This is a genomic window from Mycobacterium sp. UM_CSW, assembly GCF_000455205.1.
Taxonomy (GTDB): domain Bacteria; phylum Actinomycetota; class Actinomycetes; order Mycobacteriales; family Mycobacteriaceae; genus Mycobacterium.
The window spans coordinates 1-57,225 of record NZ_AUWQ01000046.1; the positions used below are offsets into that span (position 1 = coordinate 1).

The following is a 57,225-nucleotide window of genomic DNA, read 5'->3' on the forward strand; positions in this document are numbered from 1 at the left end:
GGGCACCCCGCCCGACGCGCCGGCCGACCCCGGCACCCCGCCGCCACCGCCGAACGTGACGGTGAACATCCCGCCGGTGGTGGTGCCCGTGCCCATACCCGTTCCGGTGCCGTCGGACCATGATGGCGATCACCCGAGTGGCGGCGGCCAGCAGCAGGGCGGTGGTCAGCAGCAAGGTGGCGGTCAGCAGCAGGGCGGTGGTCAGCAGCAAGGGGGCGGCCAGCAGCAGGGCGGCGGTCAGCAGCAGGGTGGTGGCAAGCAGCAAGGTGGCGGCCACGGACCGATCGAGTGCCTGGCCTGCCAGCAGCATCCGATCCAGCAGCAACCGATTCACCCGCAGCCGATTCAGCAGCAGCCGGTCCACCCGCAGCCGGTCCAGCAACAGCCGCTCCACCCGCAGGTGATCCCGGGCAAGAAGTGACGGTGGGGCGTAGGGCGAGGCCGGAGGTGAGCCGGTCTCGCCCTTTCGCTTGCCGCGAATGGCTAGCGGGCTCGGAGCGCGCGGTGGGCGTGCGGCCAGAACGGCATGCCGGCCACGACGGTCGCGCCGGTGGCGATGACCCCGACCGCGACGTCGACGCTCTCGCGGCCCTCCCGCGCCCAATAAACGTCCTTGAGGTCCAGCAGCAGGGCCAGCTCGTCGACGATCATCGCGTTCGCGGCACCATAGGCGACCGCCGCCGCGGGGTGTCGTCGCTGCCTTTCGGTCCCGCGCAGACCCACGCCGGCCACCGTCGCCAGCATCGCAATACCGATGTTGTAGTGGTGAAAGTGCTTGCCGCCCAAGTTCATACCGCCACCCGCCGGTCCGTGGCCGGCACGGATCCAGTGGGTGAGCCCGCGCAGTCCGGCGAACGTGAGCGTGAACGACGACCAGGCCAGAACCGTGGCCTGCTCACCGGGTTCCAGCCGCTCGTCCCATTGGCGGCGTAACCGCGCCCATCGTGATGGCGCCGCGTCAACCATCAGGCGCCCTTGACCGCCCGCCAACGCTGCCTGCCGCCGCGGACCTCGACCTCAACATCGCGAAAACCCGCCGCCCGCAAGCGATCCGGCAAGGTTTCCGGAGAAACCGTGTTGCACGTGTCGCGGAAGTGCAGGAGGCGGAACCGCAGCGACGTCACACTGTCGCTGCCGGCGAAGACGCCGCCGGGCCGGAGCACCCGGAACGCCTCGGCGAACAGCCGGTCCTGCAGCTCCGCGGTCGGCACGTGATGCAGCATCGTGAACGACACCACCGAGCTGAACTCGTTGTCCGGCAACCCGGTATCGGTGCCGTCGGCGTTGATGATGCGGGCCCGATCGCCGTAGAGCCGCTGCAGTCGCTGCGCCATCGGGGTGTCGATCTCCACCGAGGTCAGTCTCGGCGCCTTGTCGACCAGCACCCGCAGGATCGCGCCGTAACCGGGTCCGATCTCGAGCGTGTTATCGCCCAGCTCCACACCGGCCAGCGCCCACGGCAGCAGGTCGTCTTCCACCTGCTTCGCCCAGCGATCCGAGCTGCAAATCCGTCGGTGCGCGAGGTTCATTGCCATAGCCAAAGACGTTATCCCAATAGCATTTGCAGTTGTGGAGTCCCGCTGGGTGCTGCACCTGGACATGGACGCGTTTTTCGCCTCCGTCGAACAACTCACCCGACCGACCCTGCGGGGGCGGCCGGTGCTGGTCGGCGGCCTGGGCGGGCGGGGCGTCGTGGCCGGCGCCAGCTACGAGGCCCGCGTGTTCGGTGCGCGGTCGGCCATGCCTATGCATCAGGCCCGCCGGCTGATCGGCGTGACCGCCGTGGTGCTGCCGCCGCGCGGCGTGGTGTACGGGGTGGCGAGCCGCCGGGTCTTCGACACCGTGCGCCGGTTGATACCAGTCGTCGAGCAGCTGTCCGTCGACGAGGGTTTCGGGGAGCCGACGCAGCTCGCCGGGGCGACGGCCGACGACGTCGAGGCGTTCTGCGAGGAGTTGCGGCGGCGCATTCGCGACGAGACCGGCCTGGTCGCGTCGGTCGGTGCGGGCTCGGGCAAGCAGATCGCCAAGATCGCGTCCGGACTGGCCAAACCCGATGGCGTGCGGGTGGTCGGGCGCGCAGAGGAGCAAGCGCTGCTGGGCGGGTTGCCGGTGCGGCGGCTGTGGGGCATCGGCCCGGTCGCCGAGGAGAAGCTGAACCGGCTGGGCATCGAGACCATCGGGCAGCTGGCCGCGCTGACCGACGCCGAGGTGGCCAACATCCTGGGCGCGACGGTCGGGCCGGCGCTGCACCGCCTGGCCCGCGGCATCGACGACCGCCCCGTCGCCGAGCGCGCGGTGGCCAAGCAGATCAGCGCCGAGTCCACCTTCGCCGCGGACCTGACCAGCCTCGAGCAGCTGCGCGACGCGATCGACCCCATCGCCGAGCACGCCCACCAGCGCCTGCTGCGCGACGGCCGCGGCGCGCGCACCGTCACGGTGAAGCTGAAGAAGTCCGACATGAGCACGCTGACCCGCTCGGCGACGTTGCCCTACGCGACCACCGAGGCCGGCGCCCTTACCGCGGTGGCCCGCCGGCTGCTGCTAGACCCGCGCGAAATCGGGCCGATTCGCCTTCTCGGCGTGGGGTTTTCGGGATTGAGCGACGTCCGCCAGGAATCGCTGTTCCCCGACCTCGAATTGTCAGCGGAGACTTCCGACCAGCAGCACATCGAGACCGCGACCGAGGCCATGTTCGCGCCGGCGACGGAGGAGGCCTCGCCCTGGCGGATCGGCGACGATGTGGCGCACCGCGAATTCGGTCACGGCTGGGTGCAGGGCGCCGGCCATGGCGTGGTGACGGTGCGCTTCGAGACCCGCGGATCGGGCCCGGGGCAGGCGCGCACCTTTCCCGCCGACACCGCCGACCTCGCCGGCGCCAACCCGGTCGACTCGCTGGACTGGCCGGATTATCTCGGCGCGCTGCAGGCCGACGCGCTGCTAACCCCAACGGTCGATGACGTCGGCGACGGGTAGCCCCGCGGCCAGCGCGGCCATCATCAGCACCCGCGCCTGCGGCGGCCGCAGCCGCGGCACCATCACCGCGCCCGCGGTGGCCATGTCGTGGCCGGGACCGTAACTCGCGCCGACCCGCCCGCCCGGGACCCGGGTGGACACCGCGATGTTCACTCCCTCGCGGCAGTGCCGGCGCACCCCGTCGACGACCGCCGCTCCCGCGTTGCCCGAACCAAGCGCCTCGAGCACCACGCCCCGCGCGCCGGCGGCCACGCAGGCGTCCAGCGCCACCGAGTCGCTCCCGAGATATGCCGCCACGATGTCGACCCGGGGAGCGCCGGCGGCGTCGAGATCGCCCAGGTACGGGCGCGTCTTGGGCCCGGTCAGGGTCACGCCGCCGCGGTCCACCCTGCCGACCAGTTCGCCGGCGAACCCGCTGAGGTCCTCGGTGGCCACCTTGTGCATGCCCAGCGGTTGCAGCACCCGGCCGGCGAAACACACCAGCACCCCCAGGTCACGGGCGGCCGGGCTGGCCGCGACCGCAAGCGCGTCGCGCAGATTCGCGGGGCCGTCGGCGTCGGGGGCGTCGGCGCTGCGCATGGCGCCGGTGAGCACCACCGGGACGTTGCCCGCGTGGGTGAGATCCAGCCAGAGCGCGCTCTCTTCCATCGTGTCGGTGCCATGGGTGACGACCACACCGTCGGCGCCGCCGTCGATCGCGGCCCGCACGGCGATGCGGATGTTGTCCCAGTCGGCGGGCGTCAGCTCGGAGCTGTCGAGGGCCAGCAGGTCGACGACGTCCACGTCGAGACCCGACGTGAGGTCCGCCCCGCTGTACGCCGGTCGCCGCACCCCGCCGGCCCCTTTGCCGGTCGAGATCGTGCCGCCGGTGGCGATGACGGTGAGCCGGGCCGTCGAGGAAGTCACGGTGGCATCATCGCGCATGTTCGGGTTGGGGGATGATGGTGACGTGTCCGACGAACCAGCAGGACCGGCCCCGGAGGTGGCCGAACCCGAACCCGCACCCGCCAAGCCGCCGAGGCGGCTGCGCCTGCTGCTGTCGGTCGCGGCGGTGGTGCTGAGCCTGGACATCGTGACCAAGGTGCTGGCTGTCAAACTGCTGCCGCCCGGCCAGCCGGTGTCGATCATCGGCGACACCGTGACGTGGACGTTGGTGCGCAATTCGGGTGCCGCGTTCTCGATGGCCACCGGATACACCTGGGTGCTGACGCTGATCGCGACGGGTGTGGTGGTTGGCATCTTCTGGATGGGGCGGCGGCTGGTGTCGCCGTGGTGGGCCGTCGGGCTCGGCATGATCCTCGGCGGCGCGATGGGCAACCTGGTTGATCGGTTCTTCCGGTCGCCCGGGCCGCTGCGCGGCCATGTCGTGGATTTCCTGTCGGTCGGCTGGTGGCCGGTGTTCAACGTCGCCGACCCCTCCGTGGTCGGCGGGGCCATCCTGTTGGTGGTGCTGTCGGTTTTCGGCTACGACTTCGATGCCGTGGGCCGCCGAAAGCCCAACGGGGATGCCGTGGCCCGCCGCAAGGCCGATCAGCACTGATGACCGAACGTTCGATGCCCGTCCCGGAGGGATTGGCGGGCATGCGTGTTGACGCCGGGCTGTCGCGGCTGTTGGGGCTGTCGCGGACCGCGGCGGCGGCGCTGGCCGAGGACGGCGGCGTCGAATTGGACGGTGTGCAGGCCGGCAAGTCCGACCGCCTGACGAGCGGCGCCTGGCTACACGTGCGGCTGCCCGACGCGCCGGCGCCGCTGGAAAACACGCCCGTCGACATCGAGGGCATGACCATCCTGTATTCCGACGACGACATCGTCGCGGTCGACAAACCCGCGACGGTGGCCGCGCACGCGTCGGTCGGCTGGACCGGACCCACGGTGCTCGGCGGCCTGGCCGCCGCCGGTTACCGGATCACCACATCCGGCGTGCCGGAGCGCCAGGGCATCGTGCATCGTCTCGACGTCGGGACCTCCGGGGTGATGGTGGTGGCGCTCTCCGAGCGCGCCTACACGATGCTCAAGCGGGCGTTCAAGCAGCGCACCGTCGACAAGCGCTACCACGCGCTGGTGCAGGGCCACCCGGACCCGTCCAGCGGGACCATCGACGCGCCGATCGGGCGGCACCGCGGCGGCGAATGGAAATTCGCGGTCACCAAGGACGGCCGGCACAGCCTCACCCACTACGACACGCTGGAAGCCCACGTCGCCGCCAGCCTGCTCGACGTGCACCTGGAAACCGGACGCACGCATCAGATCCGGGTGCACTTCTCCGCGCTGCACCACCCCTGCTGCGGCGACCTCGTCTATGGCGCCGACCCGAAACTGGCGAAAAGGCTTGGGCTGGAACGGCAATGGCTGCACGCGCGTTCGCTGGCCTTCGCCCACCCGGCCGACGGCCGGCGAATCGAAATCGTCAGCCCCTACCCGCCGGATCTGCAGCACGCGCTGGACGTGCTGCGCGACGAGGGCTGATCAGTTCGTCGACCCTGTAATTTTGCAGGCCGTCTCTCGCACTTCTTCTGCAGATTTACAGGCTCGCGGATACCGATGGGTCAGCCGGGCTTGCGCGCCTCGACCAGCACCCGCGTCGGGTGCGCGACGAACCGCCCGTCGGCCTCGATCCGCTCGTGCAGTTCCCGCAGCCGGTCCCGATAGCGCTCGACGGTGAAGTCCGGCACCGTCCACACCACCTTGCGCAGAAAGTAGACGACGGCGCCGATGTCGAAGAACTCGGCGCGCAGCCGCTCCATGCGCACGTCGACGACCTCCAGCCCCGCGGCCTGCACCTGCGCGCGCACGGCGTCCGGGTGAAATTCGGCCCATTTCTCGGGCTGCGGTCCGATGAAGTACTCGACCAGCTCGCCCATGGTGGCGGGACCGATGTGCTGCGCGAAGTAGGTGCCGCCCGGCCGGAGCACCCGAAGAATCTCCTTCCACCACACGGAGATCGGGTGGCGGGTGGTCACCAGGTCGAACGCCTCGTCGGCGAACGGCAACGGCGGCTCGTCGCGCATCGCCACGAGCACCACCCCGAGCGGATGCAGGCGTTTGGTCGCCAGGGCCGCGTTGGGCGGCCAGGTCTCGATCGCCGCCATGGTCGGCGGGAACGGCCCCGCCCCGGCCAACACCTCGCCCCCTCCGGTGTGGATGTCCAGAGCGGCCGACACCGTCGCCAAGCGGCCGCTCAACAGCCGCTGGAAGCCCCAGGACGGTCGTTCCTCGGTCGCGCGGCCGTCGAGCCAGGAGAAGTCCCAGCCGTCAACGTTGACCGAGTCGGCTTCGGCCACCAGATCTTCGAATGTGCGGGGCATGCATTGCATTCTCACCGACACGTCGATCGGGTGCCATCGCCCTCCAGACGCTCAAACCTTGGTGGTTTCCCCCGACGCGATCTCGGGCGCCAGCGGCGCGATGGCGCTGAGGATTTCGGTGACCGTCACGGCGGGAACCCCCGCGGCGGCGAGCGCGTCGGCCAGGTGCCCGGCCACCAGGTTGAAGTGATGCATGGTGATGCCGCGGCCCTGGTGCACCTGTTTCATCGGCGCTCCGGTGTACGGCTCTGGGCCGCCGAGCGCGGCCGCGAAGAACTCGGCCTGTTTGCCCTTGAGGCGGTTCATGTTGGTCCCGGTGAAAAAGCCTGCCAGTTGGTTGTCGGCGAGCACGCGAACGTAGAAGTCCTCGACGACCGCTTCGATGGCCTCGTGTCCGCCGATCCGGTCGTAGATGGTGTGCGGCTCCGGTTTGCGGAAGTGCGCCAGCATTTTCATAACGCCGATTGGAACATTTGGGCATTGCCCGTCAGTTAGTCCGTGGTCACACCCGGATTACCCTGTGTAACAAGCCGATTGCCCTCGGATGGCCGTGGTGTGGCCGCCCGGGTGAGCTGCCGGACCGGAGTTCACATGGCGGCAATCCGCCTCTGCCGGCCGGCCGATGCCCTAGGTTGGTTTTATGACCCACGTCACATTGCCCCTCAGGAGCGACAGCCGATGAATCTGCTTGGCGACTTGACCCACATGGTGGAAAAGCCGTTTGCGGCGGTCTCCAACATCATCAACACCCCCAACTCGGCGGGGCGATATCGACCGTTCTACTTACGGAACCTGCTGGACGCGGTGCAGGGCCGCACGCTGCGCGACGCCGTGGAGGGCTGCACCGTCCTCATCACGGGAGGGTCGTCGGGTATCGGCGCCGCCGCCGCCAAGAAGATCGCGGAAGCGGGCGGCGTGGTGGTGCTGGTGGCCCGAACCCGGGAGAACCTCGAGAAGGTCGCCTCGGAGATCGAAGGCGAGGGCGGCACCGCCCACATCTACCCGTGCGACCTGACCGACATGGACGCCATCGCCACGATGGCCGATCAGGTGCTCGACGACCTCGGCGGCGTCGACATCCTCATCAACAACGCGGGGCGCTCGATCCGGCGATCGCTGGAGCTGTCGTACGACCGCATCCACGACTACCAGCGGACCATGCAACTGAACTACCTCGGCGCGGTCCAGCTCATCCTCAAGTTCATCCCGGGCATGCGGGAGCGCGGCTTCGGCCAGATCATCAACGTTTCCTCGGTCGGCGTGCAGACCCGCGCGCCGCGCTTCGGCGCCTACATCGCCAGCAAGGCCGCCCTCGACAGCCTGTGCGACGCGCTGCAGGCCGAAGTGGTCAACGACGACGTCAAGTTCACCACCGTGCACATGGCGCTGGTGCGCACGCCGATGATCAGCCCGACCACGATGTACGACAAGTTCCCGGCGCTGACGCCCGACCAGGCGGCCGGTGTGATCACGGACGCGATCGTGCACCGCCCCCGCCGCGCTAGCTCGCCGTTCGGGCAGTTCGCCGCCGTCGTCGACGCCGTCAACCCCGCGGTGATGGACCGCGTCCGCAACCGCGCGTTCGCCATGTTCAAAGACTCCGACGCGGCCAAGGGCGGCGAATCATCCAGCGACGCAGAGCCTTTCGATAAGCGGAGCGAGACGTTTGTCCGCGCGACCCGAGGGATACATTGGTGAAACCATGAGCCTTCCGAAACCCGACACCGACACCACCGTCGTCATCACCGGCGCCTCTTCCGGCATCGGCGCCGAACTGGCCCGCGGCCTGGCCCGCCGCGGCTTCCCGCTGTTGCTGGTCGCGCGGCGCCGCGACCGCCTCGACGACCTCGCCAACGAGGTGGGCCAGGAATACTCCGTGGCCGTCGAGGTCCTGCCGCTGGACCTCAGCGACGCCAAGGGTCGCGCGAAGCTGGCGGACCGGCTCCGCACCGAGCCGATCGCCGGCCTGTGCAACAGCGCCGGTTTCGGCACCAGCGGCATCTTCCACGAATTGCCGCTCGAGCGTGAAAGCGAAGAGGTGACCCTCAACTCGCTCGCCCTGATGGAGCTCACCCACGCCGCGCTGCCGGGCATGGTGGAGCGCGGCGCGGGCGCCGTGTTGAACATCGCCTCGATCGCCGGGTTCCAGCCGCTGCCGTACATGGCGGTGTACTCGGCCACCAAGGCGTTCGTGCAGACGTTTTCCGAAGCCATTCACGAGGAGCTGCACGGGACGGGGGTGTCGGTGACCGTCCTGTGTCCGGGCCCAGTGCCCACCGAGTGGGCCGAGATCGCCAACGCCGAGCGGTTCAGCATCCCGGTGGCGCAGGTCTCGCCGCACGACGTCGCCGAGGCGGCGATCGGCGGGATGCTGGCCGGCAAGCGCAGCGTGGTGCCGGGCATCGTGCCCAAGGTCGTCAGCACCGGCGGCCGGTTCGTGCCGCGGACATTGCTGCTGCCCGGGCTGCGGATCGGGAACCGATTCCGCGGCGGGCCCAGCCACTAGTACGTTCCGATCGCCGAGTGTCACGCCAGCGTGACATTGAGCGCCGAGCGTCACGCCAGCGTGGCGGTCGAGGTCATAGGAGAGAAACGTGGCCGCCGTTGAGATGACCGCCGACATGCCGATGGCCCCGCAGGAGATGTGGGACCACGTGTCGGACCTGTCGGAGCTGGGGGAATGGCTGGTGCTTCACGAGGGCTGGCGCAGCGAGCTGCCCGACGAGATCACCGAGGGCACCCAGATCGTCGGCGTCGCGCGTTCCAAAGGTCTGCGCAACCGGGTGACCTGGACGGTGACCAAGTGGGATCCGCCGCACGAGGTGGCGATGTCGGGATCGGGCAAGGGCGGGGCGAAATACGCCGTCACGCTCTCCGTGCGGCCCGCCGGGGGCGGGTCGACGCTGGGCCTGTGTCTCGAGCTGGGCGGGCGCGCGTTGTTCGGCCCGGTGGGCTCGGCCGCGGCCCGCGCGGTCAAGGGAGACGTGCAGAAGTCGCTGAAGCAGTTTCTCGATCTGTACGGGTAGGCATCACCGCGGTGTCGTCGTCGTCCCACAGCAGCAGCTGACGCACCGAGGCGCGCGACCCGTAGGGCTGCAGCATCGTGCTGGCCGGGCGCGGGCGCACCCGTTGGGGCCACCAGAACCAGCGTCCGAGAAGCGTTGCGACGGAGGGCGTCATGAAGGAACGCACGATCAGCGTGTCGAACAACAAACCAAGGCCGATGGTCGTCCCGATTTGGCCGAGCACCTGAAAACCGCTGAACACGAATGCGCACATGGTGACCGCGAAGACCAGCCCGGCCGAGGTGACCACCGAACCGGAACCGGCCATCGAGCGAATGATGCCGGTCTTGAGACCGGCGTGGATCTCCTCCTTGAACCGGGAGATCAACAGCAGGTTGTAGTCGGATCCGACCGCCAACAGCAGGATCACCGCCAGCGCCAGCACGACCCAATAAAGCTTGATGCCGAACAGGTACTGCCACACCAGCACCGACAACCCGAACGAGGCCCCCAGCGAAAGGGCCACCGTCCCAACGATGACGAGCGCCGCGACCAGGCTGCGCGTGATGATCAGCATGATCAGCAGGATGAGCGCCAGCGCGGCGAATCCCACGATGAACAGGTCGTACTTGGCGCCGTCCTGGATGTCCTTGTATGTCGCGGCCGTGCCGCCGACATAGATCTTGGCGTCAGCCATCGGCGTGCCCTTCAGGGCCTCGTGCGCGGCGTTGACGATCGGGTCGATGTGTGAGATGCCTTGCGGCGTAGCGGGATCACCGTCATGGGTGACGATCAGCCGGGCCGCCTTGCCGTCGGGGCTGAGGAACAGTTTCAGCCCTCGCTTGAAGTCGGGGTTGTTGAACACCTCGGGCGGCAGGTAGAAGCTGTCGTCGTTCTTCGCGGTGTCGAAGGCCTGGCCCAGCGCCGTCGCGTTGTCGATCGCGGCCTGCGTCTGCGCGTTGATGCCGGCCTGGGTGGCGTGGCTCGCCAGCGCCAGCTCACGGTTGGTCTCCTGGCTGTCGATCTGCGGCGGTATCAGCGCCACCAGTTTCGGCTGCAGCGCGTCGAGCTTGTCCAGGGTGGCCGTGAGGTTCTCAAACTTCTCGGTGAGCTGGTCGACGCCGTCGAGCGCGTCCAGGACCGAGCGGATGGCCCAGCAGGCGGGGATGTCGAAGCAATGCCTCTCCCAATAGAAATAGCTGCGGATCGGCCGGAAGAAGTCGTCGAAGTTCGCGATCTTGTCCCGCAGGTCCCGGATCGTGTCGACGGTGTCGTGAAAGCTCTGCGTCTCGCTGTGGGTGGCGTCGGCCAGCTGCTGCTGCAGGGCGTACTGCTGCTTGAGGATGTTGATCGTCTTCGCCAACTCGCCGGCCTGCTTGAGCAGGTCGTCCGCTCGATCCCGTTGGTAGGTCAGGTTTTCCTGCTGGGCGGCGCTCTGATTGCTGATCACGAACGCGAGCGAGCTGTGAATCAGCGGGGTTCCCAACGGCCGGGTGATGGTCTGCACCTGCGCGACGCCGGGGACATGGAACACCGCCTTGGCCACCCGGTCCAGGATCAGCATGTCGGCCGGGTTGCGCATGTCGTGATCCGTTTCGACCATGAGCAATTCGGGCTCCAGGCGGGCGCGGGAGAAGTGCCGCTCGGCCGCGGTGTAACCGATGTTGGCCGGGGCGCTGGCGGGCATATACGGCCGGGTGTCATAGCTCGTCTTGTATCCGGGCAGGGCCAGCAGGCCCACCAGGGCGAGGGCGCATGCGGCGGTGAGCATGGGGGCGGGCCAGCGCACGATGGCGGTGCCGATCCGCCGCCAACCGCGGGTCCGCATCACGCGCTTCGGATCGAACATACCCAGCGCGGAGCCCAGGGTGAGCACCGCCGGGCCCAGCGTGAGCGAGGCGAAAAGCGCGACGAGGATGCCGAGAGCGGCTGGGATGCCCAGGCTTTGGAAGTAGGGCAGTCGGGTGAAGCTCAGACAGAAGACCGCGCCGGCGACGGTCAGCCCCGAGCCCAGGACGATATGGGCCGTTCCGCGGTACATGGTGTGGTAGGCGGTTTCCTTGTCCTCGCCGGTCCCGCGCGCCTCCTGATAGCGGCCGACGAAAAATATCGCGTAGTCGGTCCCGGCGGCGATCACCAGCAACGTGAGGAGGTTCGTCGCGTACGTGGACAACCCGATGATCCCGGCGTTGCCCAGGAAGGCGACGATTCCCCGGGCCGCGGACATTTCGATGAGGACGGTGAAAAGCACGAGCAGCATCGTGAAGAAGGAACGGTAGACGAACAGCAACATCACCGCGATCACCCCTACGGTGATCGCCGTGACCTTCGCGGTGCCCTTGCTGCCGACGTCGAACTGATCGGAGATCAGCGGCGCAGCGCCGGTCACATAGACCTTGATGCCGGGCGGGGGCTGCATGTGCTCGACGATGTCGCGGACTGCGCCGACGCCCTCGTTGGCCAACGCCGAGCCCTGGTTGCCCGCCAGGAACAGCTGGACGTAAGCCGCCTTGCCGTCGTTGCTCTGCGACCCCGCCGCGGTCAGGGTGTCGCCCCAGAAGTCCTGAACGTGCTCGACGTGCTTCTTGTCCTGCTCGAGCTTGCGGATCATCGCGTCGTAGAACTTGTGCGCGTCCGCGCCGAGCGGCTTGTCGCCTTCCAGGACGATCATCGCCTGGCTGTCGGTGTCGAATTCCTGAAACTTCTGGCCGATGCGCTTGATCGCCTTCAACGACGGAGCGTCGGGGGAGTTCAGCGCCACATTGTGGGTCTTTCCCACATCTTCCAGCTGCGGCACCGCGATGTTGGTGATCGCGGCGAGCGCGATCCAGAACAGCAGGATCGGCAGCGCGAGCCGGCGGATGATATGCGGCACGCGGGGCCGCTTCTCTTCGTAGTTGCTCATCCCGACTTATCCAGGCAGAAGGTGTAGGCGTCGACTTGGTTCACTGTGCGTTCGTCCTTTACCTCACCGTTGACGGTGATCCGGCAGCCGAGGGTGTCCCCGGTGCCCTGCGCCACCACGTTGCCGATCACTGCGGGCTCGGTCGAGGTGATGGTGTACGACCAGGGGAGTGGCGCGTTCTTGACTTGCTGCGGTTGAGCGTTGACGTCGAGATAGTTGATGGTCGCCACGGCGCCCGGCGCGCCGAAGACCTCGAGGACCACCTTTTTGGGGTTGAACGGGACGATTTCTTGGGCCAGGCCGCTGTTGGCGGAGACGTTGGAGTGGGAGCCGAAGATTCCGTGCAGGCGGTAGATGGCGAACCCCGTCAGCGCGACGACGAGCACCGCGACCAGCGGAATCCATCCCCGTCTGACGAGGGACATGATCGAAATCCCCTTCACCCCTAGGACATTCGATACGCGGGCGCGACGGTCACGCGGCTCCTGCGAGCGTGGCCGTCGGATATGACCCTACGGTACTGACCAGTACTGCACAAGAGACGTGACCGTACACTTTGTATCAATTTTCCTGATATCCCCCGGACCGGGTGAGGCCCGGCAGGATGAAGCCGTCAACCAGGGCTTGCACCGTGTGACGGTCGGGCGCCTGCCCGGGGATGATCGAGCGGAATATCAGGTATCCGGGCAACAGGTCCCACAGCTCGTCGGCGACCGCGCCCTCGCGGATCTCGCCGCGGTCGATCGCCTGACGCAGCACGTGCTGCAGCAGGGCCTTGCGCTGATCGAGGAACTGGTGCTGCAAGGCGTCCGCGAGGGCGGGATGGCGCGACGCCTCGACGAGCACCGCGCGGATGGTGCTGGCGAGCTGGGGGCCCTGCTGACAGATCTTGTCCCCGATATGCAGCAAGTCGCCGCGCAACGTGCCGGTCTCCGGCGGCACCGCGATCTGGCAGATGCCCTCGATGAATGCGGCCAACACCAATTCAGCCTTCGAGGGCCAGCGCCGGTACACCGTTGCCTTGCTGGCCCGGGCCTCGCTGGCCACGGCGTCCACCGTCAACCCGTCATAGCCGTGCTCCTGCAAGAGCCGCAAGGTCACCGCCAGCAGTTCGGCCTCTCGCGGCGACCACGGTGACGACACCACGTACGGGTCTGCAATCTGGGTCATAGCGCCACCTTAGATCCGCCCCGCCCAAACAGCGGAGTAAGAGACACACGACGCGACACGCCGGGGAAGCGTCGGTGGTCGGTCATACACTGGCGTCCCTATGAGCGGTTCATTTTCCGGGTCCTTCGTGCACCTGCATAACCACACCGAGTACTCGATGCTGGACGGTGCCGCGAAGATCGCGCCGATGCTCGCCGAGGTCGAGCGGCTGCAGATGCCCGCGGTCGGGATGACCGACCACGGCAACATGTTTGGCGCCAGCGAGTTCTACAACGAGGCGACCAAGGCCGGGATAAAGCCCATCATCGGCGTCGAGGCGTACATCGCGCCCGGTTCTCGCTTCGACACCCGCCGCGTCACCTGGGGCGATCCCAGCCAGAAGGCCGACGACGTCTCCGGCAGCGGCTCCTACACGCACCTGACCATGCTGGCCGAGAACGCCGCCGGCCTGCGCAACCTGTTCAAGCTGTCCTCGCTGGCCTCCTTCGAGGGTCAGTTGAGCAAATGGTCGCGCATGGACGCCGAGCTGATCGCCGAACACGCCGAGGGCATCATCATCACCACCGGCTGCCCGTCCGGGGAGGTGCAGACGCGGTTACGCCTGGGACACGACCGCGAGGCGCTGGAGTCGGCTGCGCGGTGGCGCGAGATCGTCGGGCCGGACAACTACTTCCTCGAGCTGATGGACCACGGGCTGACCATCGAGCGACGGGTCCGCGAGGGCCTGCTCGAGATCGGCCGGACGCTCAACATTCGCCCGCTGGCCACCAACGACTGCCACTACGTCACCCGCGACGCCGCCCACAACCACGAGGCGCTGCTGTGCGTGCAGACGGGCAAGACGCTGTCGGATCCCAACCGGTTCAAATTCGACGGCGACGGCTACTACCTCAAGTCGGCCGCCGAGATGCGCCAGATCTGGGACGACGAGGTGCCCGGCGCCTGCGACTCGACGCTGTTGATCGCCGAGCGGGTGCAGTCCTACGACGAGGTGTGGACGCCGCGCGACCGGATGCCGGTCTTCCCGGTGCCCGACGGGCACGACCAGGCGTCCTGGCTGCGCCACGAGGTGGACGCCGGGCTGGCCCGGCGGTTTCCCACGGGCCCGCCCGAGGGCTACGAGCAGCGGGCGGCCTACGAGATCGGGGTCATCTGCGACAAGGGTTTCCCGTCGTACTTCCTGATCGTCGCCGACCTGATCAACTACGCGCGGTCGGTGGGCATCCGGGTCGGGCCCGGCCGCGGTTCGGCCGCCGGATCCCTGGTGGCCTACGCGCTGGGCATCACCGACATCGACCCGATCCCGCACGGGCTGCTGTTCGAGCGGTTCCTCAACCCCGAGCGCACGTCGATGCCCGACATCGACATCGACTTCGACGACCGTCGCCGTGGTGAGATGGTGCGCTACGCCGCCGACAAGTGGGGCTCGGACCGGGTGGCCCAGGTCATCACCTTCGGTACCATCAAAACCAAAGCGGCGCTGAAGGATTCGGCGCGGATCCACTACGGCCAGCCGGGCTTCGCCATCGCTGACCGGATCACCAAGGCGCTGCCGCCGGCGATCATGGCCAAGGACATCCCGCTGTCGGGCATCACCGACCCGAACCACGAGCGCTACAAGGAGGCCGCCGAGGTCCGCGGGCTGATCGAAACCGACCCCGACGTCCGCACCATCTACCAGACCGCGCGCGGCCTGGAGGGCCTGATCCGTAACGCGGGCGTGCACGCCTGCGCGGTGATCATGAGCAGCGAGCCGCTGACGGAGGCGATCCCGCTGTGGAAGCGGCCGCAGGACGGCGCCATCATCACCGGATGGGACTACCCGTCCTGCGAGGCCATCGGTCTGCTGAAGATGGACTTCCTGGGGCTGCGCAACCTGACGATCATCGGCGACGCGATCGAGAACATCAAGGCCAACAAGGGAATTGACCTCGACCTGGAGTCCGTGCCGTTGGACGACAAGGCCACCTACGAGCTGCTGGGCCGCGGCGACACGCTCGGGGTGTTCCAGCTCGACGGCGGGCCCATGCGCGACCTGCTGCGCCGCATGCAACCGACCGGCTTCGAAGACGTCGTCGCCGTCATCGCGCTGTACCGGCCGGGCCCGATGGGCATGAACGCCCACAACGACTACGCCGACCGCAAGAACGGGCGCCAGGCGATCAAACCCATCCACCCCGAGCTCGAGGAACCGCTGCGCGAGATCCTCGCCGAGACCTACGGCCTGATCGTGTATCAGGAGCAGATCATGCGCATCGCGCAGAAGGTGGCCAGCTACTCGCTCGCCCGAGCCGACATCCTGCGCAAGGCGATGGGCAAGAAGAAGCGCGAGGTCCTGGAGAAGGAGTTCGAGGGTTTCTCCGACGGCATGAAGGCCAACGGCTTCTCCGCGGGGGCCATCAAGGCGTTGTGGGACACCATCCTTCCGTTCGCCGACTATGCTTTCAACAAGTCGCACGCCGCAGGCTACGGCATGGTCTCCTACTGGACGGCCTACCTCAAAGCCAACTATCCCGCCGAGTACATGGCCGGGCTATTGACGTCGGTCGGCGACGACAAGGACAAGGCGGCCGTCTACCTCGCCGACTGCCGCAAGCTGGGCATCACGGTGCTGCCGCCGGACGTCAACGAGTCCGGGCTGAACTTTGCGTCGGTGGGCGCCGACATCCGCTACGGGCTGGGCGCGGTGCGCAACGTCGGCGCCAACGTGGTGAGCTCGTTGATCAGCACCCGCGGCGAGAAGGGCAAGTTCACCGACTTCTCGGACTACCTCAACAAGATCGACGTCTCGGCGTGCAACAAGAAGGTCACCGAGTCGCTGATCAAGGCCGGCGCGTTCGATTCGCTCGGCCACGCCCGCAAGGGCCTGTTCCTGGTCCACACCGACGCCGTCGACTCCGTGCTGGGCACCAAGAAGGCCGAGGCGATGGGCCAGTTCGACCTGTTCGGCGGTGGCGAGGCCGGCACCACCGACTCGGTGTTCACCATCAAGGTGCCCGACGACGAGTGGGAGGACAAGCACAAGCTTGCCCTGGAGCGGGAGATGCTGGGGCTGTACGTGTCCGGGCATCCGCTCAACCGGGTCGCGCACCTGCTGGCCGCGCAGGTCGACACCGCGATCCCGGCGATCCTCGACGGCGACGTCCCCAACGACACCCAGGTGCGGGTGGGCGGCATCCTGGCTTCGGTGAACCGGCGGGTCAACAAGAACGGAATGCCCTGGGCCTCGGCGCAATTGGAGGATCTCACCGGTGGCATCGAGGTGATGTTCTTCCCGCACGCGTACTCCACGTTCGGCGCCGAGATCGTCGACGACGCCGTGGTGTTGATCAACGCCAAGGTCGCGATCCGCGACGACCGGATCGCGCTGATCGCCAACGAGCTTGTGGTGCCGGACTTTTCCAACGCCCAGCCGGACCGGCCGCTGGCGGTCAGCATGCCGACGCGCCAGTGCACCTTCGACAAGGTCAGCGCGCTCAAGCAGGTGCTGGCCCGTCACCCCGGCACGTCGCAGGTGCACCTGCGGCTGATCAGCGGGGACCGGATCACCACGCTCGAGCTGGACGCCTCGCTGCGGGTGACGCCGTCGCCGGCCCTGATGGGCGACCTCAAGGAGCTGCTGGGTCCGGGCTGCCTGGGCGTTTAGCGGCGATCGCAAGCGCGGCGAAGCCGGGCGAAGCGGGTCGCCGCCATCGATCAAGCGCGGCCGAGCCGGGCGAAGCGGTCGCCGCGGTGGAGCATTTCGACTAGGGCCATTCGTGCCGCGAAGCCCTATTGTTAGCGAATCGGGTGGGTGTACTGGTGTACTCGAGAACTAGGGGCCCGAATGGCGGCGGCAGCATCCACGTGTGCGACGTGCGAAATCGAACTTCGCGAGGGAGCCCGTTTCTGCGACAGCTGCGGTTCGCCGATAACGCCGCAGCAATCCGCGGAGTACAAGCAGGTGACGGTGTTATTCGCCGACGTGGTGGGTTCGATGGACATCGCAGAGGCCGTCGGTGCCGAGCGCTTGCGCGAGATCATGGCGGACCTGTTCGACCGCTGCGCCGCGATAGTTGACCGTTATGCCGGAACCGTGGACAAATTCACCGGCGACGGCATCATGGCCGTTTTCGGGGCACCGATCGCGCTGGAGGATCACGCATTGTGCTCCTGCCTGGCAGCCCTGGACATTCAGGACGCGGTGCAGGAGCTGGCCGGGCAGGTGCAGAGCAGAGACGGTATCCACCTTCAATTGCGGGTCGGGCTGAACTCGGGTGAGGTTATTGCCGGCGATGTCGGCTCGAACCCATGGAATTACACGGCCGTCGGTCTTCAGGTCGGCATGGCCCAGCGGATGGAATCGGTGGCGCCGCCCGGCGGAGTCATGCTCAGCGAGTCGACCGCGCGCCTCGTCGACGAAGTCGCCGCGCTTGGCACCCCCGAAAACGTTGTCCTCAAGGGCGTGGAGGACCCGGTGGTCGCGTGGCCGTTGCTGTCCATGCGGACGGGGCGCTTTCATTACAGCCGGCGGGTGTCGAAGCTGGTTGGGCGCAGTTGGGAGCTCGCCACCTTGACGGCGTTGCTTGATCGGTCGGTGGCGGGCCGTGGCTGTGTGGTGGGCGTGGTCGGTCCCGTCGGGATCGGCAAGAGCCGCGTTGTCGACGAGATTGTGGCCGTAGCGATACCGCGTTTGATTCGGGTTTTCTCGACGTACTGCGAATCCCACACCGGCGAAGTCCCCTTCTTGGTGGTGGAGCGGCTGATGCGGGCGGCGTTCGGGGTGGAAGACATGAGTGACCACCAGGCCAGGGCGCTTCTGCGCGAGAGAGTGCCCGCCGCCGATCACGCCGATCAGGTGCTCCTCGAGGACACACTGGGAATCCGCGACCCCGACGACGAACTGCCCGATATCGCCCCCGACGCCCGGCGGCGGCGTCTGACGGCGCTGGTCTGCGATGCGGCCCTCGCCAGCACGGCTCCCACCGTCTATGTCATCGAAGACGCTCACTGGATCGATCCGTCCAGCGAATCACTGTTGGCCGACTTCATCAGTGTCGTCCCTCGGACCCATTCGTTGGTGCTGATCACCTATCGTCCCGAGTACACCGGCGCGCTGAGTCAGCTGGCCGGCGCACAGAAGATTTCCCTTACGCCGCTTAGTTTTTCGGACACCAAAGCGCTGGTCGCCCAGCTGCTGGGTACCGACCCGTCGGTTGCCGGGCTGGTCGAGCGGATCGCCGAGCGCGCGGCCGGCAACCCGTTTTTCGTCGAGGAAATCGTGCGCGACTTGACCGATCGAAATGTGCTCCAAGGCGCCCCCGGCGCATACCTGAACGCAAGTGGATCAACCGATGTCGCCGTCCCGGCCACGCTTCAGGCAGCCATTGCCGCGCGCATCGACCGGCTCGACGGCGCGACCAAAGCGACATTGAACGCGGCGGCGGTGATCGGTGTCCGCTTCCGCGCCGACCTGCTGGCTGCGCTGGCGGATTGCTCGACGTTGGACAACCTGGTGCACGCCCAGCTCGTCGAGCAGGTGAATTTCACGCCGGTCGCGGAGTACGCATTCCGCCAGCCGCTCATCCAGACCGTGGCCTATCGATCACAGCTCAAGGCTGGTCGCGCAGCGCTGCATACGCGGCTGGCGGCGGCGCTTGCGGAGCGCGACCCAGTATCGGCGGACGAGAACGCGGCGCTGATCGCTGAACATCTGGAGGCGGCCGGTGACCTCGCGGCAGCGTTCGGGTGGCACATGCGGGCCGGGACGTGGTTGACGCGACGCGACATCCGTGCCGCGCGCATGAGCTGGCAACGCGCGTGTCATGTTGCCGACCGGCTGCCGGGCGACCAGCCGGGGCGCGCCGCAATGCAAATCGCGCCGCGCGCGCTGCTTAGCCTCAGCGCTTGGCGGTTCGGCGGCCGCGTGGACGACACCGTCTTCGACGAACTGCACGAGCTGGCGACCGCCGCCGATGACAAAGCCTCGCTCGCCATGGGTATGGCCGGACAGATCATGGCACTCAACACCTACGGCCGCTACCGCCAAGCCGCGGCAATGGTGACGGAATTTGTGAATCTTCTTGATTCGCTGGGCGATCCGGTTCTCTCCGTCACCTTGCGGCCAGGCGCCCTCACCGCGAAGTTCGGGGCCGGCGAGCTCGCCGAGGTGGTGCGTTTGGCCGACAGGATCATCGACGAGGCCCGCGCGGATCCGCAGAACGACGACACTCTCTTCGGGTCGTCCTCGAGAATCGCCACAATGATGCGCGCTGCCGCCCGGATGTGCTGGGGCGCCCCGCATTGGCGGCAGGATGTCGACCATGCGGTCGCTCTGGGTGACGAGATCGAACCCGGTACGCGTTCGATAATGCTGCTGCACATCTACGGCATCGGGGTAGTAAACGGGCTCCTGGTTCCCGACGCGGCGATGCTGCGCGAATCGGAACAAGCCCTTCGTGCTGCCGAAGAGAGGGGAGACCAATTCGCGTTGGCGTGGGCCAGGTTTCTGCGCGGCCTCATCCTGGTGCAACTCGACGACGCGCACCGCGCCCAAGGTTTCGATCTGCTTGCCCAATCGCAGGTGACCGGCTCACAGGACCGGCTCAACCAGGCGGCTCTGCAGCAGCTCAAGGTCGAGCGCGCCAAGGAGCAATCGCGTGCCGGTGACCTCGATAATGCGATAGCGCAGCTGCGGGCGGTTGTCGAGGCGCACTCCGCAACCGACCCGACGACGTTCCACGCGGCCGCCACTGCCGCTTTCGTGGAAACCCTGCTGCAACGCGGCCGGCCAGAGGATCTGGATGGGGCTGCCGGAGCGGTGGAGCGGCTGGCCGCCCTGCCGACCGAGCCCGGATTTGTATTGTTCGACGTTGCGCTGCTGCGGTTGCATGCATTGCTGGCGCGGGCTCGCGGTGAAGACGCCGCGTATCACGACTTCGCCGAGCGCTATCACGCGACGTCAACATCATTTGGCTTCGAAGGACACATGGCGGCGGCGCAGGTACTACTGGAGCAAAACGCGTAGTTGCAAAGACGCGCCCCGCGCGCGAGGTGCTAGGCCGGCAGCTGCTGCGCCGCCTGGTGGTCGTGGGTCGGGATGATCGTCACCGCGTGCCGCGCCAGGTGCAGCCGGTGCAGCGTCCGGAAGGTCTGATCGCGGTCCACGTCGACCAAAGCCCCTGGATAGCTGGACTTTTGGCGGACCTTCTCGATCTGCAGCCGGTGCCAGGCGGCGTCGCCGGCGATCAAGATCCATCCGCGGGCGGTGTGGGCGAGCACCCCGACGCTGCCCGGGGTGTGCCCGGCCAGGTCCACCAGCAGGACGGAGCCGTCGCCGAAGAGGTCGTGGCTTGCGGTGAAGGTCAGCACCGCCGGACCGTCCAGGTCGTATTCGGTGAGGCGCCGATCGCGCAGGGAATCGCGGACACCGCCCACGGGCGCCACCGGGCCGGCGCCGACCCACTCGTTTTCCTTGCGGTGCAACAGCACTGGCAGCTCGGGCAGGTCCAGCAGCCCCGACACGTGATCCCAATGCGCGTGGGTGGGCAGCGCGAAATCCAACCGCGGCGTTTCCGGCAGCCGCGCCAACGCCGCGACGGTTGGAATGGTGTCCGCGGGGGGCCGGACCACGCCACGCAGCACGGCGGGTAGTTGGGCGATCGCCCGCTGATCGACGTCGGTGCACACGGCGGGGTCGACGATGAACGTGGCCTCCGGGTGCGTGACGATGAACGACGTCAGCGAGTTCTCCACGCGCGCAGGGCGGAACGTGCCCTCGACGATGGTGGCCGTCGGCACCGAGCGGGGCACCTGCGGCAGCGCGGTCACCGCGACGGTGCCGCGGGGATCGGGCAGTCCCGCGTCGGTGATGCTGCGGATGAGACGCCCGTCCAGCCGCCGCGGCCACACCAGACCGCGAACGAGTCCGGTTGCCGCGCTGCAGCATTCGAGGACGGTGGGGGAGCGGACGGGGTCGGGCAGTCCGGCCTTGGTGGCGGTCATGGCAGCTCCACCCGCACGATCGCGCTGTCGGCCCAGACGCGACGGTCGCGGGCGCGCCGCAGCTTTTCGCCGACGCACAGGTCCCCGTGGACGTTGGTCACGCCCGGAACCTTGATCAGCGGGACGATGTTCCATTGCCAGCCATAGCGCCGGTGCAGCAGGCGGTTGGCCCGCTCGGCGTCGGCGCCGGACAGGATCGTCGCTCGGCCGGCCAGCGTCGTGGCGCCCGGGCGCACCCGTCCCCGGTAGTCGCAGGCGGCCAGTTCGACATCGCGACGCGCCGCCAGCCGCCTGGTCTTCGGCCCCACCTTGGTCCGGAACACCAGCGCGTCGCCGTCGAGGACGAACCAGATCGGGGTGTCGACCGGGGTGCCGTCGCGGCGGAAGGACCGGAGCAGGGCGTAGCGGGCGCGGCTCAGCTCGTCGAGCGTGGGAGTATGCATGCTCCCAGTCAACGACTTAGAGTTAGCTCGAAGTCAAGCTCGAGTTTTCGGGAGGCGCCATGGCCCCAACCCTGACGATCGGGGAGGTGGCGCGCCGGGCGGGGGTGGCGGCCACCACGCTGCGTTACTACGAGCAGATCGGATTGGTGTCGGCGCCGGCGCGGCTGGGCGGCCAGCGCCGTTACGACGATTCGGTGCTCGCCCGCCTCGAGGTGATCCGCCTGTGCAAATCGGCCGGCTTCGCGCTGGAGGAGATCCAGCTGCTGTTCGCCGACGACGCGCCCGGACGCCCCGCCAGCCGGGCCCTGGCCGAGGCAAAGCTGGCCGAGATCGACGCGCAGCTCGAGTCGCTGGCCCGGGCGCGGGCCGTCATCGAATGGGGGATGCGCTGCACGTGCCCGTCGATCGACGCCTGCACCTGTGGGATTCACACCGCGCAGGCGGTCCCTTACGCGATCTAGGACTCGAGGAGCAGCAATGACCCAACCGCAGCCGATCGCCGTGCAGAACTTCTCGCATATCTGCATCGGCGTCTCCGACATCGAGGCCTCCGTGGCGTTCTACACCGCGGTGCTCGGCATGGATGTCGTGTTCGACGTCGAGTTGGCAGGCGCCGGACTGGACTCGGTGACCGGCGGCGCGGCGCAGCAGGGCCGCATGGTCGGCGGTCTGATCGGCGCCGCGATGGTCGAGCTGCTGTCGTTGGGCGCGGTGCCGGAGACCCCGAGCGGCCCGCACCTGGGCTATACCAACATGTCGTTCCGGGTCGACGATCTCGACGCCACCTACGACTCCGTCCGCCGCCACCACCCCGGCGTGCGCGCCGAGGCGCCCGTCGACATCGGTGGCGTGCGGATGTTCTTCATCTACGATCCCGACGGCACCCCGATCGAACTGCTCGAATTGCCCGGCGGCGCCTCGACCACGGTGCAGCTGTGGCGCCCCGATGCCGGGTGATGTGTTCCGCGCCACAACACACGGACGTACGCTCACCAAGGGCTGTGCTGATCCGGCGGCAAGGAGAACGGAAATGACGACAACCGAACGTCCGGCAACGTTGTGCGAGGCGTTCCAGCGCACCGCGTCGATCGAGCCGGACGCCGTCGCGCTGCGGACTCCCGGCGGCACCCAGACGCTGACGTGGCGCGAGCTCGCGGAGCAGGTGCGCAAGGTCGCCGCCGGCCTGGCGGGCCTCGGGGTGGGGCGGGGTGACACGGTGTCGCTGATGATGGCCAACCGGATCGAGTTCTACCCGTTGGAGATCGGCGCCCAACACGTTGGTGCCGTTTCGTTTTCGGTTTACAACACGCTGCCCGCCGAGCAGCTGACCTACCTGTTCGAGAACGCCGGCACCAAGGTCGCGATCTGCGAGGAGCAGTACGTCGACCGCATTCGCGCCAGCGGCGCGTCCATCGAGCACATCGTCTGCATCGACGGCTCGCCGCCGGGCACCATCTCGGTCGACGACCTCTATGCCGCCGCAAGCGACGACTTCGACTTCGAATCCACCTGGCGGGCGGTCAAACCCGACGACGTGGTCACGCTCATCTACACGTCCGGGACCACCGGAAACCCCAAGGGCGTGGAGATGACCCACGCCAATCTGCTGTTCGAGGCGTTCGCCCTCGACTCCGTGCTGCCGGCCGAGTTCGGTGACCGGGTCACGTCGTTCCTGCCGACGGCGCACATCGCCGACCGGGTGCAGGGTCTCTACAGCCTGGAGGTGTTCGGCTCCCAGGTGACCACCGTCGCGGACGCGCGTGCCATCGCCGCCGCGCTGCCCGACGTGCGGCCCAACGTGTGGGGGGCGGTGCCCCGGGTGTGGGAAAAGCTCAAGGCCGCAATCGAATTCGCCGTGACTCATGAGACGGACGAGGTCAAGCGGCAGGCGCTGCAGTGGGCGATGTCGGTGGCCGCCCGGCGAGCCGCAGCCCTGGTGGCCGGCGAGGAGATGTCGGAGGAGCTGGCCGGCGAGTGGGCCAAGGCCGACGAACTGGTGTTGTCGAAGCTGCGGGAGCGACTCGGCTTCGGCGAACTGCGCTGGGCGGTCTCCGGTGCGGCGCCGATTCCCATCGAGACGCTGGCCTTCTTCCTCAGCATCGGCATCCCGATCGCCGAGGTCTGGGGCATGTCGGAGCTGAGTTGCGTGGCGACCGTGAGCCATCCGGCCGAAGCTCGCCTCGGCACCGTCGGCAAGTTGCTGCCCGGCCTGGAGGGCAAGATCGCCGACGACGGCGAGTTGCTGGTCCGCGGTCCGCTGGTGATGAAGGGTTACCGCAAGGAACCCGCCAAGACCGCCGAGGCGATCGACGAGGACGGCTGGCTGCACACCGGCGACATCTTCGAGGCCGACGCCGAGGGCTATCTGCGGGTGGTGGACCGCAAGAAGGAGCTGATCATCAACGCGGCCGGAAAGAACATGTCGCCGGCCAACATTGAGAACACGGTGCTGGCCGCCTGCCCGATGGTCGGCGTGATGATCACGATCGGGGACGGCCGGCCGTACAACGCCGCGCTGATGGTGTTCGACGCCGACTCGGTCGGCCCCTTCGCGGTCCAGCACGGGCTGGCGGATGCGTCTCCGTCCGCGTTGGCGAGCCACCCGGACGTCATCGCGCAGATCGCCGCGGGTGTCGCCGAGGGCAACGCCAAACTGTCTCGGGTCGAGCAGATCAAGCGCTTCCGGGTATTGCCCACCGTGTGGGAGCCGGGCGGGGACGAGATCACGCTCACGATGAAGCTCAAGCGCAAGCCGATCATGGCGAAGTACGCGGCCGAGATCGAGGAACTGTATTCTCCCGACCTTCATCCCGACGTCCACGAGCCTGCCGAAGCCGCGACGGTGCAGCCGGCGTGAACGGGGGACCGGTGATGTCGGCGCGCGAAATGGGTCGTACGGGGGTGCGAAAGCTGCTGCAGCGCACCGGGATTGTCGATGAGTCGACGACGCCGTTGCCGACCGATCCCGACGAGGTGGTCGAGCTGTTGGCGGCCCCGTGGTACAACGAGCGGCTGGCCAAGCTGGCCGAAGAGCTCGGGCGCGATCGCGACGACGTGCGCGCCGAGGCGGCCGGCTACCTGCGCGAGATGGCGCCGTCGCTGGACGAGCGGGCGGTCAGGGCCTGGCGGAGCTTCAGTTGCTGGCTGATGCGGGCCTACGACATCCTCGTCGACGAGGATCAGATCGCCCAGCTGCGCAAGCTGGACCGCAAAGCGACTCTGGCGTTTGCCTTTTCGCATCGCTCCTACCTGGACGGGCTGCTGCTGCCCGAGTCGATCCAGGCCAACCGGCTCTCGCCCGCGCTCACCTTCGGCGGCGCGAACCTGAACTTCTTCCCGATGGGCGCCTGGGCCAAGCGCACGGGCACGATCTTCATCCGCCGTCAAACCAAGGACATTCCGGTGTACCGGTTCGTGTTGCGCGCCTACGCCGCCCAGCTGGTGCAAAACCACGCCAACCTCACCTGGTCGATCGAGGGGGGCCGCACCCGGACCGGCAAGCTGCGCCCACCCGTGTACGGCATCCTGCGCTACATCAGCGATGCCGTCGACGAAATCGACGGCCCCGAGGTGTATTTGGTGCCGACCTCGATCGTCTACGACCAGTTGCACGAGGTGGAGGCGATGACCGCCGAAGCCTACGGTGCGACGAAACGGCCGGAGGACTTCCGGTTCCTGGTCCGGCTGGCGCGACAGCAGGGCGAGCGGCTCGGGCGCGCCTACCTGGACTTCGGCGAACCGCTGCCGCTGCGCAAGCGCCTGGAGGAGTTGCGCGCTTTGGATACCTCGGCATCCGGCAGCGGCACCGAAATCGAGCGGATCGCACTGGACGTCGAGCACCGGATCAACCGCGCGACGCCCGTCACCCCCACCGCGGTGGTCAGCCTCGCGCTGCTGGGCGCGGACCGATCGTTGTCCATCAGCGAGGTGCTGGCCACCGTGCGTCCGCTGGCGAGCTACATTGCCGCGCGGAACTGGACGGTGGCCGGCGCCGCCGACCTGACGAACCGCTCGACGATCCGCTGGACGCTGCACCAGCTCGTCGCCTCGGGCGTGGTGAGCGTCTACGACGCCGGCACGGAACCCGTCTGGGGCATCGGAGCCGACCAGCACCTGGTCGCGGCGTTCTACCGCAACACCGCCATTCACATCCTGGTCGATCGCGCCATCGCCGAGACGGCACTGCTCGCCGCGGTCGAAGACGCCGAGAATTCCGTGGACCGCCTGGTTCTACCGACGACCGTGCGCGACGAGGCGCTGCGCCTGCGCGAGCTGCTGAAGTTCGAGTTCTTGTTCTCCGCGCGGGCCCAGTTCGAGAAGGAACTGGCCGGCGAGGTGCGCCTGATCGGGCGGGTGGAGGACACCAGCAAGGCCGCCCCCGCGGCAGACGTGCGGGGGCTCCTGGAAAAGGCCGACCTGCTGCTGGCGCACCTGGTGCTGCGCCCGTTCCTGGACGCCTACCACATCGTCGCCGACCGGCTGGCCGCCTACGACGACGAATCTTTTGACGAGGACACGTTTCTCACCGAATGTCTAGAGGTGGGCAAGCAGTGGGAGCTGCAGCGCCGAATCGCCAACGCCGAGTCGCGGTCGATGGAGCTGTTCAAGACCGCGCTGCGGCTGGCGCGGCACCGCGAGTTGGTGGACGCGTTCGAGGACCCCCAACTCGCCCAGCGACGGCGCGAGTTCGCCGACGAGATCGCCACCGCCATCAGGCGCGTCAACACCATCGCGGAGCTGGCCCGGACGGCGGCGAACTAGCCACGGGTGACCGGCGGGAGATCTAGCCCCGAAGATCGCACCACAGGTGCCTCAGTAGGCAGGAGTGCCGGCCGCGCTCGCCTGCCGAACAGGTGCCTCGGCCGACGGCCCCGACCAGGCGATGTACCCGTCGGGTCGCACCAACACGGCCGGACCCTGGTCGGCCCGCTCGGCCTGCAGTGTGCCGGGTGCCTCGACCGGCGCGGCACCGTGTTCGCGCACCAAGACAAATCCCCCCGTGCGTAGCAACTGGGTCAACCGTCCCTCGACCAGGGGTATCTGGGTGGCCCGCGTGCCGACCAGTCCGCGCCGGCCGTAACGCAGCGTCGTGCCGGCAAAACTGCCCGCCACCAGGTCTCGCACCGCAGGGATCCGAAGCAGGCTGGGAGCCAACAGGTTACGCAGCATCCGGGCCGGCCGCGGATGCAGCGTAGCGGCGCGGGCCATCAATCCGGACTGGAACAGCACGCGTTTGCCGATCGGGTGCCGCTCGTCGTGGTAGGAGTCCAGCAATCGGTCGTCGGCGCCACCGAGCACGGCATCCAACTTCCAGGCCAGATTGGCGGCGTCCTGGATGCCGGTGTTCATGCCCTGGCCGCCCATCGGGGAGTGCACGTGCGCGGCGTCACCGGCCAAGAACACTCGGCCGTGCCGGTACTGCTCGACTTGTCTTTCGTCGCAATGGAATCGGGACTTCCAGCTGATATCGATCACACCGAAGTCGGTGCGCATGGCCCGGGTGAGGATGTCGACGATCTCGCCGTCGTCGACGGGTTCACGGTCAGGCACCTGGTGGTCGCGGTCCCACACCATCGCCCGATACCACGAGCCGTCCGCTTCGTGGCGGTCGTAGGGCGCCAGGAACCCCAGGACGTCCCCGGTGGCTCCCACCGTCAACCCTCCGTCGGAGGGTCCGTCGGCGAGCTTGACGTCGGCCAGCACGATCGACATCAGCACCGTCTTGCCGGGAAAATCGGCGCCCAGCAACGCTCGGACGCTGCTGTGGGCGCCGTCGGCGCCGATCACATACCGCGACCGCCAGGTCTGCTGATGCGCGGGATCGCCGTCGTCCTTCGGCCGGGCGGTGACGGTGACGCCATCGGCATCCTGGCCGAGCGCGATCACCTCGATGCCGCGGCGGATGTCGGCGCCCTCGCCCGCCGCGTAGCGGTGCAGCGCCGCGTCGACGTTGGTCTGCGGGGTCACCAACACGAACGGGTACGGAGAGTCGAGGTGGGTCAGGTCGATGCGGGCCCCGGCGAACAGTTTCACGCCCGGCGCGCGGTGCCCGAGCGCCAACAGGTCGTCGGCCAGCCCCCGGGCGTCGAGGACCTCGAGGGTGCGGGCCATGGTGGCGAACGCGCGACTCGACGGGTTTTCGGTGGGCCAGCGTTCCAGCACCACGACAGATCGCCCGGCGCGGGCCAGGTCGCCGGCGGCGGTCAGCCCCGTTGGGCCCGCGCCAACCACCAGCACGTCGACCGTGCTCATCGGGCCGCTCCCTCCGGCTCGGGGAACCAGCGGCGAATGTCGCCGGGCGTGGACACCGCCGCGCGGTTGAAGACGAAGCGACAGCCGGGCTGCGTCGCATGCGCGGCGTTGACGATCGACTCGAACAGCAGGGTGTTGCCGGGCACAAGGCGAATCCCGGCTCCGACCAGTACCGCGTCGTAGGCCTTGGCCTCCAGCCATTGGCGGGCCTTGTCGGCGCCCGCCGTTCCGAAGTCGATCAGGCAGTTGTCCACGTCATAGCCGGCGGCGCGCAGGCCCGCGACGTTGTCGTCGTTGGCCGCCCGCAGCGACTCCCTGGACAGCCCCGGGAATTGGGCGAAATCCGGTGACGAGCAGTCGATCACCTCGGGATCGAGTCCGATCTGGATGACGGTGACGGTCATGGCGGGGCCTCCTCGACGATTTCAACAGTTGTTGAACTCGACGGTAGGCCCCGGTGCTGGCCGTGTCAACAGTTGTTGAATACAATTTCGCCCATGCCCGCCAAGACCCGTGACGGGAAGGCCACCCGCGCGACGATCCAGCGCGTCGCGCGCGGCCAGTTCTCCGCCCACGGCTTCGAACGCACCACCATCCGCTCGATCGCGTCGGAGGCCGGCGTCGATCCCGCCCTGGTCATGCATTACTTCGGCAGCAAGGCGGACCTGTTCGCCGCCGTTTCCCGGCTCGAAGTCACCTTTCCCGATCTCTCGGGCGTCGCGCCCGAGCGGATGGCGGATGCCCTGGTGCCGCTGTTCGTCAGGGTGTGGGACCCGCACGGGTCTTTCCTGCCGCTGCTGCGCGCGGCCGCGACCAACCGGGCCGCCGCCGACGCGCTGCTCGAGGTGTTCGTCGAGCAGGTGGCTCCGGCGCTGGCGGTCGTCACACCCGACCGCGCCGCCGAGCGGGCCGCGCTGGTGGGCTCCCAGGTGCTGGGAATTGCGATGGCCCGCAACGTCGTTGGGGTGCCGGCGCTGGTGGATATGGACGACGCGACGCTGACCGAATGGGTGCGCCCGGTGCTCGCGCGCTATCTCACGGGCCCGGCGCCCTAGCGGGGAACGCCGCCTAGAGTAGTTGACATGCCACTTTCAGGTGAATACGCACCCAGCCCGCTCGATTGGTCCCGCGAACAAGCCGACAAATACGCCGAATCCGGCGGGACCGAAGGCACCGAGCTCAAGGGCAAGCCCGTCATCCTGCTGACCACCGTCGGGGCCAAGACCGGCAAGATCCGCAAGACCCCGCTGATGCGCGTCGAGCACAACGGCGAGTACGCCGTCGTCGCCTCGCTCGGCGGGGCCCCGAAGCACCCCGTCTGGTACTACAACATCAAGAAGAACCCGCGCGTCGAGCTGCAGGACGGGACCGTCACCCGCGATTACGACGCCCGCGAGGTGTTCGGCGACGAGAAGGCCACCTGGTGGGAGCGTGCCGTGCAGGCGTGGCCGGACTACGCCGAGTACCAGAAGAAGACCGACCGCCAGATCCCGGTGTTCGTGCTGAGCCCAGTCGGCTGAACGCGGCATGGGACCATTGATCGGTGTCCGCTGAACTGAGCCAGACCCCGCGTGAGTCGCCGCTGTGCGCGGCAGACATCGATGCGGCGGCCCAGCGGATCGCCCCCGTGGTCACGCCCACCCCGCTGCAGCTGAGCGATCGGCTGTCGGCGATCACCGGCGCGCAGGTCTTCCTCAAGCGCGAAGACCTGCAGGTGGTGCGCTCCTACAAGCTGCGCGGCGCGTACAACCTGCTGGTGCAGCTCTCCGAGGAGGAGCTGGCCGCGGGCGTCGTGTGCTCGTCGGCGGGCAACCACGCGCAGGGCTTCGCCTACGCCTGCCGCGCGCTCGGCGTGCACGGCCGCGTCTACGTGCCGGCCAAGACGCCCAAACAAAAGCGCGACCGGATTCGCTACCACGGCGGGGACTTCATCGAGCTGATCGTGGGCGGGTCGACCTACGACCTCGCGGCCGAGGCGGCGCTCGACGACGTCCAACGCACCGGCGCCACGCTGGTGCCGCCCTACGACGACCCGCGCACCATGGCCGGGCAGGGCACCATCGCGCTCGAGCTGCTCGACCAACTCGAGGCAGAGCCGGACCTGGTCGTCGTCCCGGTGGGCGGCGGCGGCTGCATCTCCGGCATCACCACCTACCTGGCCGAACGGACGACGAACACCGCGGTGCTCGGCGTCGAGCCCGCCGGCGCAGCGGCGATGATGGCGGCGCTGGCCGCCGGTGAGCCGGTGACGCTCGACCACGTCGACCAGTTCGTCGACGGCGCCGCGGTGAAACGGGCCGGGACGCTGACCTACGCGGCGCTGGCCGCCGCCGGCGACATGGTGTCGATCACCACGGTCGACGAGGGCGCGGTGTGCACCGCGATGCTGGACCTTTATCAGAACGAGGGCATCATCGCCGAGCCGGCGGGCGCGTTGGCGGTCGCCGGGCTGCTGGAGGCGAACGTCGAGCCCGGGTCCACGGTGGTGTGCCTCATCTCGGGCGGCAACAACGACGTGTCGCGCTACGGCGAGGTGCTGGAGCGCTCGCTGGTGCACCTCGGTCTCAAGCACTACTTCCTGGTGGACTTCCCGCAGGAGCCGGGCGCCCTGCGCCGTTTCCTCGACGAGGTGCTCGGGCCCAACGACGACATCACCCTGTTCGAGTACGTGAAGCGCAACAACCGGGAAACCGGTGAGGCGCTGGTCGGGATCGAGCTGGGCTCGGCCGCGGGCCTGGACGGGCTGATGGCACGGATGCGGGCGACCGAAATTCACGTCGAGGCCCTCGAGCCCGGTTCGCCGGCCTACCGCTACCTCCTGTAGCCGGGGAACATGGGTCAACCCGGCTTCGGCGTGGTCAGCGCCGGCACCGTGGTGTTCCTGGTACTGCTGGCGGGGGCGGCGATCTGGGTCGGTAGGAGCGGGCTTGCGTTGCGTCGGCTCTGGGCGCGGCTGTCCGGCGCCCCGGCGATCCGCCGGGCGCTGACCTGGGCACGCGACAGGATCGGTGCGCGGGGATGGCCGTTGGCGCGCCGGTTGCCGGCCGACGAGGTCGCCGGTGTCGCGCTGCTCCTGGGCTTGGTCGTGGTGGCGGCGGTGGCGGTGGGCTTCACCGAGGTGCTCGACGACGTGCTGGAGGGCGACGGCATCGTCGGAATCGACCGACCGGCGGCGCACTGGCTCGCGACCCACCGCGATCTGTGGCTCACCACGGCGCTGCGCGTGGTCACCGCCGGAGGCGACCCGCTTTTCCTTACCGCGCTGGCCCTATCGATTTCCGTCGTCGCCGGTTGGCGATGCAGGTCGTGGCGGCCCGTGGTGCTCGCTCTGGTGGGAGGCGGTGGGATGGCACTGGTGCTCTTCACCGCCAAGGCGTTGGTGGGCCGGCAGCGACCACCCCTGCCATTCGCGGCGGTCGCCGCGGACGGCTATTCCTTTCCCTCCGGGCACGCCACCGGAACCGCGGCGATCATGGTCATCTCCGCCTGGATGATCGCCCGCTGGCTGATCACCGGGTGGACGGGGCGGGTGATCGTCTGGGCGGTGGCGATCGGCTCGGCGCTGGTGATCGGGTATTCGCGCGTTTATCTGGGCGTGCATTACGTCAGCGATGTGCTGGCCGGCTGGCTGCTGGGCCTCGCCTGGGCGGGCATCGTCATGCTGGTCGGTTCTTGGTGGACCGACGAGCGGCGGGTGGCGCCCTCAGGTTAGGTAGGCCGGCACGGGGGTGCCGGGTTCCAGGTCGTCGGCCGGCACCGGCGCTCCCGCCGTCAGGCTCAGCGGCACCACGCCGGCCCAGTGCGGCAACACACTGTCCTCCGGATCGTCGACCGGGCCGCCGGCGCGCACCTTGGCCGAGACCTCGGCCAGGTCCAGCGCGAGCACCCCGGTCGCGGCGAGTTCGCGCGCGTTGGGATTGCGGCAGTCGTCGGCGCGCCCGGGCCGGATGTGGTCGAGCAGGCTGCGCAGCGCGCGCAGCTTCTCCGCGGGATCGTCGACCACCTGAGCGGCGCCCAGCACGACCACCGAGCGGAAGTTCACCGAATGGTGCATGGCCGATCGGGCCAGCACCAGCCCGTCGACGAGCGTGACGGTGACGCAGACCGGCAGGCCATCGGGTGCCGCCTTGGCGGCCAGCAGCGGGCCGCCGCCGGTGGAACCGTGCAGGTAGAGGGTCTCGCCGAGGCGGGCGTGCGTCGTCGGCAACACCACCGGCCCACCGGCGCCCTGGTAGCCGAGGTGACAGACCAAGGCCTCGTCCAGGATCGCGTGGACGGTGGGCCGGTCGTAGCGCGCGCGTTCGCGGTAGCGGGTGGGCGTGGTTCGGGCCGTCGGGCGGTATGCGGTGTCCACTGGATTGCCTTTGATTTCGTACTAGTACATAATTATTCTCGTGCCAGTACAATATACGGGGACGGGCGCGGAATCCATAGCCGCCAACGTCGAGGAGGCCATCTCCCACGGCGCGCTGGCGCCCGGGGACGCGCTGCCGCCGATCCGCGACCTGGCGGGCCGACTCGGCGTGAACCCCAACACCGTGGCCGCGGCCTACCGCCTGCTGCGCGATCGCGGCGCCATCGAGACCGCGGGGCGGCGCGGCACCCGGGTGCGGCACCGCCCCGCGACGACGCCCCGTTCGCTGCTGGGGCTCGACATCCCGGCCGGCGTGCGCGACCTGTCGAGCGGGAACCCCGACCCGGCGTTGCTGCCGATCGCCTCCGCGCGGGTCCCGCGCCCCAGGCCCTTGGTCTACGGTGAGCCGGCGATGTCGCCCGCGTTGGTCGATCACGCCCAGGCGGCGTTCGCCGCGGACGGCGTCCCGGCCGATCACCTGGCGGTGACGAGCGGCGCGCTGGACGGCATCGAGCGCGCGTTGACCGCGCACCTGCGCCCGGGTGACCGGGTCGCCGTGGAGGAACCGGGATGGGCCAACCTGTTGGATCTGCTTGCCGCCCTTGGTCTTTCGGCGGAGCCGGTGCGGGTCGACGACGACGGCCCGCTGGTCGCCGACCTGGCCCGGGCGCTCGGGCGCGGGGTGCGGGCGGTGGTCGTCACCACCCGCGCGCACAACCCGACCGGTGCGGCGCTGTCCGCGGACCGCGCGGACGCGCTGCGCGGATTGCTGGCCGCGCGCGCCGACGAGGTGCTGCTCATCGAGGACGACCACTGCGCGGGCATCGCCGGGGCGCCCCTGCACACGCTGGCCGGATCGACCGGCCACTGGGCGTTCGTGCGATCGGCGTCCAAGGCCTACGGTCCGGACCTGCGCGTCGCCGTCCTGGCCGGGGATCACCGCACCGTCGAGCGCGTGCACGGCCGCCTGCGTCTCGGCCCCGGCTGGGTGAGCCACCTGTTGCAGGATCTCGCCGTCCGCCTGTGGTCCGATGACGCGGCAGCGCGCCTCGTCGGCGAGGCCGAGAAGCAGTACGTCGCCAACCGGACGCGACTTCGCACCGCGCTGGCCGAGCGCGGTGTCGTCGCCCACGGGCGCTCCGGGCTCAACGTGTGGGTCCCGGTGCCCGACGAGACGGTGGCGATCACCCGGCTGCTCGGCGCGGGTTGGGCCGCGGCGCCGGGGGCGCGGTTCCGGATTCGCACCCCACCCGGGATCCGGGTCACCGTCGCCGATTTGGGCGCGCGCGAGATCGAGCCGCTGGCCGACGCGATCGCCGAGGCGGTGCTGGCTACCGGCCGTCCGAGCGTGTAGGGATGCCGGCGGCGCGGGCGGCCTCGCCGTAGGCGGCCGCGAGGTTCGGCAGCGACGCGTGGGCGTTGCGCCCGCTCGGATTGGGGAGGACCCACAGCTCGGTTCCGGGGTAAGGCGACACTTGGATGCCGGTCCTCGCCAGGCGGTCGCCGAAGGCGTCGCGGTAGGCAGTGACCCCCAGGACCGCGACCACCCGGGGAGAGTACTCGCGGACGGTTTTGTCCAGCCTGTTCCTGCCCTCGATGAACTCGGCGACAGTGAGTTCGTCCGCGCTCGCGGTCGCCCGCTCGACAAGGCTGGTGATGCCGATTCCGAGGTCCAACAAATAGTTCCGGTCGGCGGGTGTAAACCCGGCCGAGGCGTCGATCAGATGATCGGTAACGCCGGCGCGGAACAGCGCCGGCCAGAACCGATTGCCCCGGGGAGCGAAATGGGCTTGCACGGCAACGCTTCTCAGGCCCGGGTTGATCCCGACGAACAGCAGCCGGACCCGGTCGGATATCAAATCCGGCAGGGTCTCACCGGCGAACCGCTTCAGCTGCTCACGGGTGAACGGGGCCTTGTCGGGCGGGGCGTCATCCACAACGCAGTATTGCAGCCCCTGCGCCGACAGGTCACATTGCAGTGCGCACCGCCCGCTCAGACCGCGAGCAACCGCTCGAAGAATTCGCGGTAGTGCATCAGCGCCACCCGCAGGTCTTCGGTGGAAGCTTCCTCGCCGCGAGCCCACTGTTCTTCGAGCCTGGAGCGGGCGTGCGCGAAGCCACTGGTGAGCTGGTCGACCAGATCCGAGACCAGCACGTCGGCCTTCTGCACACAGTCCCTGGGATCGTCGACGAACGCCGCCTGCACGCCCGCCCACCGCGCCCGCAGGTCCGCGAGTTCGTCATCGGCGAAGAGGTTTTCCTCCGCTGAGGACTCACGCTGCGCCTCGGATGTGTGGGCAACGCCCGCGGCGGTTTCGCGGCCGCGTCCCGCCTCGGCGCCGACATTCGGGGATCCGCCCGACATCCCCGACGGCGTGCCGGTCGACGGTTGTGACGGTTGCGTCGAAGCCGTCGGCGGGTCGTTCGACACCGGCGACGCCGAGCCCTGGCTCGCCGATGGCGTTGGAACACCAGCGGGTTCGTCGAACGTCTGAGTCGTCTCGGTCGGGTGTTCGTGCGTGGTCATGCGCTTCTCTCCCTTGATGTGTCGTTGTCTGCTGTCTCCCCGAGCAACTTCTCAAACAGCGCCCGGTAGTGGACGAAGGCCTCCCGCTGCTGCTCGGTGCTCACGTCACCGCGCTGCTGCGCGAGGTGAATGCCATGCGCGGCGCGGTAGTAGTCGACGATTTGCGGGTGGTCGACCGAAATGTCGGCCGCCCGCTGATCGAAATCATCGATCGGGTAACCCCGTTCGCACATGACCTCCGTTACCAGACGGTCGGCGACGCCGACTGCCGTCGCCGGATCGTCGACGAACGTGGTCTGCACCTGCTGCCAGCGGACGTTGAAATCCGATCGGGCCGCCGGCTTCAGGGGAACGATGTTGAGTTTCTCTCGCTTTCGTTCGCGGGCGATCAGTTCCTTCTCGGCGGCCTGTTTGTCTCCGGCCTGCGACACCAGGCGCTCGTATTCTGAGCCGTAGTGCTGCCTGAGTCGCTGCGATTTCCGACGTCTGTTCCCCACGATCGCCGCGACAACCACCACGGCGACCACGACGACGACACAGGCAGCGATCAAAATCCATTGCCAGATGGGCATTTCGCGCTCCTCTCGTACTCATGTCGAATAACCCGGGCGCCGCCGGGGCAAACGCGAATCCGCGGCGGACCCTGCCCGTAGGTTTCGCTAGAAGTAGTGCCGGCGGCCGGCGACGGCGTGTCCGGTATGACCGACGATCGCCAGGATGGCGCCGATGACCAGCAGGACGATTCCGATGGTCCACAGGATGGAAATCTTGAGCAGGAATCCCGCGACGAGCAGGACGATGCCGAGAATGATCATGACGAAACCTCTCTTTATGAAGGCTGTTTCCCCCGACGCTGAGTCCAGTCGACCACCCCTAAGGGCGGTAGCAATACACCCCTAGGTAGGTAATGTTCGGGGCATGCCCATCACGGTTGCGCTCGTCGACGACTACGACGTCGTCGTCAAGGGCGTGGCCAACATGCTCGAGCCCTACCGCGACCGCGTCGTGATCGCGGAGCTCGACTCCACCATGCCCGTCGAGGACACCGTCGACATCGTCCTGTACGACTCGTTTGCCCAGCCGGAATCAGACCACGAGGAGATCGCCGTCCTGGTGGCCAATCCCCGGGCGCACCGAGTTGTGGTCTACACCTGGAACTTTCACCCAGATCTCGTCGAGAGCGCGCGGCGACAGGGCGCGCACGGGTACCTGTCCAAGACGCTGCCCGCGCGCGAGCTGGTCGCCGCGCTGGAGGCGGTGCATTCCGGCGAGGAGGTGATCAGCGACGTGGCCTTGCGCGCCCGCAGCGCACCCGGCCTGGACTGGCCCGGACGCGGCGAGGGGCTCAGCGACCGGGAGGCGGAGATTCTGGCGCTGATCACCCAGGGAAAGAGCAATGCCGACGTCGCGCGGTTGACCTACCTGAGTCCCAACACCGTGAAGTCCTACATTCGGACGATCTACCGCAAGCTAGGCGTCGCCAGCCGCACCCAGGCGGTGCTGTGGGGCGTCGACCACGGGTTCACGCCGGATCATCACCGCATCGAGCATTGGCGCGGCGGGCCCTAGGCCAGGGTCGCCGTCAGGTAGCCCGAATTGCGGCCGAAGGGGCTCAGCTCGTCGTTGGGCAACTCGAACCCGTTGGCGGCGTAGCACTGTTCGGTGGTGCGGATGTCCACCCGCCAACCGTGCCCGGCGAGGTATTCCGCGGCGGTGTTGCGCTCGCCGGTGTAGAACAACTCGGCCAGGTTGATGTTGGAGCCGATGCGGCGCGACCGCTCGGTCAGCCGTTGCGCCCAGTCCGAGGGGACGTTGCGCATGTCCAGGTGTTCGGTCGCGATCCGGCTGCCGGGTGCGGAGAGCGCGGCGATGTTGTCGAACAGGCGGTCCTGGGCGTCGGGCGGCAGGTAGGGGAGCAGGCCTTCGGCGCTCCATGCCGTCGGCCGTGCGGTGTCCAGCCCGGCTGCCACCAGCGCCGCCGGCCAGTCGTCGCGCAGGTCGATGGCGACGGTGCGGCGCTGCGCGGCCGGTTCGGCGCCCAGGCCAGCCAGGGTGCGCGTCTTGAAGTCGATGACCGCGGGTTGGTCGATCTCGTAGACCACCGTGTCGGCCGGCCAGTTCAGCCGGTAGGCCCGGGTGTCCAGGCCGGACGCCAGGATGACGGCCTGCCTGATGCCTGAGCCGGTCGCCTGGGTGAAGAAGTCGTCGAAGAAGCGGGTGCGCACGGCGATCTGCTCTTTCATGGTCCGGCGGCTCAGCACCGGATCGTCCTCCGCGGGCCCGATCTCGCCGTCGATCAGCTTGACGAAGGTGTCGATGCCGACCGCCCGCACCAGCGGGTCCGCCCACGGGTCGTCGAGCAGCGGATCCGGGCCCTGGGACGCCATGGCGCGCGATGCGGCGACGGCCGTCGCGGTCGCGCCGACGCTGGACGCCAGATCCCAGGTGTCGTTTTCGGTGCGGGTCATCCGCGAACCTCTTTCCACGCAGTCGTTACTTAGGCCGTTTAAGCGATATCCCGACTATACGCACGGTCCGATGTGTACGCTTGGTGTATGTCACGCACCAATATCGACATCGACGACGAGCTCGCCGCCGAGGTGATGCGGAGGTTCGGCCTCTCTACCAAAAAAGCCGCCGTTGACCTCGCTCTGCGACGGCTGGTGGGTCTGCCCTTGACCCGCGAATTCCTGCTGGGGCTCGAAGGAGTCGGCTGGGATGGCGACCTCGATGACTTGCGAAGCGAACGGCCCGCCACGTTCTGATGATCCTCGTTGACACGTCGGCCTGGATCGAATACTTCCGCGCTACCGGCTCGGCCGCCGCGACCGAAGTGCGCCGACTGATCTCCGACGAAGAGCGTCAAATCGCGATGTGCGAGCCCATCGCGATGGAGATCCTGAGCGGAGCGACCAACGACGACGCCTACGTGATGCTCGAGCGGCTCGTGAACGGCTTGCCCTCGTTGGGCGTGGACAACGCGATCGATTTTCGGGCCGCCGCCAACATCTATCGCGCGGCCCGGCGCGCAGGGAAAACGATTCGGAGCATCAACGACTGCCTCATCGCGTCGGTCGCGATCCGCCATGGTGCCCGCATCGTCCACCGCGACGCAGACTTCGACGTCATCGCGCGAATGACCAACCTAAAGGTGACATCGCTGCGCTGAGAGCGGTCAGCTCTGCTCGCGCACCGAGAGCACGGCGAACGAATGCGCGGGCAGCTTGGCGCTGTCGGCGTCGACCTTCGGCTCGCCCCAGGCGAGCACGAGCTCGCCGGTCACCGGCACGGTCACCGGCTCGGCGCCCAGGTTGCAGGCGATGCGTAATCCGCCGCGGTGCAGCGTGATCCAGCGCTCGGCCTCGTCGTATTCGACGACGAGGTGCTGCAGCCACGGGTCGGCCATGTCGGCGTCGGCGCGCCGCAGCGCGATCAGATCCCGATAAATGCCGAGCAGGCGGGCGTGCTCACCGGCGCCGACCTCGCCCCAATCCAGCTTTGAGCGTTGAAATGTCTCCGGGTCCTGCGGATCGGGGATGTCGTCGGCGTTCCAGCCGTGTTCGGCGAACTCGGCCTTGCGTCCCTCGGCCGTGGCCCGCGCCAGCTCCGGTTCGGGATGCGAGCTGAAGAATTGGAACGGTGTCGACGCGCCCCATTCCTCGCCCATGAAAAGCATTGCGGTGTAGGGCGATCCGAGGACCAGCGCGGCCTTGATTGCCAGCTGGCCGGGGCTCAGGTTCTGGGAGGGGCGATCGCCGAGCGCCCGGTTGCCGACCTGATCATGCGTGCAGGTGTAGGTGACCAGCCGGGTGGCCGGGATGGTCGCGGTGTCCAGCGGTCGCCCGTGGCGGCGGCGCCGGAACGACGAGTAGGTGCCGGCGTGGAAGTAACCGCGCCGCAACGTCTCCGCCAGGGTGGCGAGTGAACCGAAATCGGCGTAGTAGCCCTGCCGCTCCCCGGACACGGCGGTGTGGATGGCGTGGTGGATGTCGTCGGCCCACTGCGCGGTCAGCCCGTAGCCGTTGCGATCGCGCGGGGTGATCAACCGCGGGTCGTTGAGGTCGCTTTCGGCGACGAGCGACAACGGGCGGCCCAGTTGGCTTGACAGCGCGTCGGTTTCCGTGGCTAGTTCCTCGAGGATATGGATGGCCGTGGTGTCCACCAGCGCGTGGACGGCGTCGAGCCGCAGGCCGTCGGCGTGGAAGTCGCGCATCCAGCGCAGCGCGCAGCCGATGATGTAGCGGCGCACCTCGTCGGAGTCGGCGTCGGCGATGTTGATGCCCTCGCCCCACGGGTTGCTCGCCGACGACAGGTAGGGGCCGAAGCGCGGCAGGTAGTTCCCCGACGGGCCGAGATGGTTGAACACCGCGTCGATCAGCACCCCCAGCCCGCGCGAGTGGCAGGCGTCGACGAACCGGACCAGGCCGTCGGGTCCGCCGTAGGGCTCATGCACGCTGTACCACAGCACGCCGTCGTACCCCCAGCCGTGGGTGCCGGCGAAGGAGTTGACCGGCATCAGCTCGACGAAGTCGACCCCGAGATCGACCAAGTAGCCCAGCTTTTCGAGGGCCGAATCGAAGGTGCCGCCGGCGGTGAACGTACCGACGTGCATCTCGTAGATCACCGCCCCTTCGACCGACCGGCCGGCCCAGCCGTCGTCGGTCCAGGCGGCGTCGGCGGGGTCCCACAGCTGCGAGCGTTCGTGCACCCCGTCGGGCTGGCGGGGCGAGCGGGGGTCGGGCAGCACCGTGGGGTCGTCGTCGAGCAGGTACCCGTAACGCGCCCCCCGCGACGCATCGACGTCCGCGTGCCACCAGCCGTCGTCGGACGGTGTCATCGGGTGCACGGCGCCATCGACGTCGAGGCGCACCCGCGCGGGTTTGGGCGCCCAGACCCGGAATTCAGTCATGCCGGCGTTCCAACAGGACGACGGGCAGGTCCGAGAACAACTGGGCGGCCGACGTCGCCCCGCTGGCCACGGCGCCGGACATGGCGTCGGTCCAGGTGCCCTCGGGCAGCGGCACCACGGTGTTGCCCCAGCCCTTTTCGGCCAGCCGGACTGTCCAGCGGGTCACCGCGACCAGAACGTCGTCGCCGCGGCGAAACGCCACCACGTGGTCGGCGGCATCGCCTTCGGCGAGCACCGGCCGATGGGCCCCCCGCAGGAACGTCTCCGGGCGGGCGCGGCGGACCCGAAGCGCCGTGGCGACGACGCGAATCTTCGGATGCTGCAGGTCTTTCAGGGCGGCGCGGCGGGCGGCATAGTCGACGGCGCGCCGGTTGTCGGGGTCGACCAGGCTGTCGTCCCACAACTCGGTGCCCTGGTAGACGTCCGGTGTCCCGGGCACGGTGAGCGCGAGCAGCTTCTGGCCGAGCGCGTCACTTGCGGCGTGCGGATTGAGTTGGGCCACAAGCTCGGTCAACTGACCGGCCACCGGGCCGTCGAGGATAGTGTCCAGCCAGCGGTGTACCGCGTCCTCAAAGGCGGTGTCTGGGTCGTTCCACGAGGTGTGCCAGGCCGCCTCCCGGATGGCCTTCTCGGCGTAGGCGTGCAGCCGGGCGCGCAGTTCCCCGGTCACCTGGCCGCTGACCGGCCACACCCCGAAGATGTTCTGCCACAGGAACTGTCCGGTCGCGGGATCGGGCGAGGGCGCCTGGACCTCCCAGCGGGCCAGGAACTCGGTCCACAGTGACGGCACCTGGGACAGCACGCCGATGCGGGCCCGCACGTCCTCGCCGCGCTTGGTGTCATGGGTGGTCAGCGTCGTCATCGTGTGCGGCCACAACCGGGCGCGGTCGGCGGCGCTCTGCTGAAACTCCGCCAGGCCGACGCCGAAGCGGTGCGGTTCGCCGCCCACCTCGTTGAGCGAGACCAGCCGGGCGTCGCGGTAGAACAGGCAGTCCTCGACGGCCTTGGCGGTCACCGCGCCGCAGAGCTGCTGCAGCCGGGTCGCGGGCTCGCCGCCCTCGGCCAATGCGGCCGCCAGCACCTGCAGCGCGGGCCCCAATTGCGGTGACTGGGCCTGGGTTTCGGCCAACGCCGTGGGCAGCAGGGCGACCAGGCTGGGGTAGTCGCTGCGGTAGACGCCGATGTGGGTGAGCAGCGCGGCGATCGCGTCGGGCAGCAGCGGGTGATCGGTGCCCGCCGTCGCCGCGACCGCCCGTCGCAGCCGGGCCAGCTCGCTGCCCAGGGTCTGGGTGGCGGCGCGAACCTTCAGCTCGGCGAGCAGCGCGGGCATGGCGCCGTAATCCACCCCCGCCGAGTCGACGAGCGCGGTGAGCGCCTCCTCCCCGGCCGGGTCGACGAAGACGCCGCCCACCTGCCGGAGCACGTCGTAGCCGGTGGTGCCGGCGACCGGAAGCGTCGGCTCGAGGGCCTCGTCGACGGCGAGGATCTTCTCGATGACGATCCACGCGTCGGGCCCGAGCAGCTCGCGCAGTCGGGCCAAATACCCGCAGGGATCGGACAATCCGTCGGGGTGGTCGATGCGCACGCCGTCGACGAGTCCCTCGTCGAACCAGCGGGCGATTTCGGCGTGGCTGGCGTCGAACACCTCGCGGTCCTCTTGCCGCAGCCCGGCCAGCGAGGTGATCGAGAAGAAGCGCCGGTAGCCGGTGACCCCGTTGCGCCAGCCCACCAACCGGTAGTGCTGGCGGTCGTGAACCTGCGGGCCGCTGCCCTCCGCGGTGCCCGGGGCGATGGGCAGCGCCAGATCGCCGAGCCGCAGCCGGTCGCCGTCGACCTTCAGGTCGGCCGCGTCGTCGTCGGAACCCAGTATTGGCAGCACAATTCGGCCGTCGTCGTCGAGGTCCCAGTCGATGTCGAAGAACGCCGCGTACTGCGAGCCCCTGCCGTGCCGCAGTACGTCCCACCACCACGCGTTCTGCTCGGGGTCGTCGATGCCGACGTGGTTGGGCACGATGTCGACGATCAGGCCCATGCCGCGCGACCGGGCAGCCGCGGACAGCCGGGCCAGGCCGTCGGCGCCGCCCAGCTCCGGTGCGACCGTGGTGGGATCGGTGACGTCGTAGCCGTGGTTCGACCCCCGGGCGGCGGTCAGCACCGGAGAGAGGTAGAGATGCGTTACGCCGAGTTCGTCGAGGTAATCCAGCAGGTTCTCGGCGTCGGCGAAGGTGAACGCGAACCCGCTGGACTCACCACGCAACTGCAGCCGGTAGGTGGACAGGACGGGAAAGGTCATGCGTCACAGGGTCTTACGAAGGATCAGCAGCGAACGTGAGGGCAGCGAGACCTTCTCTTCGGCGCTGACCACCTGATCCGCCTCACCGGCGGGATGATTGGTGTCCAGCTCCACGGTCCACTCCTGGGCATAGTCCTCGGGCGGCATCACGAACTCGACCCGGTCTTCGCCGGCGTTGAAGCACAACAGGAACGAGTCGTCGACCACGCGCTCGCCGCGGGCGTTGGGTGCGGTGATGGCGTCGCCGTTGAGGAACACCGCCACGCACTTGTGAATGCTCTCGCCCCAGTCCTCGTGCGTCATCTCGCGGCTACTCGGATTCAGCCAGGCGATGTCGCGTACCTCGTCGCCGCTTCGGATCGGCTCGCCCTCGAAGAACCGGCGCCGGCGAAACACCGGATGGTTCTTGCGCAGGGTGGTCACCTTGCGCGCGAACGCCAGCAGATCCGCGTTCTTTTCGACCAATGACCAGTCCATCCAAGACAATTCGGAGTCCTGGCAGTAGACGTTGTTGTTGCCGCTCTGTGTGCGGCCGAACTCGTCGCCGTGCGCGATCATCGGCGTGCCCTGGCTGACCAGCAACGTGGCCCAGAAGTTGCGCATTTGGCGGCCGCGCAGCTCCAGGATCTCGGGGTCGTCGGTGGGACCTTCGACGCCGCAGTTCCACGACCGGTTGTGGCTTTCGCCGTCGCGGTTGTCCTCGCCGTTGGCCATGTTGTGCTTCTCGTTGTAGGAGACCAGGTCGTTGAGCGTGAACCCGTCGTGGGCGGTGACGAAGTTGATGCTGGCGCTGGGGCGCCGGCCGGTCACCTCATAGAGGTCCGACGACCCGGTCAGCCGGGAGGCGAACTCGCCCAGGGTCGCGGGTTCGCCCCGCCAGTAGTCGCGCACAGTATCGCGATACTTCCCGTTCCACTCGGTCCACAAACCCGGGAAATTTCCGACCTGGTAGCCCCCCTCGCCGACGTCCCACGGCTCGGCGATTAATTTGACCTGGCTGATCACCGGATCCTGCTGCACCAGGTCGAAAAACGCGCTCAGCCGGTCGACGTCGTGCAGCTCGCGGGCCAGCGTGGCGGCCAGGTCGAAGCGGAACCCGTCGACGTGCATCTCGAGTACCCAGTAGCGCAGCGAGTCCATGATCAGCTGCAGCACGTGCGGGTGACGGGGGTTCAGGCTGTTGCCGGTGCCGGTGTAGTCCTTGTACAACCGCAGGTCCGTGTCGACGAGCCGGTAGTAGGCAGCGTTGTCGATGCCGCGGAAGTTGATCGTGGGGCCGAGGTGATTGCCCTCGGCGGTGTGGTTGTACACCACGTCGAGGATGACCTCGATGCCGGCCTCGTGGAAGCTGCGCACCATGGACTTGAACTCGGCGACGCTGGCGGTGCGGTTGGCCGCGTACTGGTTGTGCGGGGCGAAAAAGCCAAAGGTGTTGTAGCCCCAGTAGTTTCGCAGCCCCAGGTCCAGAAGTCGCGAGTCGTGCATGAACTGGTGAACGGGCATCAGCTCGATGGCGGTGACGTTGAGCGACTTGAGGTGGTCGATGACCACCGGGTGGGCCAGCCCGGCGTAGGTGCCCCGAAGCTGCTCGGGGACGCCGGGATGGGTCTGCGTCATGCCCTTGACGTGGGCCTCGTAGATGACGGTCTCGTGGTATGGGGTGAGCGGGGCCCGGTCGGAGCCCCAGTCGAAGAACGGGTTGCTCACCACGCTGGTCATGGTGTGGCCGAGCGAGTCCACCATGGGCGGAGTACCGGGATCGAGCCCGTCGGCGTTCGGGCCGTCTGGGTCGACGGCCTTGAGGTCGTAGGAGAACAGTGCCTGCCCGAATTGGAAATCGCCGTGAAAGGCCTTGCCGTACGGGTCCAACAGCAGCTTGCTGGGGTCACACCGGTGCCCGGCCGCCGGGTCGAAGGGCCCGTACACCCGAAAGCCATAGCGCTGGCCCGGGACGATGTTCGGCAGATAGGCGTGCCAGACGAACCCGTCGACCTCATCCAGCGGGATGCGCGACTCGCTGCCGTCGCCGTCGATCAGGCACAGCTCGACCTTGTCGGCGATCTCGGAGAACAGCGAAAAGTTCGTGCCCGCCCCGTCATAGGAGGCGCCGAGCGGGTAAGGATTTCCCGGCCAAACGGTGGCCAGTCTTGGTTGGGCCGTGCCGGCATCGCGTGCGGCGGCGGCTTTGCCCGAGCCTGGTTTCTTCGTAGGCATCATCTGACCTTATCCGCGCCCGGGCGCGGCGGCCTGTCACCACCAACCGGTGCCGGCCCCGATCTGGCGGCCCAGCTCGTTGGTCATCGTCCGCACGTAGGTGGGCGACAGGTGGTGCGCGCCGTGGTAGATCAGCACGTTTCCCTCGACGGGGCGGCAGACGTCGGCGCGGCAGATCGCGTCCGACATGTCGAGGACCTTCAGCAACGGGAATTGTGTGACGAAGTCGAGCGTCTGGTTGCGATCGGCCAGCACGTCGGAGCGCTTGACCGCGCACGAATCGGGGCTGCCGCCCTTCTTGGCCAGGCAGTCCGCCGGGTCGAACGGCTTGCCGTTCTTGACCAGCCACGGGGTGTCTCGCATGCCGAGGATGGGAATGTTGTTGTCCGACAACGTTTGCCAGATGCCGATGTAGGTCGCCGGCATCACGTCGCCGGCCTTGATGTTCCACGGGCGGGTCGTCGTGGTGAACACGTAGTCGGGACGGTCGGTGACCAGCTTGGTCATCGTCCGCTGGACCCACTCCCGGCACTGCATGTACGGGGCGTTGTTGCCCATGATCAGCGGGACTTCCTCGGTGGACAACGGGCAGCCCATCTTCAGATAGGTGACCACCTTGAAGTGGTGCAGCTGGCCCAGCAGGTCCAGCGCGGGCAGCCAGTGCTCCGCGTGCGACCCGCCGGCCAGGGCGATGCTGCGGGTGGCCTCGACGTCGCCGTAGGTGCAGTTGACCAGCGCGGGGTTGACGAAGTCGCTGATGCAGCCGTCCCGGGTCGAGATCGGCAGGTCGTCCTTGACCTCCAGCACGCTGGGTCGCATCGGCAGCGCCGGGACCCGCGCGTGCTCGGTGAGGGCGCGCGCGCCCGGGTAGTCCTGCGGGTTGAGGACGCTGAGCTCCTTGCCCGCGGCGCGCAACACCGTGACGTGCTGACGCCAGGTGAACGACGTCGCCGTGAGCGTGACGGCGAGCAGCACCACCATCGATCCCAGCGCCATCGTCGGCCTGCGCAGGCGCAGCGACCAGGGGACCGGGGGGATCCTCGGCTCGGTCGCCGGGGACGCGCTGGATGTCCGGTAACGCAGCGGATCCTCGACGAGCCGGGTGGTCAGGTAGGCCAGCGCCCCGGAGACCAGCAGGACCGCAGCGCCGTCGACGAAGCCGGCGTGGCGGTGGCCGCTGTAGGACAGCCAGAAGATGAGCAGCGGCCAGTGCCACAGGTACAGCGAGTAGGCCATCGCGCCCAGCGCCACCAGCGGTCCCGCCGCCAGGATCCGGTTGGGCAGCGGCATCCGGTTATGCGCGCCGGCCGGTAGGTTCGCCCCGGCCAGGATCATCAGCATGGTGGCCCCGACCGGGACCAGCGCCCAGGGGCCGGGGAATTCCTTGACGCCGTCGATGAGAGCGCCGCACGACACGATCGCCGCCAGCGCGGCCGTGGCGAGGGCGGTGCGCAGCCACATCGGCCACCGGACGTAGGGCACGACGGCGCCGACGAGCGCGCCCAGCAGCAACTCCCAGGCCCGCGCGAAGCTGTTGTAGTAGGCCAGCGCCTGGTTGTCCTGATGGGCGACGGTGGCATAGACGAACGAGGCCAGCGTCAGCACCCCGAGCAGCAGCAGGAACCCGGTCCGCAGGTGCGGGCCGAGCGGGCGGCGCAGCAGGAATGCGCAGCCGGCGACCAGCAGCAGGAAGGCGACGTAGAACTGGCCCTGCACCGACATCGACCAGATGTGCTGCAGCGGGGTGACGGCCTCACCCGCGCGCAGGTAGTCCGCCGCCGAGTTGGCCAGCTCCCAGTTCTGGTAGTAGCCGAGGCTGGCCAGGCTCTGGTCGGCGAACGTCTCCCAGCGGGTTTCGGGCTGCACCAGGACGGTCAGCAGTCCGCAGCCGGCCAGGACCACCACCAGGGCGGGCAGCAGGCGGCGGATCAGCCGGGTCACCTCGGAAAGCGGCGACAGCGGGACATCGGGGTTGAGCGCGGCGCGCAGGATCTTCCCGCCGAAGAAGAACCCGGACAACGCGAGAAAAACGTCCACCCCGCCGGAGACCCGCCCGAACCAGACGTGGAACACGGCGACGAGCGCGATCGCGATCCCGCGCAGCCCGTCGAGGTCGTAGCGGTAGAACCCGGCCGCACGCGCCGGCACCGGTGCGGCGGCAACCGGTGGACGAGGCGGCGACAGGGTCTGCATGGTCAACCGCCAACTTAACCGAAAACCGCCACCCGCTCCTGGCGGCCGGCCTTCCGGCGAGCCTGTTCAGGGGAGCAAGTGGCGGGTGTTCGGCGGGGCGAAACGGCCCCGGCTGAGGGCTACCGCGTGATGCCGTAGGGCGACTGCTGCACCGGCGCCTGCTGCGGCTGCTGCAGCAGGGGCAGCTGCTGCACGGGCGCCTGCTGGACCGGGGCCTGCTGCAGCGGTGCCTGTTGGGTCGGGACTTGCTGGACCGGTGCTTGCTGCAGCGGTGCCTGTTGGGTCGGGACCTGCTGGACCGGCGCCTGCTGCAGGGGTGCCTGTTGGGTGGGGACCTGCTGCAGCGGTGCCTGCTGGAACGGCGTCTGCTGGACCCCGAGAACCCGGACCAGGTAGGGCGTCATCCCATTGGCGCGCACCGGCGACACCTGGACCACGTCGCCCACCTCGAGCATCTGGTTGTTGCCGAGGTACATCGCGACGCTCTGGGTGCCCTCGGGGCCGTAGAAGATCAGGTCGCCGCGTTGCGCCTGCTGCGGCAGCACCTTCTGGCCCAGCCGGTACATCTCACCGGAGGAACGCGGCAGCTTGATCCCGGCGCCGGCGTAGGCGTACTGCATCAGGCCCGAGGCGTCGAAACCGACGGTCATGGCGCCGGTGCCCTTGCCGCGGGTGGGGCCGGTGACGCCGCCGCCGGCCCAGGAAAACGGCACGCCGCGTTGCGAAAGACCGCGCATGACGACGATGTCGGCGGCCTGCTGGTAGTCCATCGACCGGGTGCCGGGGTCGGCCGTCGCGATGCTGGCGGTGGCCAACGGGGCCACCAGCATCGCGAGACCGATCGCGAAAGCGGAGATGCGTTTCATGGGGTTCCCACCTTCTTGGGTCCTGGGCCTCCGTCGCGGTGACTTCGCGCGGCGGCCGCTAGTGCAGGCGGTGAAGGCCTCCCCGTCGGGGCCCTGCGCCGCTGCATGACGCTTGGCGATGAACCCGGTCGGCCTGCCGGAATTCACACCAGTCACTACAGACACTTTTACAACAGAAGTGGCCGGCGGAAAACGCCTGGTGAGGTTCGGAAAGGATTATTTGTCGTAACGTGACCGGACGGTGACTGGCCGCCCCAATCGCGTGCGCCCCGTTGTGATTTGGGTCTCAGTCGTGCGCCACTGACCCGGTCGCGCCGAAGTCGACGTCAGCGCGACGCACACTCGCACTTTTCCGCGCTGCCGTCGATCTGGGTGGAAACGGCGCGCCCGGCTCAGAGCCAGTAGCGCTCGCTGAAGGTGGTCAGGATGAAGCCGGCCGCCGAGGCGACCATGAGCAGGACGAGCGACAGGACCGGCCAGAAGGACATGTACCAGCCCTTCAGGAGGGAAACGAACGGGCCGATTCCGGCCGCGGCGATCGCCGCGCCGATGCCGCCCCACACAACCGGGTGAATGTAGTAGTCGATCCCGAACGGGACGGGTCCGCAGTCCTCGCCCTGGCAGACCTTCCCGAGGTAGCCGAAGAGCCGCGCCGGCCAGTTCGTCGCCGTGGCGAGGACCAGGAGCAGCACCAGCAGCGTGACCGTGCAGATGACGTCCCAGGCCGCGATCCGCAGGCGAAGCACCCGGGGCGGCTCGTGGTCGCGCTGGTCGGGGCGCTCGGGCGCCGGCGGGGCGGCGATGTGGTCACCCGGGTTGGGGTCGTCGGTCTGGTGCCGCGAAGCCATGGCCATAGATGGTCCCCGATGGCCGCGAATTGTGCGAACCGGCTGCCTCTACGCTCGATCTCTATGCCTGCGGCGAGGGCCGGGCTGACGCCCGAGGAGATCAGCGCGATCGACGCGGCGCACCTGTGGCATCCCTACAGCACCATTGGCCGGGAGGCGATGGCGCCCGTCGTGGCCGTCGCCGCCCGGGGCACCCGGCTGACGCTGATCCGCGACGGCGAGCCCGTCGAGGCGCTCGACGCGATGAGCTCCTGGTGGACCGCGATCCACGGGCACGGGCACCCGGACCTGGACGCCGCGCTCGCCGCGCAGCTGGCCACGATGAACCACGTCATGTTCGGCGGGCTGACCCACGAGCCCGCGGCCCGGCTGGCGCGGCTGCTGGTGGAGATCACGCCGGCGGGGTTGGAGACGGTGTTCTTCAGCGACTCGGGGTCGGTGTCGGTGGAGGTGGCGGTCAAGATGGCGCTGCAATACTGGCGCAGCCGCGGCCGGCCCGCCAAGCACCGGCTGATGACCTGGCGCGGCGGCTACCACGGCGACACCTTCACCCCGATGAGCATCTGCGACCCCGACGGCGGCATGCACTCGCTGTGGACCGACATCCTGGCGCGACAGGTGTTCGCCCCCCAGGTGCCCGGCGACTACGACGCCGCCTACAGTGCGGCGTTCGAGGCACAGCTTGCAGAGCACGCCGACGAACTGGCGGCCGTCGTCGTCGAGCCGGTGGTACAGGGTGCGGGTGGGATGCGCTTTCACGATCCGCGCTACCTGACCGATCTTCGGGACATGTGCCGGCGGCACGACGTGCTGCTGATCTTCGACGAGATCGCCACCGGCTTCGGGCGCACCGGCGAGCTGTTCGCCGCCGACCACGCCGGAGTGAGCCCGGACATCATGTGCGTCGGCAAGGCGCTGACCGGCGGGTACGTCAGCCTGGCCGCCACGCTGTGCAGCACCGACATTGCGGAAACCATCAGCTCGGGGGAGGCCGGCGCGCTGATGCACGGGCCCACGTTCATGGCCAATCCGCTGGCCTGCGCGGTGTCGGTGGCCAGCGTCGAGCTGCTGCTCGCCCAGGACTGGCGATCCAGGGTGGGGGAGATATCCGCGGGACTGGTGGACGGACTGCGACCGGCCCGCGAGCTGCCCGGTGTGGCCGACGTGCGGGTGTGCGGCGCGATCGGCGTCATCGAATGCGACCGGCCGGTCGACCTGGCCGTCGCCACCCCGGCGGCGCTGGACCACGGCGTGTGGCTGCGCCCGTTCCGCAACCTGATCTACGCGATGCCGCCGTACGTGAGCTCCGGCGAGGAGATCGCGCAGATCACGTCGGCGATGGTCGAGGTTGCGCGGGTGGTGGGCTGAACCGGTCGCGGTCACTCAGCGAATTCTCAGTAGATTCTTCGAAGCCGGTTAGCTCGGCTCAAAGGGTCCTCAAAGTCGCAGGCCGCAGGATCTACCTCATGATGAGTCAGTCGCTCTGCGCCAAGTTGATCGACCGCTACGTACGCACCTGCGGCCTGCAGTTCCTCAAGGGCGAGCACGACGGCGAATACTTCTGTGTCGCCAACGCCGATGCCAGGCGGCTGCACATCCACCTCGAGATCTCACGGTCGTTCGGCGACATGTTGATCATCGGGATCGCTCCGGCGGGCTCCTTCCGCGCCGCCGACCGCCCCTGGCTCACCCGGTTAGCTGACACGTGGAACAAGCAGAACCGCAAAGTCACCGCGATCGTGCACGGTTGCTCGGACCCGCAACGCGTCGGCCTCGTGGCCCGCAGGTCCCGGTGGATCCAGGACAGCATCTCGTTCGAGGAGTTCGCTTCCTTCGTAGACCGCACCATCGCCGACGCCGTCGACCTGTTTGCTGAGGCGACCGTGGTTGTCGAGTTGACCTCGACGGCGCAGCCGATGCTGCGCGACGCCAGCTGAGATTTCTGACGCGCACGGCCGGGCGCGACGCCGCCGCCGTCCCGCCAGTGTGGGCCCGACCGCCGACGATGAAGTTGTGGCTGATCGAAGCCAACCGGGACGGTTTCCGGGGCGACTCTAACCGCGCGTCCCGGTAGGAGCGCAACGACCCGGAGGACCGCATGCTTTTCGGCCTGTGCGCACCATGTTCGAAAGCCGCCTAGCAGCGGGTATGCGGCGCCGCCAAGTTTTGTTGATCGCGATTCCCGGAAGCGCCCGCGCGCCGTTGTACTTGTGTGTAATCTCCGTGACGGGCGTGACCCAGTCATCCTTCGTGCTTTGCCGCTGGGTCCGTTGGTGACCGGCTGGAGGATAGATATGTCGTATGTGATGGCGTCGCCGGAGTTGATGGCGGCAGCAGCGGCGGATGTGGCTGGTATCGGTTCGACGCTCCGCGCGGCACACCTGGCGGCGGCGGCCCCGACCGTCGGGGTGATACCGGCGGCTGCCGACGAGGTGTCGGCGGCCGTCGCCCAGGTGTTCTCCCAGGCCGCCCAGAGCTTCCAGGGGCTGGTCGGGAAGGCGTCGGCGTTCGGTCAGCAGTTCGCGCAGCAGTTGACCGCGGGCGGCGGCGCCTATGCGGCCGCCGAGGCCGTCAATGCCGCGTCCGTGTCCGCCGATTCGAGCTCGATTATTCAACAGCTCATCGACGCGCCGAGCGGGTTCCTCGCAGCGTTTAACAACCTCTATAACAGCACGACGGGCGTTTTGAAATTCTTCTTGAGCTTCCTCGAGCTACCGGTCTATATCGCATATGAGGGACTGGTTTTGACGTATTTGACGCTGGCCGGATTGATCGCCTTGGAGCAAACCTTGGCCAAATTCCTTACCGGCGCACCGATCCCGATTCCGTAATTTTCCCGCGCTATTGCCTTCGGCCTAGACCGTCAGCCGGGGGAGTTCGACCGTGGCCGGGTCGTCGTCGCTGCGCTCCTCGTGCAGCAGCAGGGACCGCACCAGCGCGCGTGGGCCCTCGGAGCGAAGCATGTAGCTGGCCGGGCGCGGCCGGACCGTCTGGGGCCACCAGAACCACCTTCCGAGCAGCGCTGCGATCGACGGTGTCATGAACGAACGCACGACCAACGTGTCGAACAACAGGCCCAGGCCGATCGTGGTCCCCAGCTGGCCGATGACGAGCAAATCGCTGAATATCATCGAGGCCATGGTGAAGGCGAATACCAGGCCCGCGTTCGTCACGACCTTTCCGGTGCCACCCATGGCGCGGATGATGCCGGTGTTTATCCCGGCGGCTATTTCCTCTTTCATGCGGGCCACCAGCAGCAAGTTGTAGTCGGATCCCACCGCCAACAGGACGATCACCGACATCGGGAGCACCATCCAGTGCAATTTGATGCCCAGAACGTACTGCCACACCAAAACGGACAGCCCGAACGATGCGCCCAGTGAAAGCACCACCGTCCCCACGATCACCAAGGCGGCGACAAAACTTCGCGTCAACGCCAGCATGATGACGAAAATAAGGCAGAGCGCACCGACGAGCGCGATCCACAAATCGTATTTCGAGCCGTCGTCGAAGTCCTTGTAGGTCGCCGCGGCGCCGGCGATGGAAATCTTGGCACTCTCCAGCGGAGTCGTCTTGAGCGCCTCTTCGGCCGCCGTCCTGATCGGATTGATTCGCGCTATGCCCTCGGGCGTCGCGGGATCGCCACGGTGGGAAATGATGAACCGGGCCGCCTTCCCGTCCGGGGACACGAAGGAGCTCATCGCGCGCTGGAAGTCGGCGTTTTGGAAGACATCGGGCGGCAGGAAGAAGGAGTCGTCATTCTTGGCGGCGTCGAACGCCTGCCCCATGGTGGTCGCGTTCCGGCTAGCTTCGTCCAGCTGACCGAACAGCCCGGACGTGGTGCTGTGGTTCGTCAACAGCGTCACGCGCGTGGCTTCCGCGATCGCGATCAGTGGCGGCGTCAGCAGGAGCAGCTGTGCCGCCAGCTCGTCCGCCTTCTCCGCATCCTTAACGACCATGTGCAATCTGTCGCTGAGCGCATCGACGCTGTCGAACAGCTGAAATATCGACCTCAACGCAAAGCAGATGGGGATGTCGTAGCAGTGCTTCTCCCAGTAGAAGTAGCTCCGAATCGGCCTGAAGAAGTCGTCGAAATCCGCCACGTGGCCTTCCAGCTCGTCCACGATGGATTCCATCTCTTTCGCCACGCCTACCGTTTCATGGGCGACGGCGGTGAGCTGCTTCTGCAATTCGTACAGGTGCTTCAATATTGCGATCTGTTTGGCAAGCGAGTCGGCCTCGGTGAGCATGTCGTTCATGCGGGCCTTCATGAATTGCATGTTTTGCATCATGGACGAATTTTGGAGGCTGATCAGGAACGGTATCGACGTGTGTTCGATCGGCGTTCCCTCGGGCCTGGTTATGCCCTGCACCCGAGAAATTCCCGGAACGCGGAATATCGCCTTGGCTATTTTGTGCAGCACCAAAAAGTCCGCCGGATTGCGCATGTCGTGGTCCGCTTCGATCATCAGAATGTCCGGCAGCATTCGCGATTGCGAGAAATGGCGGTCGGCGGCGGCAAACCCCAAATTAGCGGGAAGGTCTTTAGGCAGATATGGCCGGTCGTCGTAGCTTGTTTTGTAGCCCGGAAGCGTCACCAGGCCGACCAGGGCGACCGCCAACGTCGTGACGAGGATGGGCGCGGGCCAGCGGACAATCGCGGTGCCGAACCCCCGCCATCGTTTTTGCGCGAGCCTGCGCTTGGGGTCACACAGCCCGAACCGGCTCCCGGTGGTCAGGACCGCCGGGACCAGCGTGACCGCGACGGCGACCGCGACGAGCATGCCCACCGCGCAGGGCACGCCGATCGTCTGGAAAATCGGCATCCGAGTGAAGCTCAGGCACAGCATCGCGCCGGCGATCGTCAAACCGGAGCCCAGGACGACGGGAGCGACGCCGCGGTAGGTGGTGTAGTACGCGGTTTCGGGATCCTCACCGGCCTGGCGGGCCTCCTGATAGCGACCGAAGAAGAAGATTCCGTAGTCGGTCCCGGCCGCCATCGACAGCGTCACCAGCAGGTTGATGGCGAACGTCGAGAGCACAACCATGTTGTGATCGCCGAGGAATGCGATGATCCCTCGGGCCGTGCCCACTTCGACGCCCACCCCGATCACCACCAGGATCACGGTGGTGACCGACCGGTAGACCAGCAGCAGGACCACGAAGATGATCGCCCCGGCTATCAGGGTCATCTTCAGCAGCGAGTCGTTGCCACTGCGCACCATGTCCGGGATGAGCGCCGCCGGGCCGGTGAGATGGGCCTCGACACCGGGCGGGGGCGGCGTCTGCTTGATGATCTGGCGGACCGCGGTCACGGATTCCTGCGCCAGGGTGGTGCCCTGATTGCCGGCCAGGTTCAGCTGCACGTACGCGGCCTTGCCGTCGGCACTTTCCACGCCCGTCGCCGTGAGGCGATCTCCCCACAGGTCCTGCACGTGTTCGACGTGCCGGGGGTCGTTTCTCAACTCGCGGACCAGTTCCCGGTAGTACGTGCGCGCGTCGTTCCCGAGCGGCTGCTTCCCCTCCAGCACGATCATCGCGAAGCTGTCCGAATCGGACTCCTTGAAGGCCTTGCCCATGCTCGTCATGGCCCGCACCGACGGTGCATCCTGCGGTGCCAGGGGTACGGAGTGCTCTTCGCCGACCCGCTCCAAGGGAGGCACCCCGAACGTCACAAGCGCCGTCAAGGCCACCCACGCCAGGATGACGACGAGGGAAATCCGGCGGATCGTCCGCGCAAAGAACGGTGGCCGTTGAACTTCGGTGCTCATGTGGCCTTCACCGTGCGGCCGGTGGACGCGCACGGACCGGGCGCCTCGAAGCGGCAGCCAGCGCTTCCAGTATCGCCTGGTGCCACGATGCTCCCCACGGTTGCCGGTCTCGTCCTGAACTGGAAATGCGCCACTTGATCGCCGCTATCTCAGCAGTAAGGCACGCACCAACGGACGGGGTCCCGCGGGCCGCAGCATGGTGCTCGCGGGCCGGGGGCGAACCTGTTGCGGCCACCAGAACCAGCGGCCCAGCAGCGCGGCGATGGACGGCGTCATGAACGCGCGCACCACCAGCGTGTCGAACAGCAACCCCAGGCCGATCGTCGTGCCCACCTGCCCGATGGTGCGCAGGTCGCTGACGAGCATGGACCCCATGGTGAACGCGAACACCAGCCCCGCGTTCGTCACGACCTTGCCGGTGCCGCCCATGGCGCGAATGATGCCGGTGTTTATGCCTGCGCCAATTTCCTCTTTCATGCGGGCCACCAGCAGCAAGTTATAGTCGGAGCCCACCGCCAAAAGGACGATCACCGACATCACAAGCACTGACCAATGTATTTGTATGCCGAGCAAGTTCTGCCAGGCGAATACGGAGAGCCCGAAGGAAGCGCCGAGCGACAGCAATACCGTACCGACGATGACCAGGGCGGCGATGAAACTCCGCGTCATGATCAGCATGACGATGAAAATCAGGCAGAGCGCGGCGATTCCCGCGATCATGAGGTCGATTGTCGATGCCCGCACCTGGTCCCGCACCGACGCCGCCGTGCCGGATAGGTAAATCTTCGAGTCTTCCAGCGGAGTTCCCTTGAGCGCCTCCTCGGCGGCGCTCTTGATCGCGTCCACCCGCGAAAGGCCGTCGGACGACGAGGGGTCGCCCTTCTGCAGGATGAGCATGCGGACGTCCTTGCCGTCCGGCGACACGAAGATGTTCATGATTCGCTGGAAGTCTTTGTTCTTCAACGTTTCCGGCGGCAGGTAGAAGGAATCGTCGTTCTGGGCGGTATCGAACGCCCTCCCCATGGCGGTCGAGTTGTTGCTGTTGTCGCCCATGTTGCCGAGTACGCCGGACATGGTGCTGTGCATGGTGAGCAGCATGGTCCGCGATTCCTGCATGATCGCGATCGTCGCCGGCAGCTGGGCCAGGATCTGCGGCAGCAGCGCGTCGACCTGATCGAGGTCCGCCACCAGCAGGATCAGCTTGTCGCTCACCGCGTCGACGCCGTCGAGCGAATCAAAGATGCTTCTGATCGCGAAGCAAATCGGAATGTCGTAGCAGTGCTTTTCCCAATAGAAGTAACTGCGGAGCGGCCTGAAGAAATCTTCGAAATCGGCGATGTGATCGCGAAGTTCGCTCGTGAGGGCCTGCATTTCGTGCGTGTTGGCGACGACGTCATGCGTGGTGGCGACCAGTTCCTTCATCACCTCGTACATGCGCTGCGTGATGTTGATCGCTTCGCTGATCAGGTCGGCCTGCTTGAGCAGGTCGTTCATGCGCGCCCGCTGAAAAGTGAGGAATTGCTGCTGCCCGGCGGCTTGCATGCTGAGCAAGTACGGGATCGTCGTGTGCTTGATCGGGGTTCCCTCGGGCCGCGTCACGGCCTGCACCGACGAAATCCCCGGCACGGCCAGGACGGCCTTGGCCAGTTTATCCAGCACCAGAAAATCGGCCGAATCGCGAAGGTCATGATTGGCCTCGACCAACAGAATTTCGGGTGCCATCATTGCCGACGGGGGGAAATGCCGCGCCGCGGCCTCGTACCCCAAATTGCCGGGGATATCTTTGGGGATGAACTTCTGGTCGTTGTAGCTGGGGTTGTAGCCCGGCAGCGTCAACAGCCCGATAAGCGTCACCGCAAGTGCCGCGGCGAGGATGGGTGCAGGCCAGCGAACGATCGCCGTGCCCACCCGTCGCCATACGCGATAGCTGATTCTCCTTTTGGGTTCGAACAATCCGAACCGGCTTCCGACCGTCAGAACCGCCGGGATCAGCGTGATGGCGACCGCGACGGCGACCACAACGGCCACCGCGCACGGGACGGCCAGCACGTAGAACGAGGGCAGCCGCGTAAAGACCAGGCAGTAGAGTGCTCCGGCGATCGTCAAACCCGAGGCTACGACGACCTTGGTGACCCCGTGGTACGTGGTGTAGAAAGCCGACTCTCGGTCGCTGCCGGCCTGACGCGCCTCCTGATACCGCCCAATGAAAAATATCCCGTAGTCGGTTCCGGCCGCGATTACGAGGGATACCAGCAGGTTTACGGCGAGGGTGCTAAGCCCGATGATCCCGTGATAGCCGATAAATGCGACAACTCCCCGGGCAACCATTAATTCAATGCCGACCACGACCAACAACAGAACCACGGTGATGACCGAACGGTAGACGATAAGCAGCGTAAAGAAGATCACCGCGATACTTACCAGCGTAATTGTCGCAACAGTTCTATCGCCACTGTGGCTCATGTCCGAAATGATCGCCGCGGGCCCGGTGACAAACGCTTTGACCCCTTGCGGCGCCGGCGTCCGCGCGACGATGTGCTGAACGGCTTCGATCGATTCGTTGCCCGCGCTGATAATCACCAGAACATATGCGGCCTTACCATCGGCGCTTTGCGCGGCCTGTCTGGTTAATTCATCGCCCCAGAAATCGTTGACATGTACTACATGCTTCGGATCGTCTTTTAACTGAGAAATCAGTCGATCGTAATATCGGTGGGCGTCGTCGCCGAGGGGTTGCTGGCCCTCCAATACGATCGTCGCCACACTAGTTGAACCCGATTGACCAGATTGGTCGGCCGCCTTGAAGTCTTCGTTCAGCCGTTGTGACGCCGTGGCGGACGGCGCGTTAGTGAGCGTCGGGGAAACCGAATGCTGGTTCTCGACCTGCTCCAGCGGCGGGACGAAGAAATTCAACACCGCGATGATCGCCAACCACCCCAGAATTATGGCGACCGAAAATCGACGGATCGTCCGCGCCACCAAAGGCCGACCGGTCTGCAGCTGGTTGGTCATGAGCCCTTCAGCATGCAGGACGTAAAGGCGCTCACCTCGTTGGTGACCTTCTCGGATTTGACCACTCCGTCGAGGAGGATGCGGCAACCGATGCTGTCGGTATCACCCTGCGCCGCAACACTTCCGATGCCCGTGGCCGCCGTGACCGCGAATTCCAGCGACCACGGCAGGGTCGCCGCGTCAATATGCTGCGGAGTACCGG

At 67.8% G+C, this 57,225-nt stretch carries 51 protein-coding genes (1 of these 51 only partly in view); 23 read left to right on the forward strand and 28 right to left on the reverse strand.

Going from position 1 to position 57,225, the window contains the following annotated elements; translation table 11 throughout:
* From N415_RS32280 to N415_RS17190, 3 genes are all read right to left on the reverse strand, one after another.
* On the reverse strand, window positions 1–394 hold a 394-nt coding region (locus tag N415_RS32280; protein ID WP_204366829.1), incomplete at its 3' end, for a hypothetical protein.
* 89 nt (window positions 395–483) lie between these two features.
* Entirely contained in the window at window positions 484–966 is a 483-nt protein-coding gene (locus N415_RS17185) for a hypothetical protein (RefSeq protein ID WP_068184489.1), read from the reverse strand.
* Window positions 966–1,535, reverse strand: a complete 570-nt coding sequence (locus N415_RS17190; protein ID WP_068184356.1) for a class I SAM-dependent methyltransferase — start codon at window positions 1,533–1,535, stop codon at window positions 966–968. The genes N415_RS17185 and N415_RS17190 overlap by 1 nt, the downstream gene beginning before the upstream one ends.
* A gap of 49 nt (window positions 1,536–1,584) precedes the next feature.
* Here N415_RS17190 and N415_RS17195 point away from each other — a divergent pair, with 49 nt between their 5' ends.
* Window positions 1,585–2,973: a DNA polymerase IV gene (locus N415_RS17195; RefSeq protein ID WP_161630322.1), complete on the forward strand. Its 1,389-nt coding sequence runs from the start codon at window positions 1,585–1,587 to the stop codon at window positions 2,971–2,973.
* Here the strand turns inward: N415_RS17195 and N415_RS17200 are convergent.
* On the reverse strand, window positions 2,938–3,897 hold the full coding sequence (locus tag N415_RS17200) for an asparaginase (RefSeq protein WP_068184363.1): 960 nt from the start codon (window positions 3,895–3,897) through the stop codon (window positions 2,938–2,940). The genes N415_RS17195 and N415_RS17200 overlap by 36 nt on opposite strands.
* Here N415_RS17200 and lspA point away from each other — a divergent pair.
* Window positions 3,896–4,513, forward strand: a complete 618-nt coding sequence (lspA, locus tag N415_RS17205) for a signal peptidase II (protein ID WP_152531444.1) — start codon at window positions 3,896–3,898, stop codon at window positions 4,511–4,513. The genes N415_RS17200 and lspA overlap by 2 nt on opposite strands.
* Window positions 4,513–5,439, forward strand: coding sequence for an RluA family pseudouridine synthase (locus tag N415_RS17210; protein ID WP_068184365.1), 927 nt, complete (start codon window positions 4,513–4,515; stop codon window positions 5,437–5,439). Before lspA ends, N415_RS17210 begins: the two co-directional genes overlap by 1 nt.
* 80 nt (window positions 5,440–5,519) lie before the next feature.
* Here N415_RS17210 and N415_RS17215 read toward each other — a convergent pair whose 3' ends face one another.
* The gene (locus tag N415_RS17215; RefSeq protein WP_068184367.1) at window positions 5,520–6,278 is read right to left on the reverse strand and encodes a class I SAM-dependent methyltransferase; all 759 of its coding nucleotides are present in this window, start codon (window positions 6,276–6,278) and stop codon (window positions 5,520–5,522) included.
* Between the two features lie 51 nt (window positions 6,279–6,329).
* Window positions 6,330–6,734: a group 1 truncated hemoglobin gene (locus N415_RS17220; RefSeq protein ID WP_068184371.1), complete on the reverse strand. Its 405-nt coding sequence runs from the start codon at window positions 6,732–6,734 to the stop codon at window positions 6,330–6,332.
* A gap of 222 nt (window positions 6,735–6,956) precedes the next feature.
* On the opposite strand from N415_RS17220, the gene N415_RS17225 reads away from it, so the two are divergent.
* The 3 genes from N415_RS17225 (at window position 6,957) to N415_RS17235 (ending at window position 9,304) form a co-directional block, all read left to right on the forward strand.
* A complete protein-coding gene (locus N415_RS17225; RefSeq protein ID WP_068184373.1) occupies window positions 6,957–7,976 on the forward strand; it encodes an SDR family NAD(P)-dependent oxidoreductase in 1,020 nt (339 codons plus the stop codon).
* 4 nt (window positions 7,977–7,980) lie between these two features.
* Window positions 7,981–8,784 carry an SDR family oxidoreductase gene (locus N415_RS17230; protein WP_068184376.1) on the forward strand — a complete coding sequence of 268 codons (804 nt, stop codon included), beginning with the start codon at window positions 7,981–7,983 and terminating at the stop codon, window positions 8,782–8,784.
* 88 nt (window positions 8,785–8,872) lie between these two features.
* Window positions 8,873–9,304: an SRPBCC family protein gene (locus N415_RS17235; RefSeq protein WP_068184379.1), complete on the forward strand. Its 432-nt coding sequence runs from the start codon at window positions 8,873–8,875 to the stop codon at window positions 9,302–9,304.
* On the opposite strand, the gene N415_RS17240 is transcribed toward N415_RS17235, so the two are convergent.
* The 3 genes from N415_RS17240 to N415_RS17250 form a co-directional block, all read right to left on the reverse strand.
* The gene (locus N415_RS17240; protein WP_068184382.1) at window positions 9,252–12,188 is read right to left on the reverse strand and encodes an MMPL family transporter; all 2,937 of its coding nucleotides are present in this window, start codon (window positions 12,186–12,188) and stop codon (window positions 9,252–9,254) included. The genes N415_RS17235 and N415_RS17240 overlap by 53 nt on opposite strands.
* Window positions 12,185–12,631: an MmpS family transport accessory protein gene (locus N415_RS17245; RefSeq protein WP_193376466.1), complete on the reverse strand. Its 447-nt coding sequence runs from the start codon at window positions 12,629–12,631 to the stop codon at window positions 12,185–12,187. The genes N415_RS17240 and N415_RS17245 overlap by 4 nt, the downstream gene beginning before the upstream one ends.
* Before the next feature lie 118 nt (window positions 12,632–12,749).
* Entirely contained in the window at window positions 12,750–13,358 is a 609-nt protein-coding gene (locus N415_RS17250) for a TetR/AcrR family transcriptional regulator (protein WP_068184385.1), read from the reverse strand.
* A gap of 100 nt (window positions 13,359–13,458) precedes the next feature.
* Here N415_RS17250 and dnaE point away from each other — a divergent pair, with 100 nt between their 5' ends.
* A complete protein-coding gene (gene dnaE / locus N415_RS17255) occupies window positions 13,459–17,004 on the forward strand; it encodes a DNA polymerase III subunit alpha (RefSeq protein WP_068184386.1) in 3,546 nt (1,181 codons plus the stop codon).
* Between the two features lie 180 nt (window positions 17,005–17,184).
* Window positions 17,185–20,364: an adenylate/guanylate cyclase domain-containing protein gene (locus N415_RS17260; protein WP_068184389.1), complete on the forward strand. Its 3,180-nt coding sequence runs from the start codon at window positions 17,185–17,187 to the stop codon at window positions 20,362–20,364.
* Window positions 20,365–20,393: 29 nt separating this feature from the next.
* Here the strand turns inward: N415_RS17260 and N415_RS17265 are convergent, their stop codons facing one another.
* Together N415_RS17265 and N415_RS17270 are read right to left on the reverse strand one after the other, a co-directional pair.
* Complete coding sequence (locus tag N415_RS17265; protein ID WP_068184391.1) at window positions 20,394–21,341, reverse strand: MBL fold metallo-hydrolase; 948 nt, start codon at window positions 21,339–21,341, stop codon at window positions 20,394–20,396.
* The gene (locus N415_RS17270; protein WP_068184394.1) at window positions 21,338–21,784 is read right to left on the reverse strand and encodes a PPOX class F420-dependent oxidoreductase; all 447 of its coding nucleotides are present in this window, start codon (window positions 21,782–21,784) and stop codon (window positions 21,338–21,340) included. The genes N415_RS17265 and N415_RS17270 overlap by 4 nt, the downstream gene beginning before the upstream one ends.
* A 59-nt stretch (window positions 21,785–21,843) precedes the next feature.
* Here N415_RS17270 and N415_RS17275 point away from each other — a divergent pair, with 59 nt between their 5' ends.
* The 4 genes from N415_RS17275 to N415_RS17290 all read left to right on the forward strand — a co-directional run bounded on the left by N415_RS17275 (window position 21,844) and on the right by N415_RS17290 (window position 26,545).
* Window positions 21,844–22,245 carry a MerR family transcriptional regulator gene (locus N415_RS17275; RefSeq protein WP_068184399.1) on the forward strand — a complete coding sequence of 134 codons (402 nt, stop codon included), beginning with the start codon at window positions 21,844–21,846 and terminating at the stop codon, window positions 22,243–22,245.
* 16 nt (window positions 22,246–22,261) lie between these two features.
* Window positions 22,262–22,741, forward strand: coding sequence for a VOC family protein (locus N415_RS17280; RefSeq protein WP_068184400.1), 480 nt, complete (start codon window positions 22,262–22,264; stop codon window positions 22,739–22,741).
* Between the two features lie 73 nt (window positions 22,742–22,814).
* On the forward strand, window positions 22,815–24,641 hold the full coding sequence (gene fadD11 / locus N415_RS17285) for a fatty acid--CoA ligase FadD11 (RefSeq protein ID WP_068184401.1): 1,827 nt from the start codon (window positions 22,815–22,817) through the stop codon (window positions 24,639–24,641).
* 14 nt (window positions 24,642–24,655) lie between these two features.
* The gene (locus tag N415_RS17290; RefSeq protein ID WP_152531445.1) at window positions 24,656–26,545 is read left to right on the forward strand and encodes a lysophospholipid acyltransferase; all 1,890 of its coding nucleotides are present in this window, start codon (window positions 24,656–24,658) and stop codon (window positions 26,543–26,545) included.
* Window positions 26,546–26,596: 51 nt separating this feature from the next.
* Here the strand turns inward: N415_RS17290 and N415_RS17295 are convergent, their stop codons facing one another.
* Window positions 26,597–28,036, reverse strand: a complete 1,440-nt coding sequence (locus N415_RS17295; protein WP_068184409.1) for an FAD-dependent oxidoreductase — start codon at window positions 28,034–28,036, stop codon at window positions 26,597–26,599.
* Window positions 28,033–28,440, reverse strand: coding sequence for a hypothetical protein (locus N415_RS17300; RefSeq protein ID WP_068184412.1), 408 nt, complete (start codon window positions 28,438–28,440; stop codon window positions 28,033–28,035). The genes N415_RS17295 and N415_RS17300 overlap by 4 nt, the downstream gene beginning before the upstream one ends.
* A gap of 93 nt (window positions 28,441–28,533) precedes the next feature.
* Between N415_RS17300 and N415_RS17305 the strand changes: the two genes are divergently transcribed.
* Genes N415_RS17305 through N415_RS17320 form a run of 4 tightly spaced genes read left to right on the forward strand, consistent with a single transcriptional unit; the run spans window position 28,534 to window position 31,748 of the window.
* A complete protein-coding gene (locus tag N415_RS17305; protein WP_068184419.1) occupies window positions 28,534–29,091 on the forward strand; it encodes a TetR/AcrR family transcriptional regulator in 558 nt (185 codons plus the stop codon).
* Window positions 29,092–29,118: 27 nt separating this feature from the next.
* A complete protein-coding gene (locus N415_RS17310; RefSeq protein ID WP_068184422.1) occupies window positions 29,119–29,556 on the forward strand; it encodes a nitroreductase family deazaflavin-dependent oxidoreductase in 438 nt (145 codons plus the stop codon).
* 23 nt (window positions 29,557–29,579) lie between these two features.
* Window positions 29,580–30,860, forward strand: coding sequence for a threonine ammonia-lyase (ilvA, locus tag N415_RS17315; protein ID WP_068184425.1), 1,281 nt, complete (start codon window positions 29,580–29,582; stop codon window positions 30,858–30,860).
* Window positions 30,861–30,869: 9 nt separating this feature from the next.
* Window positions 30,870–31,748, forward strand: a complete 879-nt coding sequence (locus N415_RS17320) for a phosphatase PAP2 family protein (protein WP_193376467.1) — start codon at window positions 30,870–30,872, stop codon at window positions 31,746–31,748.
* On the opposite strand, the gene N415_RS17325 is transcribed toward N415_RS17320, so the two are convergent.
* Window positions 31,740–32,390, reverse strand: coding sequence for a pyridoxamine 5'-phosphate oxidase family protein (locus N415_RS17325; protein WP_068184428.1), 651 nt, complete (start codon window positions 32,388–32,390; stop codon window positions 31,740–31,742). The two genes, N415_RS17320 and N415_RS17325, sit on opposite strands and share 9 nt — an antisense overlap.
* A 40-nt stretch (window positions 32,391–32,430) precedes the next feature.
* Here N415_RS17325 and N415_RS17330 point away from each other — a divergent pair, with 40 nt between their 5' ends.
* Window positions 32,431–33,744, forward strand: a complete 1,314-nt coding sequence (locus N415_RS17330) for an aminotransferase class I/II-fold pyridoxal phosphate-dependent enzyme (protein ID WP_068184431.1) — start codon at window positions 32,431–32,433, stop codon at window positions 33,742–33,744.
* Here N415_RS17330 and N415_RS17335 read toward each other — a convergent pair.
* The 4 genes from N415_RS17335 to N415_RS32285 all read right to left on the reverse strand — a co-directional run bounded on the left by N415_RS17335 (window position 33,722) and on the right by N415_RS32285 (window position 35,732).
* Window positions 33,722–34,327 (reverse strand): mismatch-specific DNA-glycosylase, encoded by a 606-nt coding sequence (locus N415_RS17335; protein WP_068184434.1) that lies wholly within the window; start codon window positions 34,325–34,327, stop codon window positions 33,722–33,724. The two genes, N415_RS17330 and N415_RS17335, sit on opposite strands and share 23 nt — an antisense overlap.
* Before the next feature lie 56 nt (window positions 34,328–34,383).
* Window positions 34,384–34,917 carry a hypothetical protein gene (locus tag N415_RS17340; RefSeq protein WP_152531443.1) on the reverse strand — a complete coding sequence of 178 codons (534 nt, stop codon included), beginning with the start codon at window positions 34,915–34,917 and terminating at the stop codon, window positions 34,384–34,386.
* Entirely contained in the window at window positions 34,914–35,489 is a 576-nt protein-coding gene (locus N415_RS17345; protein WP_068184438.1) for a hypothetical protein, read from the reverse strand. Before N415_RS17345 ends, N415_RS17340 begins: the two co-directional genes overlap by 4 nt.
* A gap of 87 nt (window positions 35,490–35,576) precedes the next feature.
* Window positions 35,577–35,732 (reverse strand): DUF6131 family protein, encoded by a 156-nt coding sequence (locus N415_RS32285; RefSeq protein WP_193376468.1) that lies wholly within the window; start codon window positions 35,730–35,732, stop codon window positions 35,577–35,579.
* A gap of 103 nt (window positions 35,733–35,835) precedes the next feature.
* Here N415_RS32285 and N415_RS17350 point away from each other — a divergent pair, with 103 nt between their 5' ends.
* Window positions 35,836–36,486, forward strand: coding sequence for a response regulator transcription factor (locus tag N415_RS17350; RefSeq protein ID WP_068184442.1), 651 nt, complete (start codon window positions 35,836–35,838; stop codon window positions 36,484–36,486).
* Here N415_RS17350 and N415_RS17355 read toward each other — a convergent pair.
* The gene (locus N415_RS17355) at window positions 36,483–37,385 is read right to left on the reverse strand and encodes a class I SAM-dependent methyltransferase (protein WP_068184445.1); all 903 of its coding nucleotides are present in this window, start codon (window positions 37,383–37,385) and stop codon (window positions 36,483–36,485) included. The two genes, N415_RS17350 and N415_RS17355, sit on opposite strands and share 4 nt — an antisense overlap.
* 87 nt (window positions 37,386–37,472) lie before the next feature.
* Here N415_RS17355 and N415_RS17360 point away from each other — a divergent pair, with 87 nt between their 5' ends.
* Both N415_RS17360 and N415_RS17365 read left to right on the forward strand, forming a co-directional pair.
* A complete protein-coding gene (locus N415_RS17360; protein ID WP_068184448.1) occupies window positions 37,473–37,682 on the forward strand; it encodes a type II toxin-antitoxin system VapB family antitoxin in 210 nt (69 codons plus the stop codon).
* On the forward strand, window positions 37,682–38,086 hold the full coding sequence (locus tag N415_RS17365; RefSeq protein ID WP_068184452.1) for a PIN domain nuclease: 405 nt from the start codon (window positions 37,682–37,684) through the stop codon (window positions 38,084–38,086). The genes N415_RS17360 and N415_RS17365 overlap by 1 nt, the downstream gene beginning before the upstream one ends.
* Window positions 38,087–38,092: 6 nt before the next feature.
* Here N415_RS17365 and treZ read toward each other — a convergent pair whose 3' ends face one another.
* The 6 genes from treZ to N415_RS17395 form a co-directional block, all read right to left on the reverse strand.
* Complete coding sequence (gene treZ, locus N415_RS17370) at window positions 38,093–39,826, reverse strand: malto-oligosyltrehalose trehalohydrolase (RefSeq protein WP_068184462.1); 1,734 nt, start codon at window positions 39,824–39,826, stop codon at window positions 38,093–38,095.
* Window positions 39,819–42,119, reverse strand: coding sequence for a malto-oligosyltrehalose synthase (gene treY / locus N415_RS17375; RefSeq protein ID WP_068184464.1), 2,301 nt, complete (start codon window positions 42,117–42,119; stop codon window positions 39,819–39,821). The genes treZ and treY overlap by 8 nt, the downstream gene beginning before the upstream one ends.
* Before the next feature lie 3 nt (window positions 42,120–42,122).
* The gene (gene glgX, locus N415_RS17380; protein WP_068184512.1) at window positions 42,123–44,333 is read right to left on the reverse strand and encodes a glycogen debranching protein GlgX; all 2,211 of its coding nucleotides are present in this window, start codon (window positions 44,331–44,333) and stop codon (window positions 42,123–42,125) included.
* A gap of 36 nt (window positions 44,334–44,369) precedes the next feature.
* Window positions 44,370–46,526, reverse strand: coding sequence for an acyltransferase family protein (locus N415_RS17385; protein WP_068184467.1), 2,157 nt, complete (start codon window positions 46,524–46,526; stop codon window positions 44,370–44,372).
* 119 nt (window positions 46,527–46,645) lie between these two features.
* Complete coding sequence (gene ripD, locus N415_RS17390; protein WP_068184470.1) at window positions 46,646–47,392, reverse strand: NlpC/P60 family peptidoglycan-binding protein RipD; 747 nt, start codon at window positions 47,390–47,392, stop codon at window positions 46,646–46,648.
* A gap of 392 nt (window positions 47,393–47,784) precedes the next feature.
* Window positions 47,785–48,240 carry a hypothetical protein gene (locus N415_RS17395; protein ID WP_068184514.1) on the reverse strand — a complete coding sequence of 152 codons (456 nt, stop codon included), beginning with the start codon at window positions 48,238–48,240 and terminating at the stop codon, window positions 47,785–47,787.
* Window positions 48,241–48,303: 63 nt separating this feature from the next.
* Here N415_RS17395 and N415_RS17400 point away from each other — a divergent pair, with 63 nt between their 5' ends.
* The 3 genes from N415_RS17400 (at window position 48,304) to N415_RS33265 (ending at window position 51,071) form a co-directional block, all read left to right on the forward strand.
* Window positions 48,304–49,608 (forward strand): adenosylmethionine--8-amino-7-oxononanoate transaminase, encoded by a 1,305-nt coding sequence (locus tag N415_RS17400; protein WP_068184472.1) that lies wholly within the window; start codon window positions 48,304–48,306, stop codon window positions 49,606–49,608.
* A 101-nt stretch (window positions 49,609–49,709) separates the two neighbouring features.
* A complete protein-coding gene (locus N415_RS17405) occupies window positions 49,710–50,177 on the forward strand; it encodes a hypothetical protein (RefSeq protein WP_239645608.1) in 468 nt (155 codons plus the stop codon).
* Between the two features lie 336 nt (window positions 50,178–50,513).
* On the forward strand, window positions 50,514–51,071 hold the full coding sequence (locus N415_RS33265) for a PE family protein (protein ID WP_275450759.1): 558 nt from the start codon (window positions 50,514–50,516) through the stop codon (window positions 51,069–51,071).
* 24 nt (window positions 51,072–51,095) lie between these two features.
* Here N415_RS33265 and N415_RS17415 read toward each other — a convergent pair whose 3' ends face one another.
* The 3 genes from N415_RS17415 to N415_RS17425 form a co-directional block, all read right to left on the reverse strand.
* On the reverse strand, window positions 51,096–54,011 hold the full coding sequence (locus N415_RS17415) for an RND family transporter (protein WP_068184517.1): 2,916 nt from the start codon (window positions 54,009–54,011) through the stop codon (window positions 51,096–51,098).
* Window positions 54,012–54,155: 144 nt separating this feature from the next.
* Window positions 54,156–57,023, reverse strand: a complete 2,868-nt coding sequence (locus tag N415_RS17420; protein WP_068184477.1) for an RND family transporter — start codon at window positions 57,021–57,023, stop codon at window positions 54,156–54,158.
* Window positions 57,020–57,225, reverse strand: the 3' end of a protein-coding gene (locus N415_RS17425) for an MmpS family protein (protein WP_068184521.1). 211 nt of this gene lie beyond the right edge of the window; only the last 206 of its 417 coding nucleotides appear in the window; its start codon lies off the right edge, out of view; the stop codon is at window positions 57,020–57,022. The genes N415_RS17420 and N415_RS17425 overlap by 4 nt, the downstream gene beginning before the upstream one ends.

Bases quoted from the DNA above. Each gene is read 5' to 3' on its own strand.
- treY (WP_068184464.1), bottom strand. From the start codon at position 42,119: ATGACCTTTCCCGTCCTGTCCACCTACCGGCTGCAGTTGCGTGGTGAG.
- N415_RS17420 (WP_068184477.1), bottom strand. From the start codon at position 57,023: ATGACCAACCAGCTGCAGACCGGTCGGCCTTTGGTGGCGCGGACGATC.
- N415_RS17280 (WP_068184400.1), top strand. From the start codon at position 22,262: ATGACCCAACCGCAGCCGATCGCCGTGCAGAACTTCTCGCATATCTGC.
- N415_RS17185 (WP_068184489.1), bottom strand. From the start codon at position 966: ATGGTTGACGCGGCGCCATCACGATGGGCGCGGTTACGCCGCCAATGG.
- treZ (WP_068184462.1), bottom strand. From the start codon at position 39,826: ATGACTGAATTCCGGGTCTGGGCGCCCAAACCCGCGCGGGTGCGCCTC.
- ripD (WP_068184470.1), bottom strand. From the start codon at position 47,392: ATGAAACGCATCTCCGCTTTCGCGATCGGTCTCGCGATGCTGGTGGCC.
- N415_RS17300 (WP_068184412.1), bottom strand. From the start codon at position 28,440: ATGACCGTCACCGTCATCCAGATCGGACTCGATCCCGAGGTGATCGAC.
- N415_RS17265 (WP_068184391.1), bottom strand. From the start codon at position 21,341: ATGACCGCCACCAAGGCCGGACTGCCCGACCCCGTCCGCTCCCCCACC.
- N415_RS17230 (WP_068184376.1), top strand. From the start codon at position 7,981: ATGAGCCTTCCGAAACCCGACACCGACACCACCGTCGTCATCACCGGC.
- N415_RS17365 (WP_068184452.1), top strand. From the start codon at position 37,682: ATGATCCTCGTTGACACGTCGGCCTGGATCGAATACTTCCGCGCTACC.
- N415_RS17385 (WP_068184467.1), bottom strand. From the start codon at position 46,526: ATGCAGACCCTGTCGCCGCCTCGTCCACCGGTTGCCGCCGCACCGGTG.
- N415_RS17415 (WP_068184517.1), bottom strand. From the start codon at position 54,011: ATGAGCACCGAAGTTCAACGGCCACCGTTCTTTGCGCGGACGATCCGC.
- N415_RS17355 (WP_068184445.1), bottom strand. From the start codon at position 37,385: ATGACCCGCACCGAAAACGACACCTGGGATCTGGCGTCCAGCGTCGGC.
- lspA (WP_152531444.1), top strand. From the start codon at position 3,896: ATGTTCGGGTTGGGGGATGATGGTGACGTGTCCGACGAACCAGCAGGA.
- N415_RS17220 (WP_068184371.1), bottom strand. From the start codon at position 6,734: ATGAAAATGCTGGCGCACTTCCGCAAACCGGAGCCGCACACCATCTAC.
- dnaE (WP_068184386.1), top strand. From the start codon at position 13,459: ATGAGCGGTTCATTTTCCGGGTCCTTCGTGCACCTGCATAACCACACC.
- N415_RS17260 (WP_068184389.1), top strand. From the start codon at position 17,185: ATGGCGGCGGCAGCATCCACGTGTGCGACGTGCGAAATCGAACTTCGC.
- glgX (WP_068184512.1), bottom strand. From the start codon at position 44,333: ATGCCTACGAAGAAACCAGGCTCGGGCAAAGCCGCCGCCGCACGCGAT.
- N415_RS17345 (WP_068184438.1), bottom strand. From the start codon at position 35,489: ATGCCCATCTGGCAATGGATTTTGATCGCTGCCTGTGTCGTCGTCGTG.
- N415_RS17395 (WP_068184514.1), bottom strand. From the start codon at position 48,240: ATGGCTTCGCGGCACCAGACCGACGACCCCAACCCGGGTGACCACATC.
- N415_RS17400 (WP_068184472.1), top strand. From the start codon at position 48,304: ATGCCTGCGGCGAGGGCCGGGCTGACGCCCGAGGAGATCAGCGCGATC.
- N415_RS17310 (WP_068184422.1), top strand. From the start codon at position 29,119: ATGCCACTTTCAGGTGAATACGCACCCAGCCCGCTCGATTGGTCCCGC.
- N415_RS17225 (WP_068184373.1), top strand. From the start codon at position 6,957: ATGAATCTGCTTGGCGACTTGACCCACATGGTGGAAAAGCCGTTTGCG.
- N415_RS17350 (WP_068184442.1), top strand. From the start codon at position 35,836: ATGCCCATCACGGTTGCGCTCGTCGACGACTACGACGTCGTCGTCAAG.
- N415_RS17405 (WP_239645608.1), top strand. From the start codon at position 49,710: ATGAGTCAGTCGCTCTGCGCCAAGTTGATCGACCGCTACGTACGCACC.
- N415_RS17275 (WP_068184399.1), top strand. From the start codon at position 21,844: ATGGCCCCAACCCTGACGATCGGGGAGGTGGCGCGCCGGGCGGGGGTG.
- N415_RS17320 (WP_193376467.1), top strand. From the start codon at position 30,870: ATGGGTCAACCCGGCTTCGGCGTGGTCAGCGCCGGCACCGTGGTGTTC.
- N415_RS32285 (WP_193376468.1), bottom strand. From the start codon at position 35,732: ATGATCATTCTCGGCATCGTCCTGCTCGTCGCGGGATTCCTGCTCAAG.
- N415_RS17270 (WP_068184394.1), bottom strand. From the start codon at position 21,784: ATGCATACTCCCACGCTCGACGAGCTGAGCCGCGCCCGCTACGCCCTG.
- N415_RS17210 (WP_068184365.1), top strand. From the start codon at position 4,513: ATGACCGAACGTTCGATGCCCGTCCCGGAGGGATTGGCGGGCATGCGT.
- N415_RS17250 (WP_068184385.1), bottom strand. From the start codon at position 13,358: ATGACCCAGATTGCAGACCCGTACGTGGTGTCGTCACCGTGGTCGCCG.
- N415_RS17295 (WP_068184409.1), bottom strand. From the start codon at position 28,036: ATGAGCACGGTCGACGTGCTGGTGGTTGGCGCGGGCCCAACGGGGCTG.
- N415_RS17360 (WP_068184448.1), top strand. From the start codon at position 37,473: ATGTCACGCACCAATATCGACATCGACGACGAGCTCGCCGCCGAGGTG.
- fadD11 (WP_068184401.1), top strand. From the start codon at position 22,815: ATGACGACAACCGAACGTCCGGCAACGTTGTGCGAGGCGTTCCAGCGC.
- N415_RS17305 (WP_068184419.1), top strand. From the start codon at position 28,534: ATGCCCGCCAAGACCCGTGACGGGAAGGCCACCCGCGCGACGATCCAG.
- N415_RS17200 (WP_068184363.1), bottom strand. From the start codon at position 3,897: ATGCGCGATGATGCCACCGTGACTTCCTCGACGGCCCGGCTCACCGTC.
- N415_RS17290 (WP_152531445.1), top strand. From the start codon at position 24,656: ATGTCGGCGCGCGAAATGGGTCGTACGGGGGTGCGAAAGCTGCTGCAG.
- N415_RS17215 (WP_068184367.1), bottom strand. From the start codon at position 6,278: ATGCCCCGCACATTCGAAGATCTGGTGGCCGAAGCCGACTCGGTCAAC.
- N415_RS17190 (WP_068184356.1), bottom strand. From the start codon at position 1,535: ATGGCAATGAACCTCGCGCACCGACGGATTTGCAGCTCGGATCGCTGG.
- N415_RS17240 (WP_068184382.1), bottom strand. From the start codon at position 12,188: ATGAGCAACTACGAAGAGAAGCGGCCCCGCGTGCCGCATATCATCCGC.
- N415_RS17340 (WP_152531443.1), bottom strand. From the start codon at position 34,917: ATGACCACGCACGAACACCCGACCGAGACGACTCAGACGTTCGACGAA.